48 protein-coding genes, 1 tRNA gene and 1 pseudogene are annotated in these 47081 nt (G+C 28.7%); 42 read left to right on the top strand and 8 right to left on the bottom strand.

From position 1 onward, the window contains the following. On the bottom strand, positions 1–456 hold a 456-nt coding region (locus Q0G30_RS07850), incomplete at its 3' end, for an LD-carboxypeptidase (protein WP_294388651.1). Between the two features lie 184 nt (positions 457–640). Here Q0G30_RS07850 and Q0G30_RS07855 point away from each other — a divergent pair. Then, positions 641–1273: an MgtC/SapB family protein gene (locus Q0G30_RS07855; protein ID WP_294388652.1), complete on the top strand. Its 633-nt coding sequence runs from the start codon at positions 641–643 to the stop codon at positions 1271–1273. A gap of 156 nt (positions 1274–1429) precedes the next feature. After that, positions 1430–2416 carry a Gfo/Idh/MocA family oxidoreductase gene (locus Q0G30_RS07860; protein ID WP_294388657.1) on the top strand — a complete coding sequence of 329 codons (987 nt, stop codon included), beginning with the start codon at positions 1430–1432 and terminating at the stop codon, positions 2414–2416. 53 nt (positions 2417–2469) lie between these two features. Here the strand turns inward: Q0G30_RS07860 and Q0G30_RS07865 are convergent, their stop codons facing one another. After that, positions 2470–2733, bottom strand: a complete 264-nt coding sequence (locus Q0G30_RS07865) for a hypothetical protein (protein WP_291658440.1) — start codon at positions 2731–2733, stop codon at positions 2470–2472. Positions 2734–2912: 179 nt separating this feature from the next. Between Q0G30_RS07865 and Q0G30_RS07870 the strand changes: the two are divergent. Then, a pseudogene (locus tag Q0G30_RS07870) lies at positions 2913–3188 on the top strand (MGMT family protein); the annotation flags it as partial. A gap of 160 nt (positions 3189–3348) precedes the next feature. Here the strand turns inward: Q0G30_RS07870 and Q0G30_RS07875 are convergent. Next, positions 3349–3431, bottom strand: a tRNA-Leu gene (locus tag Q0G30_RS07875). Between the two features lie 169 nt (positions 3432–3600). Between Q0G30_RS07875 and Q0G30_RS07880 the strand changes: the two genes are divergently transcribed. Beyond that, entirely contained in the window at positions 3601–4419 is an 819-nt protein-coding gene (locus Q0G30_RS07880) for a ZIP family metal transporter (RefSeq protein ID WP_294388660.1), read from the top strand. A 79-nt stretch (positions 4420–4498) separates the two neighbouring features. On the opposite strand, the gene eno is transcribed toward Q0G30_RS07880, so the two are convergent. Then, the gene (gene eno, locus Q0G30_RS07885; protein ID WP_294388663.1) at positions 4499–5791 is read right to left on the bottom strand and encodes a phosphopyruvate hydratase; all 1293 of its coding nucleotides are present in this window, start codon (positions 5789–5791) and stop codon (positions 4499–4501) included. 375 nt (positions 5792–6166) lie between these two features. On the opposite strand from eno, the gene Q0G30_RS07890 reads away from it, so the two are divergent. From Q0G30_RS07890 to Q0G30_RS07900, 3 genes are all read left to right on the top strand, one after another. After that, a complete protein-coding gene (locus tag Q0G30_RS07890) occupies positions 6167–6859 on the top strand; it encodes a hypothetical protein (RefSeq protein WP_221700721.1) in 693 nt (230 codons plus the stop codon). Between the two features lie 21 nt (positions 6860–6880). Next, on the top strand, positions 6881–7879 hold the full coding sequence (locus Q0G30_RS07895; RefSeq protein ID WP_294388665.1) for a GGGtGRT protein: 999 nt from the start codon (positions 6881–6883) through the stop codon (positions 7877–7879). A gap of 324 nt (positions 7880–8203) precedes the next feature. Continuing rightward, positions 8204–8542, top strand: coding sequence for an arsenate reductase family protein (locus Q0G30_RS07900; RefSeq protein WP_294388668.1), 339 nt, complete (start codon positions 8204–8206; stop codon positions 8540–8542). A gap of 128 nt (positions 8543–8670) precedes the next feature. On the opposite strand, the gene Q0G30_RS07905 is transcribed toward Q0G30_RS07900, so the two are convergent. Next, positions 8671–9978, bottom strand: a complete 1308-nt coding sequence (locus Q0G30_RS07905) for an aspartate kinase (protein WP_294388670.1) — start codon at positions 9976–9978, stop codon at positions 8671–8673. A gap of 263 nt (positions 9979–10241) precedes the next feature. Here Q0G30_RS07905 and Q0G30_RS07910 point away from each other — a divergent pair, with 263 nt between their 5' ends. The 18 genes from Q0G30_RS07910 (at position 10242) to Q0G30_RS07995 (ending at position 24327) form a co-directional block, all read left to right on the top strand. Continuing rightward, positions 10242–11195: a DUF4003 family protein gene (locus Q0G30_RS07910; protein ID WP_294388673.1), complete on the top strand. Its 954-nt coding sequence runs from the start codon at positions 10242–10244 to the stop codon at positions 11193–11195. Positions 11196–11203: 8 nt separating this feature from the next. Then, complete coding sequence (locus tag Q0G30_RS07915; RefSeq protein ID WP_294388676.1) at positions 11204–12250, top strand: DNA polymerase IV; 1047 nt, start codon at positions 11204–11206, stop codon at positions 12248–12250. 119 nt (positions 12251–12369) lie between these two features. Further along, positions 12370–13044: a deoxyribose-phosphate aldolase gene (gene deoC, locus Q0G30_RS07920; RefSeq protein WP_294388678.1), complete on the top strand. Its 675-nt coding sequence runs from the start codon at positions 12370–12372 to the stop codon at positions 13042–13044. Between the two features lie 178 nt (positions 13045–13222). Further along, on the top strand, positions 13223–15532 hold the full coding sequence (locus Q0G30_RS07925) for an AAA family ATPase (RefSeq protein ID WP_294388680.1): 2310 nt from the start codon (positions 13223–13225) through the stop codon (positions 15530–15532). Between the two features lie 237 nt (positions 15533–15769). After that, positions 15770–16105 carry an anti-sigma F factor antagonist gene (spoIIAA, locus tag Q0G30_RS07930; protein WP_294132150.1) on the top strand — a complete coding sequence of 112 codons (336 nt, stop codon included), beginning with the start codon at positions 15770–15772 and terminating at the stop codon, positions 16103–16105. Positions 16106–16121: 16 nt separating this feature from the next. Beyond that, entirely contained in the window at positions 16122–16544 is a 423-nt protein-coding gene (gene spoIIAB / locus Q0G30_RS07935) for an anti-sigma F factor (protein WP_294388683.1), read from the top strand. A gap of 17 nt (positions 16545–16561) precedes the next feature. Beyond that, a complete protein-coding gene (gene sigF, locus Q0G30_RS07940) occupies positions 16562–17320 on the top strand; it encodes an RNA polymerase sporulation sigma factor SigF (RefSeq protein ID WP_294388686.1) in 759 nt (252 codons plus the stop codon). A gap of 193 nt (positions 17321–17513) precedes the next feature. Beyond that, a complete protein-coding gene (spoVAC, locus tag Q0G30_RS07945; RefSeq protein ID WP_294388748.1) occupies positions 17514–17978 on the top strand; it encodes a stage V sporulation protein AC in 465 nt (154 codons plus the stop codon). A gap of 18 nt (positions 17979–17996) precedes the next feature. Then, a complete protein-coding gene (gene spoVAD / locus Q0G30_RS07950; protein WP_294388691.1) occupies positions 17997–19016 on the top strand; it encodes a stage V sporulation protein AD in 1020 nt (339 codons plus the stop codon). A gap of 20 nt (positions 19017–19036) precedes the next feature. After that, the gene (gene spoVAE, locus Q0G30_RS07955) at positions 19037–19393 is read left to right on the top strand and encodes a stage V sporulation protein AE (RefSeq protein ID WP_291656906.1); all 357 of its coding nucleotides are present in this window, start codon (positions 19037–19039) and stop codon (positions 19391–19393) included. Positions 19394–19529: 136 nt separating this feature from the next. Beyond that, positions 19530–19688 carry a DUF1540 domain-containing protein gene (locus tag Q0G30_RS07960; RefSeq protein WP_195467135.1) on the top strand — a complete coding sequence of 53 codons (159 nt, stop codon included), beginning with the start codon at positions 19530–19532 and terminating at the stop codon, positions 19686–19688. A 215-nt stretch (positions 19689–19903) separates the two neighbouring features. Continuing rightward, the gene (locus tag Q0G30_RS07965; RefSeq protein ID WP_195467134.1) at positions 19904–20113 is read left to right on the top strand and encodes a FeoA family protein; all 210 of its coding nucleotides are present in this window, start codon (positions 19904–19906) and stop codon (positions 20111–20113) included. 13 nt (positions 20114–20126) lie between these two features. After that, on the top strand, positions 20127–20348 hold the full coding sequence (locus tag Q0G30_RS07970) for a ferrous iron transport protein A (RefSeq protein ID WP_195467133.1): 222 nt from the start codon (positions 20127–20129) through the stop codon (positions 20346–20348). Positions 20349–20381: 33 nt separating this feature from the next. Next, complete coding sequence (feoB, locus tag Q0G30_RS07975; protein ID WP_294388697.1) at positions 20382–22529, top strand: ferrous iron transport protein B; 2148 nt, start codon at positions 20382–20384, stop codon at positions 22527–22529. Between the two features lie 31 nt (positions 22530–22560). Continuing rightward, positions 22561–22725 (top strand): FeoB-associated Cys-rich membrane protein, encoded by a 165-nt coding sequence (locus Q0G30_RS07980; protein WP_195467131.1) that lies wholly within the window; start codon positions 22561–22563, stop codon positions 22723–22725. 194 nt (positions 22726–22919) lie between these two features. Further along, on the top strand, positions 22920–23336 hold the full coding sequence (locus tag Q0G30_RS07985; protein ID WP_291656912.1) for a flavodoxin: 417 nt from the start codon (positions 22920–22922) through the stop codon (positions 23334–23336). Between the two features lie 7 nt (positions 23337–23343). Continuing rightward, positions 23344–23982, top strand: a complete 639-nt coding sequence (locus tag Q0G30_RS07990; protein ID WP_294388699.1) for a DUF3793 family protein — start codon at positions 23344–23346, stop codon at positions 23980–23982. Between the two features lie 60 nt (positions 23983–24042). After that, the gene (locus Q0G30_RS07995; RefSeq protein WP_133014435.1) at positions 24043–24327 is read left to right on the top strand and encodes a DUF2325 domain-containing protein; all 285 of its coding nucleotides are present in this window, start codon (positions 24043–24045) and stop codon (positions 24325–24327) included. 78 nt (positions 24328–24405) lie between these two features. On the opposite strand, the gene Q0G30_RS08000 is transcribed toward Q0G30_RS07995, so the two are convergent. Further along, the gene (locus Q0G30_RS08000; RefSeq protein WP_294388701.1) at positions 24406–25215 is read right to left on the bottom strand and encodes an EcsC family protein; all 810 of its coding nucleotides are present in this window, start codon (positions 25213–25215) and stop codon (positions 24406–24408) included. A gap of 172 nt (positions 25216–25387) precedes the next feature. Between Q0G30_RS08000 and Q0G30_RS08005 the strand changes: the two genes are divergently transcribed. From Q0G30_RS08005 to holA, 7 genes are all read left to right on the top strand, one after another. Continuing rightward, the gene (locus tag Q0G30_RS08005; protein ID WP_294388704.1) at positions 25388–27187 is read left to right on the top strand and encodes an ABC transporter ATP-binding protein/permease; all 1800 of its coding nucleotides are present in this window, start codon (positions 25388–25390) and stop codon (positions 27185–27187) included. A 1-nt stretch (position 27188) separates the two neighbouring features. Continuing rightward, on the top strand, positions 27189–28859 hold the full coding sequence (locus tag Q0G30_RS08010) for an ABC transporter ATP-binding protein (RefSeq protein WP_294388705.1): 1671 nt from the start codon (positions 27189–27191) through the stop codon (positions 28857–28859). 105 nt (positions 28860–28964) lie between these two features. Next, the gene (locus Q0G30_RS08015; RefSeq protein ID WP_294388707.1) at positions 28965–29264 is read left to right on the top strand and encodes a nitrous oxide-stimulated promoter family protein; all 300 of its coding nucleotides are present in this window, start codon (positions 28965–28967) and stop codon (positions 29262–29264) included. A 51-nt stretch (positions 29265–29315) separates the two neighbouring features. Beyond that, positions 29316–29732 carry a YbaN family protein gene (locus tag Q0G30_RS08020; RefSeq protein WP_294388709.1) on the top strand — a complete coding sequence of 139 codons (417 nt, stop codon included), beginning with the start codon at positions 29316–29318 and terminating at the stop codon, positions 29730–29732. 44 nt (positions 29733–29776) lie between these two features. After that, positions 29777–30097 (top strand): hypothetical protein, encoded by a 321-nt coding sequence (locus Q0G30_RS08025; protein ID WP_294388712.1) that lies wholly within the window; start codon positions 29777–29779, stop codon positions 30095–30097. A gap of 289 nt (positions 30098–30386) precedes the next feature. After that, complete coding sequence (locus tag Q0G30_RS08030; protein WP_294388714.1) at positions 30387–31913, top strand: ComEC/Rec2 family competence protein; 1527 nt, start codon at positions 30387–30389, stop codon at positions 31911–31913. Positions 31914–31932: 19 nt separating this feature from the next. Next, positions 31933–32964: a DNA polymerase III subunit delta gene (holA, locus tag Q0G30_RS08035; RefSeq protein ID WP_294388716.1), complete on the top strand. Its 1032-nt coding sequence runs from the start codon at positions 31933–31935 to the stop codon at positions 32962–32964. A gap of 110 nt (positions 32965–33074) precedes the next feature. Here holA and rpsT read toward each other — a convergent pair whose 3' ends face one another. Then, positions 33075–33338, bottom strand: a complete 264-nt coding sequence (gene rpsT / locus Q0G30_RS08040; protein WP_133014421.1) for a 30S ribosomal protein S20 — start codon at positions 33336–33338, stop codon at positions 33075–33077. Positions 33339–33513: 175 nt separating this feature from the next. Here rpsT and gpr point away from each other — a divergent pair, with 175 nt between their 5' ends. The 9 genes from gpr to dnaJ all read left to right on the top strand — a co-directional run bounded on the left by gpr (position 33514) and on the right by dnaJ (position 44381). After that, positions 33514–34488 carry a GPR endopeptidase gene (gpr, locus tag Q0G30_RS08045; RefSeq protein WP_294388718.1) on the top strand — a complete coding sequence of 325 codons (975 nt, stop codon included), beginning with the start codon at positions 33514–33516 and terminating at the stop codon, positions 34486–34488. A 64-nt stretch (positions 34489–34552) separates the two neighbouring features. Further along, the gene (locus Q0G30_RS08050) at positions 34553–35662 is read left to right on the top strand and encodes a stage II sporulation protein P (RefSeq protein WP_294388719.1); all 1110 of its coding nucleotides are present in this window, start codon (positions 34553–34555) and stop codon (positions 35660–35662) included. A 105-nt stretch (positions 35663–35767) separates the two neighbouring features. After that, entirely contained in the window at positions 35768–36229 is a 462-nt protein-coding gene (locus Q0G30_RS08055) for a hypothetical protein (protein WP_294388721.1), read from the top strand. Between the two features lie 134 nt (positions 36230–36363). Then, a complete protein-coding gene (lepA, locus tag Q0G30_RS08060; protein WP_294388724.1) occupies positions 36364–38169 on the top strand; it encodes a translation elongation factor 4 in 1806 nt (601 codons plus the stop codon). A gap of 65 nt (positions 38170–38234) precedes the next feature. After that, complete coding sequence (gene hemW, locus Q0G30_RS08065; protein WP_294388730.1) at positions 38235–39368, top strand: radical SAM family heme chaperone HemW; 1134 nt, start codon at positions 38235–38237, stop codon at positions 39366–39368. Positions 39369–39558: 190 nt separating this feature from the next. After that, positions 39559–40587 carry a heat-inducible transcriptional repressor HrcA gene (gene hrcA / locus Q0G30_RS08070; RefSeq protein WP_294388734.1) on the top strand — a complete coding sequence of 343 codons (1029 nt, stop codon included), beginning with the start codon at positions 39559–39561 and terminating at the stop codon, positions 40585–40587. A gap of 23 nt (positions 40588–40610) precedes the next feature. Then, the gene (grpE, locus tag Q0G30_RS08075; protein WP_294388737.1) at positions 40611–41210 is read left to right on the top strand and encodes a nucleotide exchange factor GrpE; all 600 of its coding nucleotides are present in this window, start codon (positions 40611–40613) and stop codon (positions 41208–41210) included. A gap of 51 nt (positions 41211–41261) precedes the next feature. Continuing rightward, the gene (gene dnaK / locus Q0G30_RS08080; protein ID WP_294388738.1) at positions 41262–43121 is read left to right on the top strand and encodes a molecular chaperone DnaK; all 1860 of its coding nucleotides are present in this window, start codon (positions 41262–41264) and stop codon (positions 43119–43121) included. Positions 43122–43244: 123 nt separating this feature from the next. Next, positions 43245–44381, top strand: coding sequence for a molecular chaperone DnaJ (gene dnaJ / locus Q0G30_RS08085; RefSeq protein ID WP_294388740.1), 1137 nt, complete (start codon positions 43245–43247; stop codon positions 44379–44381). Between the two features lie 29 nt (positions 44382–44410). Here dnaJ and Q0G30_RS08090 read toward each other — a convergent pair whose 3' ends face one another. Beyond that, positions 44411–45088 carry a hypothetical protein gene (locus Q0G30_RS08090; RefSeq protein ID WP_294388742.1) on the bottom strand — a complete coding sequence of 226 codons (678 nt, stop codon included), beginning with the start codon at positions 45086–45088 and terminating at the stop codon, positions 44411–44413. Positions 45089–45325: 237 nt separating this feature from the next. On the opposite strand from Q0G30_RS08090, the gene Q0G30_RS08095 reads away from it, so the two are divergent. Beyond that, positions 45326–46876 carry a nitrite/sulfite reductase gene (locus Q0G30_RS08095; RefSeq protein ID WP_294388744.1) on the top strand — a complete coding sequence of 517 codons (1551 nt, stop codon included), beginning with the start codon at positions 45326–45328 and terminating at the stop codon, positions 46874–46876. Positions 46877–47081: the final 205 nt, after the last annotated feature.

Genomic DNA, 47081 nt, shown 5'->3' on the forward strand with positions numbered 1-47081 from the left:
ATTAAATAAGCTATTAATAAAGTTAGCTTTTTGATTTTCACTATCAGAATAAATAAGATTTCTAACTTGATAAAGATAAACTGAATTATTAGTTTTAGCGTAAATAGCATTTAATACAGTAGTTAAATCACTATAACCAAAGAATGGTTTAGGATTTTTAAATATATAATCATAATCTAAATAATCTAAGACTTCATTGGCTAAATCACCACCTGAAATATCAAAAATAGCTTTTACTTCATGATTTTTATATAAATTCATAAAAGCTTTTCCCTTGTCTTCAGCAGAACCATTAAAAGGTGAATTAACTTCATAAATATATTCACTGCAAATAGGAGTTAAATTTAAATTTTTTAATTGTAATAATAAGCTTTCAATTTTAGTATTATTAGCTAATGGTTGACCATTAGAACAGGCTACAATACCAATATGATCACCCTTTTTTAAAATACACATGAAAAATACCTCCAAGATATAAGTTTTATATAATTTTACTATTTATATTAAAATTAATAAACCATATATGTAAATATCTCTTGATTAAAATAATATTATAAAGTGGGGGTGTTTTTATGGGATAAATGATATAGTAACATATTTAGAAGATTTAAATTTTATTTCAATATTTCTAAGAATCCTTATGGCAATAATTTTTGGTGGAATAATTGGATATGGAAGAGAAAGAGAAAGAAGACCAGCTGGACTTAGAACTCATATACTTGTATCTATTGGATCAACTCTTTCAATGATAACTAATATTTATATATATGAAGTATATAATTCATCAAGTGATCCAACAAGACTTGGAGCTCAAGTTATAAGTGGTATTGGTTTTTTGGGCGCTGGTACTATTATAGTCACAGGAAAAAATAAAGTAAGAGGATTAACAACAGCTGCTGGACTTTGGGCATGTGCATGTATGGGATTAGCCATTGGTGCAGGATTTTATTCTGGAGCAATTATTGGATGTTTATTTATAGCATCAGTTACTGCAGCACTTTCTAAACTTGATAAAAGAATTAATAGAAACTCTAGAAATATTACTATATATTTTTTAGTTAATTCAACTAAAGCAGTATCTAAATTATTAGAGGATATACAAAACATAAATGTGAGGATTAATGATATAGAAATAAGTAACAATAATGTATCATCTAATGATTTGATTGGAGTTTTACTTGGTCTGAGAATACCAGGGGATATTTGTCATAATGATTTTATAGAAACAATTAGAAATAAAAATGAAGTTATTTTTTTACAGGAAATAAATTAAAGAGAAGAAATAATATAAGAAAAGATTTGTGCTTATAGTAATGTTATTGCGATATAAATAATAACTTTTGGAGCTAATTCAATTTAAGTTTTCAACAGTTTCTTTATGTTATAATTAAATAATATAAAAAAATAAAAAAATAGGAGAATATATGAGATGAAGCTTGGGATTATCGGATCAGGTATGATAGTAAAAGAATTTTTAGAGATAATACCATATTTAAAAGGAGTAGAGTTAAGGGGGATTTATGGTAGAAAGAGTAGTGAAGAAAAATTAAAAAAAATAAAAAATGAGAATAATATTAAAGAAATTTTTTATGATTATGAAAAATTACTTAAAAGTGATATAGATACAGTATATATAGCATTGCCTAATAATCTTCACTTTGAATTTTCAAAAAAGGCTTTAGAAGCAAATAAAAATGTTATAGTTGAAAAGCCAATAACATCAAATTATACAGAAGCTAAAATATTAAGTAATTTAGCAAGAGAAAGAAGATTATTTATTTTTGAAGCAATTACTACTGAATATTTGCCTAATTATTTAAAAATAAAAGAACTACTTCCTAAATTAGGAGATATAAAGATAGTTCAATGTAATTATTCTCAATATTCAAGCAGATATAATAGCTTTAAGGAAGGTAAAGTATTGCCAGCATTTGATCCAGTATTTTCTGGTGGAGCATTAATGGATATAAATATTTATAATATTCATTATGTAGTTGGACTATTTGGAAAGCCTAAAAATATTGAATATTATCCTAATATAGAAAGAGAAATAGACACATCAGGAATTTTAATATTAGATTATGATAAATTTAAATGTGTTTGTGTTGGGGCAAAAGATTGTAAATCACCAAGTGCAAATAATATTCAAGGAAATAATGGATGTATATATGTAGATACGCCAGTTAATATTTGTGAAAACTTTAAAGTTATAATGAATGATGGAACTATTAGTTTATTTAATGAAAATAAATATGATAACCGTATGGTTAGTGAGTTTATAGAGTTTGTAAATACTATTAATAATAATGATTTAGAGAGATGTTATAAAATGTTAGATCATAGTTTAATAGTAAGTGAAGTTCAAACTATTGCTAGAAAAAAAGCTGGAATAGTATTTAAGTCAGATATTAATTAATGATAAAATACCCCTATTTTTATAAAAATAGGGGTAAACTTATTATAAAGATATTAAAGATATAAATAAAAATAAATAAATATAGCTAGGGTAATCGCTGCAAGAACTAAATCAATAATAGTTAGTTTATATTCTTTTTTTATAATTGATATTATTATACAAATAACACTAACAATAAGATTAAGCCCAGCTAAAATAATATTAGTAAATAATCCTGCTAAAAAAATAGATTCTAATAAGTACAGTGCGGTAGTAATAAATAAAATAATTTGTGTAATTTTAATTATTGGACTTTTTCCTTTTAAAATATTAAACATAGTATTTCTCCTTAAATTTTATCTGATAGTTTTTATATATTCTATCAGATTTTGTTTGAATAGCAAAGTAAAAATTAGGGAGAGAAATATAAAAATAAGGAGATTAAATATGTATTATTCAACAAGTTACTCATCAGCATTAGGAGTAATCACAATGGCAAGTGATGGAGATAAATTAATTATGTGAAATTCCATATGGAGAAACTATTACTTATGGGGAAATAGCAAAGAAGGTAGCCTTTAAGATGAATAAAAAAAGTATGTCAAGTCAAGCTGTGGGTGGAGCTGTAGGTCATAATCCTATATCTATTATTATTCCATGTCACAGAGTTGTAGGTGCAAATGGAAGTCTTACTGGATATGCAGGTGGAATTGATAAAAAAATAAAATTACTTGAGCATGAAGGTGTAGATATGTCTAAGTTTTTTGCACCCACAAAGGGAACAGCTCTATAAATTTAAATAAAGATGTTTGGAAGAACCAAGTCTATAATAGATATGAATTTATATGTGTAGGAAAGTATCATAAAGAGTATATGAAGTAAAATAAAAGTTAAAAGCCTTGATATTACGGAAACGGGTAATATCAAGGCTTTTAACTTGTTAGATATATAATTGGTGCCGGCAGTGGGAATCGAACCCACACGGTTGCCCGCATGATTTTGAGTCATGTGCGTCTGCCAGTTCCGCCATGCCGACATAATTAATATATTTATAATGTTAACATATACCAGTTCTTATGTCAATAAAAAATCACTATAAATAATAGTATTTTTTGGAAAAATGTATTATAGAACAATTTGTAGGAATTTATCATATATTGCTTATATAATTATAAAATTACGTAGAAGGAAAGGAACGTAAGGATATGGAATGGTTTATGGGATTAAACCCTGTAGTGCAGGGCTTAGTGGCTACAATATTTACATGGGCTATAACGGCCTTAGGAGCATGTTTGGTATTTTTCTTTAAGACTGTTGATAAAAAGATTTTAAATTGTATGCTAGGCTTTGGAGCTGGGGTTATGGTAGCAGCAAGCTTTTGGTCATTATTAAATCCGGCAATAGAGTTATGTTCGGAACTAGGATATAGTCAAATTATGCTACCAGCTATAGGATTTTTTGCTGGTGGAATATTTATAATATTAGCGGATAAAATGATGGATAAATATTCTTATGGTGTAATAACTGAAAATAACGAAATAGCAAAAGACTCAATAGTACAAAAGTATAAGAAGAGTATATTATTAGTAGTTGCAGTTACTCTTCATAACATACCAGAGGGATTAGCAGTGGGGGTTGCTTTTGGAGGAGTAGCAGCTGGAATACCATCTGCATCAATAGGAGCGGCTATGAGTTTAGCTTTAGGAATAGGACTTCAAAATTTCCCTGAAGGGGCAGCAGTTTCTTTACCATTAAGGAGAGAGGGGCTATCAAGAGGAAAAAGTTTTTTCTATGGTCAAGCATCAGGCATAGTAGAACCAATAGCTGGAGTTTTAGGGGCAATAGCAGCTATAAGCATTAGAAGTATGCTTCCATTTTTCTTAGCTTTTTCAGCAGGGGCTATGGTTTCAGTTGTAGGATCAGAGTTATTACCAGAAGCATCTATTGAAAATAAGGCTTTAACAACTATAGGATTAATACTTGGATTTATAACTATGATGATTTTAGATGTAGCATTAGGATAATAAAATAAGATCAAATAGAAAAAGGATGACACTAGTAAATGTGTATCATCCTAATTACATAGATTAAGTGGAAAAATAATTATTTTATATTAAAGAAAGCGTTTCTTCCTCTATATTCAGCAACTTCACCTAATTCTTCTGAAATTCTAATAAGTTGATTATACTTAGCAACTCTTTCAGATCTTGCAGGTGCACCAGTCTTAATTTGACCAGCATTAACAGCTACAACTAAATCTGCTATAGTAGTATCTTCAGTTTCTCCAGATCTATGAGAAATAACTGCAGTATATCCAGCTCTATTAGCCATTTCAATAGCATTTAAAGTTTCTGTTAAAGTACCGATTTGATTTAACTTAATTAATATTGAGTTAGCAACACCTCTTTGGATACCATCTTCTAATCTAGAAGTATTAGTAACAAATAAGTCATCTCCAACTAATTGAACCTTATCTCCAAGCCTTTCAGTTAATAGTTTCCAACCTTCCCAGTCTTCTTCAGCCATACCATCTTCAATAGAGATAATTGGATATTTATTAACCCATTCCTCTAAGAAGTCAACCATTTCAGATGCAGTTAAAGTTTTTCCTTCATGTTCTAAAACGTATTTACCATCTTTATAGTATTCAGAAGATGCAGCATCTATAGCTATAAACATTTCTTTACCTGGTTCATATCCAGCTTTAGTTATAGCTTCTAATATAACTTCAATAGCCTCTTCATTTGATTTTAAGTTTGGAGCAAATCCACCTTCATCACCAACACCAGTTGAGTAACCTTTGTTATTTAAGGTTTTCTTTAAAGAGTGGTAAACTTCGGCACAAGCTTGAATAGCTTTATCAAATGAATCAAAACCTACAGGCATAACCATAAATTCTTGTAAATCAACAGAGTTATCAGCATGAGAACCACCATTAATTATGTTCATCATTGGAACAGGTAAAACTTTAGCATTTACGCCACCAACATATTGATATAGTGGAAGTCCTAAGAAATTAGAAGCAGCTTGAGCTACAGCTAAAGAAACTCCTAATATAGCATTAGCACCTAGAGAACCTTTGTTATCAGTTCCATCTAGTTCTATTAATTTCTTATCTATTGCAGTTTGGTCAAATACATTAAATCCTATTAATTCTTTTGCAATTACTTCATTTACATTTTTAACAGCATTTTGTACACCCTTACCCATGAAGTAATCTTTATTTCCATCTCTTAATTCTACTGCTTCATATATACCAGTAGAAGCACCAGAAGGTACAGCAGCTCTTCCTATAGTTCCATCCTCAAGAATAACTTCAACTTCAACAGTTGGGAAGCATCTTGAATCTAATATTTGTCTTGCAACAACATTAATTATTTCAACAACGTTTTTCATTTAAAATCCTCCTAAAAATAGAAAATAAAAATAAAGATAAATGAAACAATGTATTAATTGAAAATCATTATCAATACTTTGCTTAATTATAACAAAATATATAAATAAATGGCAAGTTAATTGATAATAATTATCAATTTCATTTTTAAAATGTTTACTTTAGTCAATATTTTGAAAAAATTATAAGAAATTTTAGCAATATGTTAAAAAATTATTATTTTCTTATTGTTAGAGATTGATTCATCTGTTATTATATAGAGGTAGGATAGATTTATCCCCAGCGGGGTGAATCTTGACCCAGTTAAGTACAGCCTATTTATTACATAGTATTTAGGACAAGCTATAACTAATATTAATTAGGGAGGAATCAATATAATGATGTATTCAAAAGAAGTTGAAGAAATGTGCGTTGTTGCTAAAGGCGCTAATCATGCATGTGCTCCAATTCCAGTTGAAGGAAAATGGGTACAAGCTACACAAATATCAGATATTTCAGGGTTAACTCACGGAATAGGTTGGTGTGCACCTCAACAAGGAGCTTGTAAATTAACTTTAAACGTTAAAGGTGGAGTTATCCAAGAAGCATTAGTTGAAACAGTTGGATGTTCAGGAATGACTCACTCTGCTGCTATGGCTTCAGAAATATTACCAGGAAGAACTATATTAGAAGCTTTAAACACAGACTTAGTTTGTGATGCTATAAATACAGCAATGAGAGAATTATTCTTACAAATCGTATACGGAAGATCTCAAACTGCTTTCTCTGAAGGTGGATTACCAATCGGAGCTGGTTTAGAAGATTTAGGTAAGGGATTAAGATCTCAAGTTGGTACTACTTACGGAACTCTTGATAAAGGTCCTAGATACTTAGAAATGGCAGAAGGATACATTACTAAAATCGCTTTAGATGAAGATAATGAAATCATCGGTTATAAGTTCGTTCACTTAGGAAAAATGATGGAAATGATCGGTAAGGGAATGGATGCTAATGAAGCATTAGAAAAAGCTGCAGGTCAATACGGAAGAGTTGCTGACGCTGTTAAATTAATCGATCCAAGACACGAATAATTTGTAAGGAGGAATTTAATCATGGCATTATTTGAAAGTTATGAAAGAAGAATAGGACAAATCACTCCAGTATTAGAAAAGTACGGAATGAAGACATTAGAAGATGCTAAAGCTGTATGTGATGCATACGGAATAGATCCATATACAATCGTTAAAGAAACTCAACCAATCGCATTCGAAAATGCTGCTTGGGCTTACGTTTTAGGTGCTGCAATCGCTATAAAGAAAGGTTGCACTAAGGCTGCTGATGCTGCTGAAGCTATCGGAGAAGGGTTACAAGCTTTCTGTATCCCAGGTTCTGTTGCAGATGACAGAAAAGTTGGTTTAGGACATGGTAACTTAGGAGCTATGCTTTTAAGAGAAGAAACTAAATGTTTCGCATTCTTAGCAGGTCACGAATCTTTCGCTGCTGCTGAAGGTGCTATTAAAATAGCTGAAAAAGCTAACAAAGTAAGAAAAGAACCATTAAGAGTTATCTTAAACGGTCTTGGAAAAGATGCTGCTAAGATAATTTCAAGAATTAACGGATTTACTTATGTTGAAACTAAATTTGATTTCTTCACTGGTAAATTAGAAGTTGTTAATTCAAAAGCTTACTCTAACGGACCAAGAGCTAAGGTTAACTGCTATGGATCAAACGACGTTAGAGAAGGTGTTGCTATAATGCATCACGAAGGTGTTGACGTATCAATTACTGGTAACTCAACTAACCCAACAAGATTCCAACACCCAGTTGCTGGAACATACAAAAAAGAATGTGTTGAATTAGGTAAGAAATACTTCTCAGTTGCATCAGGTGGTGGTACTGGAAGAACTCTTCACCCAGATAACATGGCTGCAGGTCCAGCTTCTTACGGTATGACAGATACTATGGGAAGAATGCACTCAGATGCTCAATTCGCTGGTTCTTCATCAGTTCCTGCTCACGTAGAAATGATGGGATTAATCGGTGCTGGTAACAACCCAATGGTTGGTATGACAGTTGCAGTTGCAGTTGCTATAGAAGAGCACGCAAAATAATAAATTCTTAGTTATTTATAATTAAATAAATAAACTTTAGAAAATAGAACCTCATGTATTACTTTTAAAAGTTATACGTGAGGTTTTTTATATATCTTAAGATTAATAAAATATATAAATTTAAATTATTTAACTATTAAAAGTTATATGTGGTTTTATTTTATTTGCAAATATAATGTAATATATTATAAAACAATAATTTTTTTAAATTATATTATAATATACTGATATAAAATTATATAGTTAGTTTTAGATGGAGAAAAATAAAACAATGTGACATTTATGATATAATAATTATTATTTTAAGTATGAAAGGATATAAAAATGAATATACAAATATTTGGAACAAAAAAATGTAATGATACTAAGAAGGCAGAAAGATTTTTCAAGGAAAGAAGAATACAATACCAATTTATAGATTTAAAAGAAAAATCATTAAGCAAAGGGGAACTTCAAAGTGTTAAAAAAGCAGTAGGACTAGAAAATTTAATAAATAAAAATTCAAAAGATTATAAGAAACTAAATATGGATAAAATAAGAGGAGCAGAAACTAGAGAAGATATGCTATTAAAAAATCCATCATTGTATGTTACACCAATTGTTAGAAATGGTAAGGAAGCTACAGTTGGAAATAACCCTGAAATATGGAAAAGCTGGGAGTAATGAATTAAGTAGTTGCAAGTGACAAGTTTCAAGTTAAGGAATAAATTCGGCTTTAGCCGAATCTAAAAAATATAATTAAGAAACTCCCAAGGGAGTTTCAACCATAACTTATAACTTGTCACTTGTCACTAGTTAAATGCATTATAAATAGCATTAATTCCCTTTTCAAAATCATCATTTTCAATCCCAACTAATACATTTATTTCACTAGAACCTTGATCAATCATTCTTATGTTTATATTAGCTTCAGCAAGGGCTGTAAATATTTTAGCCGCAACACCTTTACTATAAGCCATACCAGTTCCTACAGTTGCAATTAAAGCCATATTAGGATAAACAACTACAGAATCAGGATTACAAGATCTTTTAATTTCTTCAACAATAACCTCAGTTTTATTTTTTAAATTAGAGTCAGAAATAACAACACTTACTGTATCAATACCAGATGGCATATTTTCAAAAGAAACACCATGTTGTTCTAAGATTGTAAGAACTTTTCTACAAAAACCAAGTTCTGAGTTCATCATAGACTTTTCTATAGATAAAACAGTAAAGTTTTGCTTTCCAGCAATACCAGTAATAGTATTTTCATGCTTAGTTTCATTTTTTACTATTAAAGTTCCTTCATCTTCAGGTTCATTAGTATTTCTAATGTTAATTGGAATTCCAGAAGTTCTCACAGGAAAAACAGCCTCTTCATGTAAAACTGAAGCTCCCATATATGATAATTCTCTAAGCTCGCCATAAGTTATAGTTTTAATTTTTTTAGGATTGTTAACAATTCTAGGATCTGCCATTAGGAACCCTGAAACATCAGTCCAATTTTCATAAAGATTTGCATTTATACTTGCAGCAACTAATGCACCTGTTACATCAGAACCACCTCTAGAAAAAGTTACGATTTCTCCATTTTCATCAGAGCCATAAAACCCAGGAATAACAGCACGTTCATATTGAGATAGCTTCTCCTTAAGTAAACTATAAGTTTTATTAATATTTAAAGTTCCATACTTATTAAATTTAATTACATCTTTTGCATCGATAAAATGGATATCTAGATATTTAGAAAGAATTATTCCATTAAGATACTCGCCTCTACTTGCAGTATAATCGGCAGATGCCCCATTTTCTATATCAGTTTTTATTATGTTTAAATAATGATCTAAATCTAAATTTAAATTTAATTCAGAAACTATAGAATGATATCTATCTGATATTAGTTTAAATACATCATCTAACGGAATGCTTGAATTAACATGTGCATTACATAAATAAAGTAAATCTGTTACTTTAAAGTCCTTAGAAAATCTTTTTCCAGGTGCAGATGGAATAACAAATTTTCTATTAGAATCATTTTCTATAATGTTTTTTACTTTTTTAAAATGTATGGAGTCTGCTAAAGAACTTCCACCAAATTTTGTTACAATAGTTTTCATTTTTTTTGCCCCCTTAATGTAAAAGTTAAAAATAACCTCAATAATTATATTAACAATAGTTAACAAAAAACTCAACTATATACAGAAATGTAAGAATGAATATTTGTTATAAAATAACAGACAAAATGTTATTAAAATGATATAAATTCATAGTATAATAAGTGTGGAGAATTATAATTTAGTATTAATAGATTAAATGAATATGTATTAAATTTTAACATATAACTCTAAATATATTTAAAATCATGGGGAGAGATAAATAAATGGACAAGTTTCTGGTTGACAGAATACAAATGACAGTTGATAACTACAGATTAGCAAAAGAAGAACTAAGAAATGATGGAGATATTATAAATCATTTTGCAGCATTAGTTTTTTCTCATTATGAAAAGAAAATCCCAGTTGGAAGAATTAAAGAAATTAGAAAAAATATTAAATCAGCAACAACAATGATGTCGCCTTTTAGGGGTGATACTCTAAATATACTTTCATTATTAATAGGAACAGTTGATAATGATAATGAACAAGAGATTATAGAAGATATGTATGAAACTATGGAGATGTTAGAAGAGGAAGGCTTTTTATCAGGTTCATATTTAGCTTTAACAGCATTTACAATTAGTAAATATTGCAAATATAAAGATAAGAAAGAGATAATAAAAAAAATAAAAGAATTATATATAATTCTTAAGGAAAAGTATAGTAATATAACAAATGATGATGATTATTTACTTTGTACATTGTGGGTTATTAATAATATTCAAGCAGATACCGTAGATGATTTTATAGAAAATATATTTAACCATATTGCAGATTCTAATATAAGATCTAAGAATGGTATACAAGGATTAGCTAATGCAATTATATTAAATGGATCCTCTGGAGAAATGTATAGAACTATGGAATTTATGATGCAACTTCAGAGGAGGAATATAAAAATAGCCAATCAATTTTTACCGTTGCTTGGGGTGATTACTAATTATAATCCAAGGAGAAATGTAGATATAGTTGAGGGTGTTATTGAATATTTATGTGATGAAGAGGGAGAATATGAATATTATATAGATAAAGGCTTTAGAACTATAATTGCAATAGTAATTATAGCTTTTTGTACGATGACTGATAAGAAAAGATATATTGATGAATTATTAGCTCAGGGAATACTATCTTTTATTAACAGTAAAAACAAAGGTATTTTTGAGGAAGTATTATATTAGGTGAAATAATGAAAAAAATAATTTTACATGTGGATATGGATGCATTTTTTGCATCAGTTGAACAGGCGGATAATCCTAAACTTAAAGGAAAGCCTGTAATTGTTGGAGGGGTTAGTGAAAGAGGTGTTGTATCAACTTGTTCTTATGAAGCTAGAAAGTTTGGAGTTAGATCAGCAATGCCTATTTTTATTGCGCAGAGACTTTGTCCACATGGTATATACTTAAAGGTAAGATATTATAGATATAAGGAAGTTTCTAACAGAGTATTTGAGATTTTTAGAGAGGTTACTCCAATAATTGAGCCACTTTCAATAGATGAAGCTTATTTAGATTTAAGTGAGGGAAAGTTTGATGATGGATTAGAAGCCGCAAACTATATAAAAAAAAGAGTTTTTGAAGAAGTTGGATTAACTTTATCTATCGGTATATCTTATAATAAGTTTTTAGCAAAATTAGCATCTGATTGGAATAAACCAAATGGAATAATGATAATTACAGAGAATATGATTCCAGACATATTAAAGCCATTACAAATATCTAAGATTTATGGACTAGGAGAAAAGTCTGTTAGAAAGTTAAATAATATGGGAATGTTTAAAATAGAGGACTTATATGAATTATCAAGAGAGTTTTTTGTAGAGTATTTTGGAAAGTATGGCATAGATATATATGAAAGAATAAGAGGAATTGACAATAGAGAAGTTACGGTTAATAGAGATAGGAAATCTTATGGTAGAGAAAATACATTAAAGTTTGATACTGAAGATATACAAGATATTCTTTATTATATAAAGAAATTTTGCTTAGAAATATGTGAAGATTTAAAAAGAAAAAATGTTTATATAAAAACTATAACTTTTAAATATAAAACCAGTAACTTTGAAACTCATACTAGAAGTAGAAGTTTAAATTATTATACTAATGACTTTGTAGTTATTTATAAAGTAGCTGAAGAGATTATTATGGATGAGAAGTTTATAGGATCTATAAGATTAATTGGAATTACTGTATCTAGTATAAGGGAAGAAAAGGTAGAACAGTTAAAGTTATTTTAGATAAGGGTTAAAGGTACAACATATAAAACAAACAGAAAAATCTTTCCAATGTATTATATATCAATTATAATATATAATGGCTACTTAAGAAAAATTTCAAAATAAATGGAGGTATTATAATGGATAAGGCACAAATAGCTAAAATGATTGATCACACAATATTAAAACCAGAAGCAACTGAGAAGGAAGTTTTAAAGCTTTGTAAAGAAGCTGTAGAATATAACTTTGCTTCAGTTTGCATAAATCCATCAATGGTTCCAGTTGCAGCTACTGCGTTAGAAGGAACTAATGTTGAAGTTTGTACTGTAATAGGATTTCCTTTAGGAGCAACTACTACGGAAGTTAAAGCCTTTGAAACAAAAGATGTTATTAAAAAGGGTGCTACAGAAGTTGATATGGTTATTAATGTAGGTAAATTAAAGGAAAGAGACTTAGAATACGTTAAAAATGATATAAAAGCAGTTGTTGATGCAGCTAAAAATAAAGCTTTAACAAAAGTAATAATAGAGACTTGTCTTTTAACTGATGAAGAAAAAGTTATAGCTTGTCAATTATCAAAGGAAGCTGGAGCTGATTTTGTTAAGACATCAACTGGATTTTCAACAGGCGGAGCAACAGCAGCTGATATTAAATTAATGAGAGAAACTGTTGGCCCAGATATGGGAGTAAAAGCATCAGGTGGAGTTAGAAGTAGAGAAGATGCTTTAGCTATGATTGAAAATGGAGCAAATAGAATAGGAGCATCAGCTTCAATTGCTATTTGTGAAGGAACTAAGTCAAACTCAAATTATTAAAATAAATATATAAAAAGGAAGCATATATATGCTTCCTTTTTATTATATTTAATAATATATCATATTTTAAAAAAATATTGCCTAAATTCATAATATAAGAATATTAATATAATATATATGATTGTAAAAAAGGGGAGACGAATTACATTAGTAGTTTCTAGCCTTAGATAGGAGGGTTATGAAAAGAGAGTTAACTCCATCAGAAATAATGTTTAAACTAGAGGTAACAGATACTGATGTTGAAAGAGGTACAAAGGGTATTAAAGAATTTAATGATGCCTATAAAAGGATTGAGAGGGCAATAAATATAGATAAAGAGGGCTATAATCTTTATTTAATAGATACCTTCTCAAAGGATAAATTAAAGGAATTAACTACTTTCATAGAAAAAAAATATAAGGATTTAGAAGCACCAAAGGATATATGTTATGTAACATTAGAAGATGTTAACAGACCAGAAGCAATTTTTGTTGCTAATGGAAAGGGAAAAAAATTAAAGGAAACTGTAGAGGATATAAAAAGTTGTTATTTAGAAGCAGTAGATGATTTTTATGGAGATTCTAGTAATGATGAAAAGGATTATCTAGTAGAAGATATTCAAAATAAAAGAAATAGTTATATAAATGAATTAACTAAAATGGCAAAAGAAGAGGGATTTGAAGTTAAGGCCACTAATAAAGGATTTGCATTTATACCTTTAAGTGGTGACGAGGCAATGACAGAAAAAGAGTATGATGATTTAGAAGATGAAAACAAGAATGTTATAGTAGCAAAAGCAGGAACTTTGAAAAAGAAGGCTGAAACTATTTTAGAAGAATTAAAGGACATTGAAGTTAAATCAATAAAGAAATTAAAAAAAATATATTCAAAGTTTTTAGCAACCCAAATGGAGGAAGAAAAAGATAGTGCTCTTTTAGAATTTATAACAGATGATGATTCATACGAATATTTAGAACGTCTATTTACTTGTATAGAAGAGGATTTAATAGAATGTTATACAATGAATATAGAAGATGATGAAAATGAAATATATGAAGTATTAAATAAATATGATGTTAGGGTAATTGTAGATAATACAAATAATTCTTCACCACCTGTGATTTTTGAGGAAGATCCTAATTTAAATAATTTGATAGGGTTAATAGAATATGAAAATCATAATGGAATGTATACAACTAATATTTCGTTAATAAATGCAGGATCAATTTTAAAAGCAAACGAAGGATGTCTTATTTTAAGATTAAGTTCATTAGCTGTAAATACATTAAGTTATTATTATTTAAAGAAAATTTTACTTTCTAATATGGTATCTTTTGATACTAACAAAAGCTATTTAGAATTTATAAATATAAATGGATTAAAACCAAAGCCTATTCCAGTAAAGTTTAAGGTAATATTAATAGGTGATTATGAAACTTATGATCTTTTATATAACTCCGATGAAGATTTTAAAAAGTTATTTCCTTTAAGAGCAGAGTTTTCTTCTGTAGTAAAGGTTAATAATGATTCGGTATTAGAATTGAAAAATAAGATTGAAAATAGAATTAGAAAGAATGAATTATTTAATATTAATAATGAAGCTATGAGCGAAATGTTAAAATATTTATGTAGAAAAAGTAGTAATAGAAATAGAATACTTGCAGATGAAGATACTATAGATAAATTATTAGTATTAGCTAATAATTCAGCTAAAGAAAGAAAGAGTATGATAATAAGTGAAGAAGATATTTTAGAAGTTGCCTATGAAGAGGAATTAATAGAAACTGAAATAATGAGTATGTATGAAGAAAATAAGATATTAATTAGTGTTAAAGATAGAAAAGTAGGAGCAATAAATGCATTGGCTGTACTTGATAGTGGTTATTGTACTTTTGGAAAGCCTATGAGAATTAGCTGTGTTGCATGTAAAGGTTCAGGTAGAATTGTTGATATACAAAAAGAAAGTAATTTAAGTGGAAAAATTCATGAAAAATCAATAAGCATACTTAGAGGATTATTAACAAACCTGTTAAATCCATATGAGAGTATACCTGTAGATTTTCATTTAAGTTTTGAGCAGACTTATGGAATAGTAGAAGGTGATAGTGCTTCAGTTGCAGAGATTATATGTATTCTTTCAGCTCTAAGCAAAAAAGGAATAAGTCAAAATATTGCAGTAACTGGATCTATTAATCAATTTGGAGATGTTCAACCTATTGGTGGAGTAAATGAAAAGATAGAGGGATTCTTTAAAGTATGCAATATGTTAGATAATATAGATGGAAAGGGAGTATTAATACCTGAAGGAAACAAAGATGAAATAATATTGAAATCAGAGGTAGAAAAGGCAATTGAAGAGGGTAAGTTCCATATTTATACGATGAGTACTTTAAATGATGCAATTGAAATGCTTTTATTAGAAGGAGAAGATGATATAGATAGTTTTTATGGGAAGTTACAAAATGAACTGGAGAAATATAAAAAAAAACCGAAAGAAATTAAATCTTAGTATAATAAAATATAAGATGATAAGTAAAATTAAAGTTTGATGAAGATGTTGTATTATGATCTAAAGATACAACATCTTTATTTTTATATGAATTTATATATAGAAAGTAATTAGATTTAAGCAATATCCATAAAAAGGTAAAAATAGATTGACGACAAAATAAATATTATGTTAAAATTATGGAAAAAGAAGGAAGATGGGAGGGTGCTCTAATTATTTGTTTTAGAGTTGATTATTATGTTTTTGAAGTTTAATAAAATTGATGATAAACTAGTTGTTACTCTTGTTGGAGAATTAGATCATCATAGTGCAGAAGAAGTTAGAGTTAAAATAGATGATAGAATAGAACGAGATAATATAAAAAAGGTTATAATGGATTTCAAGGAAGTAACATTTATGGATAGTTCAGGAATAGGTGTTGTTATAGGGAGATTAAAGAAGGTTAAAAATAGAGATGGAAAAGTTTGCATTACTAATATTAATAAAAGAGTAGATAAGGTATTTACATTATCGGGACTTTATAAAATAATTACTGTTTATAATAATGTTAATGAAGCACTTGCAAACATTTAATGGAGGGATTAATAACATGGAAGAAAATAGAGTATGTATAGAATTTGAAAGTAGATCTCAAAATGAAGGATTTGCGAGAGTTGCAGTTTCAGCTTTTGTTTCTCAATTAGATCCAACTATTGAAGAGATTGCAGATGTTAAAACTGCTGTTTCTGAAGCCGTAACAAATTCTATAATTCATGGTTATGAAAATTATGAAAAGGGTATAATTAAAATAGAATCTACAATTTATGGAAGAGAAGTATCGATTATTATTACAGACTATGGTAAAGGTATAGACGATGTTAATAAAGCTAGAGAACCTCTTTATACCTCAAGACCAGATCTTGAAAGATCAGGAATGGGATTTACGGTTATGGAAAGTTTTATGGATAGTTTAGAAGTAGAAAGTCAAAAAGGTAAAGGTACTAGAATTGTTATGACAAAGAAATTTAATTAACATGTTAGGGGAGATTTATGGAAAAGGACAAAGTAAAAAAAGAAAAGTTAAGCTATGAGGATAACTCACAATTATTACCCCTAGCTAAAGCTGGTGATGCAGAGGCTATGAACATGCTCATAGAAGCAAATTTACCTTTAGTAACTTCTATAAGTAAAAAGTTTATAAATAGAGGGTATGATTATGAAGATATTTATCAAATAGGATGTATGGGGCTTGTTAAGGCAATTAATAATTTTGATGATAAGTATAATGTTAAGTTCTCAACTTATGCTGTTCCAATGATAATTGGAGAAATAAAAAGATTCCTTAGAGATGATGGAATTATAAAGGTAAGTAGAAATGTTAAGAGCTTAGCTAAAAAGCTTCATTTTGATAAAGAGGCATTAACTAAAAAATTAAATAGAGATCCAAGTATAGATGAATTAGCTGAATTTTCAGGAATAGATAAAGAAGAGATATTATTTGCTTTAGAATCTTCTGCAAGTATGCAATATCTTTATGAAGTAATTCATCAAGATGATGGTGCTCCAGTATTGCTTATTGATAAATTAAGTGAGAATGCTGCAGAAGATAAGAATTTAACAGAAAAAATAGCCTTAAAAGAAGCATTAAATAGTTTAGATATGAAATCTAGACAAATTATTGTTTTAAGATATTTTAAAGATAAAACACAGATACAGGTTGCTAAAATGTTAGGTATAAGCCAAGTGCAAGTATCTAGAATAGAAAAAAAGGTACTTTCAGAAATGAGAAAACAATTAGATGAAGGATGAACATAAGAAAATGTATAGATTAAAAAATAATAAGTTTTTTGAATAAATCTACATTAAATAATAAAAATTATTTAATGTAGATTTTTTTTCTAAAAGTAAAATAGCTATTAAAATTGTAATAATATGATTTAATTTTTAAATTATGAGGAATAATAAATTTATGGAAGAAAGGAGACGCAAATACATGGGAAAAATGGCTAAGGAAGAAAAAAAAATACTTAAAGACTTTGAAAATATTTCAAAGGAAATGGCACCTAAACCAAAATATTTTAAAAATATTTTAATGGCCTTTCTAGTTGGTGGAGCTATATGTACTATAGGGCAGTTTATATTAAATATGCTAATAAAGTTTGGTATAGATAAAGAAACTGCTAAGTTATGGTTGCCAATAATAATGATATTTATTGGAGCATTATTAACAGGAATAGGAGTATATGATAAAATAGCAAGTTTTGCTGGTGCTGGTACTATAGTTCCTATTACAGGATTTTCTAATGCAGTGGTATCTCCAGCAATAGAGTTTAAAAAAGAAGGCTTTGTTTTTGGTGTGGCGGCTAAAATGTTTACTATTGCAGGCCCAGTATTAGTTTATGGAATAGGAACATCAGTAATAATAGGATTAGTATATTATGTTTTAGGACTTATGGGAATTCTTTAAATGGGAGAGTGAGTATAGATGAGTGTAAAAAATAAAAAGGTAGGAAAGCAAACTATTAAACTTGAAAATCCTCCTAAAATAATTTCAACTTATTCTATAGTTGGACCTAAGGAAGGTGATGGGCCTTTAAAGGATTATTTTCATCAAATATTAAATGATGATACTTTAGGTAAGGACAGTTTTGAAAAAGCTGAGTCTGAAATGATGTATACGGCAATAAAAAGTGCTATAAGCAATGCAAATTTAAGAGAAGAAAATATAGATTACTTATTTGCAGGGGATTTATTAAATCAAATAACATCATCTAGTTTTGCTGCAAGAGAGTTAAATATACCATTTATAGGATTGTATGGAGCTTGTTCTACAATGTCAGAATCATTAAGTATGGCATCATTATTTCTAGATGGAGGATTTGGTAATTATGTTGTAGCATCTACTTCCTCTCATTTTAGTTCAGCAGAAAGACAATTTAGATTTCCATTAGAATATGGATGTCAAAGATGTCCAACATGTCAATGGACAGTTACAGGATCAGGAGCAATGGTTTTAGGTAAAAGTGGAGATTTTCCTAAAGTAACATACGTTACTACAGGATTAGTTAAGGATTATGGAATTAAAGATCCTAATAATATGGGAGCAGCAATGGCTCCGGCAGCAGTAGATACAATATATAATCATTTTAAGGATACAGGAAGAACACCTAAGGATTATGATGTAATTGCAACTGGAGATTTGGGGAAGGTAGGAAAAGAAATAACAACTAAATTATTATTAGATTATGGATATGATGTAAAGGATAATTATGTTGATTGCGGTGATTTAATATTTGATGATGAAAGGCAAAAGACTGATTCAGGTGGTAGTGGTTGTGGATGTTCTGCAGTTGTTACCTGTGGATACTTTTATAAAAAGTTAATGAAAAAAGAAATAAAGAGTTTATTATTAGTTTCTACTGGGGCATTAATGAGCACAACCTCATCTCTTCAAGGAGAAACTATACCGGGAATAGCTCATGCAGTAGCTATTGAATATAAATAGAAAGTTGGTGAGAGTTTATTATGGATTACATAAGTGCATTTATTGTTGGTGGATTAATATGTGTTATTGCACAAATATTAATGGATACAACAAAATTAACTCCAGCTAGAATATTAGTTATGTTTGTTACTCTTGGAGCAATTCTTGGAGGTTTTGGGCTTTATGATAAACTAGTTGAAATCGGAGGTGCAGGAGCAACAATCCCTCTACCTAGTTTTGGTAACGGTCTGGCTAAAGCAGCTATAAAAGGAGTAAAAGAAAATGGATTAATAGGAGCATTTATAGGGGGAATCGAAGGTGGTGCAGGAGGAATTACAGCATCAATATTTTTCGGATATTTAATGGCTCTTATTTTTAATCCAAAAACAAAACAATAATATAATGAATAATTAAGAAAAATATAAAAATCTTAATATACAAAGAAAATAGGTAAAGTTTTCGTATTGATATTTAGAATAATAACACCTCTTATGGGCAAAATAATAGAGTACTAAAGATGTGGAGGTGAAAGTTATGCAAAAGAATTCAAGTATTAAATGTAGTGTACAACAATGTAAACACCATGCCTGTTCTGAAAATTATTGTACTTTAGATGCAATACAAGTTGGTACTCATGAAGCTAATCCAACAGTTGTTGAATGTACAGATTGCCAATCATTTGTATTAAAATAGGCTAAATTTAAAGTAAAAATTAGTAAGTAACTTAGTAAAGAAAAATATTTTCTATACTAAGTTACTTATTTTTTATTATAAAAAACATTTTAAAATAAATTTTTAATTTATACAAAATAAAGAATTAATAGAAAAAAATATTTACTTTTACAAATAAAGGAGTATAATGAAAATATAAATAATGATAATCATTATCAGTATGAGAGGTGAAAGAAATGTCATTAATATTATCACAAGTAGGAGAAGAGGTTAAAATTAAAAAAATAACAGGAAATACTGAAACAAAGAAATTTTTAAATAGTTTAGGATTTGTTATTGGTGAAGGAATTACAATAGTTTCAGATTTAGGTGGAAATTTAATAGTAAATATTAAAGGCACTAGAATAGCCTTAGATAAAAGTATGGCAAGTAGAATAATGGTGTAAGGAGAGTAAATAAATGGCAACCTTAAAAGAAATAAAATGTGGACAAACTGTGAAGGTTAAAAAAGTAGAAGGTACTGGTGCTATTCGTAGAAGAATAATGGACATGGGAATTACTAAAGGTAGTGAAATTTACGTTCGTAAGGTAGCTCCACTAGGTGATCCTATAGAAATAAATATAAGGGGCTATGAATTAACATTACGTAAATATGATGCTGAAATGATAGTAGTTGAGTGAAGATAAGTTAAAAATAGATAGGGGGAGAGAAAGATGGCAATAAAAATAGGGTTAGCAGGAAACCCAAATAGTGGTAAGACAACTATGTTTAACAACCTTACAGGTGCAAAGCAATATGTTGGAAATTGGCCAGGAGTAACTGTAGAGAAAAAAAGTGGGAAAATTAAAGGATATAAAGATGTTGAATTAGTTGATTTGCCAGGAGTATATTCCTTATCACCATATACATTGGAAGAGGTCGTAACTAGAAATTTTATGATAGATGATAAACCAGATGCAATCATTAATATAATTGATGCATCCAATATTGAAAGAAATCTTTATTTAACAACTCAAATATTAGAACTAGGTATTCCAACGGTAATAGCATTAAATATGATTGATATTGTAGAAAAAAGGGGCGATGTCATTGATATTGACAAGTTATCTAAGATTCTTGGATGCCCAGTAGTTAAGACAAGTGCCTTAAAAGGAAATGGAACTAAAGATGTTGCTATGAAGGCAATCGAAATAGCTAAAAGTAAAAAGGATACTAATTTCAATATGAACTTCTCATCTGAAGTAAAGGATGCGTTGGAAGATATCAAAAATTTAATTAAGAGTGATAATATTACTAATATAGGTTTAAGTGAACAATGGATGGCTATTAAGATTTTTGAACGTGATAGTAAATTCATGGAAAAAGTATCTTTGGATAATAATGTTAAGGAAAAAGTAGAGGCTATTATTACAAAATGTGAAAAAGAATTTGATGATGATGCAGAAGGAATAATTACTGGAGAAAGATATGAATTTATTGGCAGTATAGTTTCAAAAGTTATTAAGAAAAAAAATACTTCAAAACATACATTATCAGATAAGATTGATAAAATAGTTACTAACCGTATATTAGCATTACCTATATTTGCTTTAATTATGTGGGGGGTATACTATATAGCTGTTAGTTCATTAGGTTCAATATTAACAGATTGGACAAATGACACTTTATTTGGAGAAATAATTGGAGAAAATGTTGCCGCATTTTTAGAAAGTGTGGGTACAGCTCCATGGTTACAAGGATTGATAAATGATGGAATAATTGGTGGTGTTGGAGCTGTTTTAGGATTTGTCCCACAAATAATGTTATTATTCTTTTTATTAGCATTATTAGAGGACTGTGGATACATGGCTAGAATAGCATTTATTATGGATAGAATTCTACGCAAATTTGGATTATCAGGAAAATCATTTATACCTGTACTTATAAGTTCAGGGTGTGGGGTTCCTGGCATAATGGCAACACGTACTATGGAAAATGATAAAGATAGAAAACTTACAATAATGATTACTACATTTATTCCTTGTGGAGCTAAATTACCTATAATAGCATTGTTTGCAGGAGCTATTTTTGGTGGAGCATCTTGGGTAGCACCAGTGATTTATTTCTTAGGAATTTTTATGATTATAATTTGTGGAATTATTTTAAATAAAACTAAGGCATTTAAAGGGGAAGCAGCACCATTTGTTATGGAACTTCCACAATACCATATTCCAAGTATGAAAGGTGTTTTGATTCATATGTGGGATAGAGGAAAAGCATTTATTATAAAAGCTGGAACTATTATATTTGTTGCTTGTGCTGTAATTTGGTTTACTAGCTCATTTAATTGGACATTACAAATGGTTGATGCTCAAGATAGTATATTAGCAAGTATAGGTAAAGTAATAGCACCGATATTTGCACCACTTGGATTTGGTAATTGGCAATCAGCAGTAGCAACAGTAAGTGGATTAGTAGCTAAAGAAAATGTTGTAGGAACATTTGGAGTATTATTTGGTATAGCGGAAGCAGCAGAAGATACACCAGCATTATTAACTCAAATTGGAACAATGTTTACATCAGCAAGTGGATTAGCATTCATAGCCTTTAATATGCTTAACGCACCTTGTTTTGCAGCTATAGGTGCAATTAGAAGAGAAATGGGATCTTGGAAATGGATGTGGATAACAATTGGCTTCCAAACATTAACTGCTTATATAGTAGCATTAATAATAAATCAAGTAGGTAGTTTATTATTAGGTGAAGGTAGTGTAATTGGAGCTGTAGGCTCAATATTAATTGCAATACTAGCAATTTTAATAGCTATCGGATCAGGAAGAAATATAAAGACTAATAAAGAAGGTAGAGAAATAAGTGCATAAAATTATTGTAATGAGCGAGGAAGTGATATAAATGGCAACATTTATTATTGGAGCTATAGTATTTGGCTTGCTATTTTTAGCTGTATTTAGTATGTTTAAGAAGAGTAAAAATAATAAGGGTGGTTGTGGATGTGGCTGTTCTGGTTGCTCCAGCAAAAAATCATGCAATAGTGAAATTAAATTTAAGCACAAGTAAATACTTTTATATTTTAGGAGATACTAGGAGAAATTTTAGTATCTTCTATTTTTTTTAATGAGAATATGAATAAGCATAAAATAATTTCAAAAAAATTCAAAAAATTTCAAGTTATATATTGACAGGGTTAAGGGAATATTATATTATAATAAGTAATTGAGAATGAATATCAATATTGTTTAGGAGGAGAGAATATGAAAATAGTTTATTATTCAGCTTCAGGTAATACTGAAAAAATGGCGAATTTAATTGCAGAGGGAATAGCTAATGGAGGAAAAACTGCAGAGGTAATTAATGTATCAAATGCAAATGCTGATATTTTTGATAATGAAGAAATAGTTATACTTGGGTGTCCAGCTATGGGGGATGAGGTATTAGAGGAAAATGAATTTGAACCTTTTGTAGAAGAAATATCATCTAAAATTTCAGGAAAAAAAGTTGCTTTATTTGGATCATATGGATGGGGAGATGGTCAATGGATGAGAGATTGGCAAGAAAGAATGGAGTCTTTAGGTTGTACTTTAATTGCTGATGGATTAATAATTCAAAATGAGCCTGAGGATAACTCACCAGAGTGTATTGAATTAGGAATGACTATAGCAAAGGCATAGAAGTAAATTGAAGCAAGTTGAATTTTATAAAAGTCTTGCTAATATGGAGGAAAGAGAGTGCATTGAAAAGTTTTTAATTTACAATGCCTCTCTGGTAATTTCAGGCGTTAAACCATCAGCAACCATTACAATAAAAAAAGATAAAGAAAATTTATATGACAAATGGATAAAGTACGGAATCGATTTTTTAGAAACTATTGATATTCAATATATAGATTTAAGAGAATGTAGTAATGCATTAATTATATTGATATATAATGAGAAGCAATTATTAAACTACATATTTAGAAAAGAAAACAAGAAATTCTTAATGCAATTAGGATATTCAGATAAGAATGATATAAATAATTATTTATATATGCTAAAGAATAGATATAAGGAATTTAATTGTCCACATGAATTAGGTATATTTTTAGGTTTTCCATTAAATGATGTTATGGATTTTATGAATTGTAAAAATAAGAAATGTTTAAGTTGTGGATATTGGCTTGTATATAATAATTTAAAAGAAGCAAAAGAAACTTTCAGTAGATACGATAAAGTTAAGGAGCATACTGTAAATTATATTTTAAAAGGAGATTCATCTCATAATGTGGCATGCTCTATAAGAAATTTATTTGAAGAATATAAAGGGGCTAGTGCATAAAAGAATAATTCTAATTAATAAGAATTAAGGACAACAAGTGATTAAAAGGAGAGAAAATAAATGAGTGTAGTAATAGTTGGTGGCCATGATAAAATGACTAAAGATTATATTAGAGTATGTAAAAAATATAATTGTAAGGCAAAAGTTTTTACCCAAATGGAAACAGGATTAAAGGATAAGATTGGAATGCCAGATGCGGTTATATTATTAACAGATGTAGTATCTCATAAGCTTGTATTGACAGCTAAGAGAGAAGCAGATAAGAAAAATATAAGAGTTATAAGAAATCATAAAAGTACATTAAATGCAGTTGAATCACTTATTAAGGAAATAGTATTAAACTAAAAGTGTGAGTATATGAAAAAGTTAAAGTTAAAAAAGCGGCTAGTTATAATTTAGGATTATATCTAGACGCTTTTGTTATTATAGTAAAAGTTTATTTAAATATCTTTGTTTATATTTGAGCTTAGCTATAGTACTTATATCTTGTAATGTTTTAAAGTTAGTGATTCCACCAATAACTCCCACTAGGGGAAGACCTTGTATAAATTTTGAAGTTAACATATAAGTGGAGATTTTATTAGAAGTTTCCTTTAATGTTTCATCAATATTATAATTATGATATTTACTATTATCTATTTCATTAGCTATAGTATCTAATTTATTAAAATACATTTTTCTTTCAGTACCAGAAGTGACTGAAGCACAAATTATATTTAAAATATAAATTCTTTCTTCAGGAAAACTATAATCAAATCCATAGCTTAAGCTAATTTCATAAATAGACTTTAAAATTACTCCAATATAGATAGGTATATCTGGAATCCCTATTCCTAATAATCCTAGAGCACCACCTTCAATAGCGCTAACAGACTTATTTATAAATGTTTTTTTATTTGCAGATTTATCAATTTTTTTTAGATTTCTTTTTGTGGGATATTTATTTATAGCATAAGAGTTTATATCAAATTCCATGTTTATATCTTCTTTATTGTAGGTTCTTTCAATTATACCTAGACCTTTATCAAATACTGTTTTAAATCCCTTTTCAAAAGCTATATTTAAAGTAGATTGAAGTTTTTCAGGAATTTTCTCCTCAATTTTTATTTTTAAAGGGTCTAATTTATTTTTTATAATACCAGGCTCTTTTTCTAGTATTAATTTTTCTTCCTTTTTATTAAGTTGTATTAATTGTTTTTCAATTAACTTATTTTTACTTGAAAATTTACTCATATATTACTCCTAAAATATGTACTATAAGTTAATTATAATACAAAAATAGAAAATTTATTAATGAAAGTATTGAAAATAATTATCAATTAGGTTATATTATATTAAGCAATAATAAATATCAATTGAAAGTGTATTTCAAATGATTAAAAGATTCAAAGGAGGAATATATATTATGATGATAAATAAAAGGTTAATAAACCTATGTAAAGATTCTAAAAAGTACATAGCATTAACTATATTGGTTAATTGGATTGCAGTTTTATGTAATATAGTTACTATAATACTAATTGGTCAATTTATTAATAAGATTTATATAGGTAAAACATTAGACCTTGATGGACAAAGTGTTTTTGGAGCTATGATGAATTTTAAAATATGGGGAAATATTTCGTTATTATCAGGAATTATAATTATAGCAATTTTATTAGCTACGAGATATTTATGCAATATTTTATATGCTAAATTTTCAAATGCAGCTTCTGCAAATGCAAGGGTGACATTAAGAGAACTTATTTACAAAAAACTATTAAAATTAGGTACTGGATATACTAATGTTGAAAGTACATCAGCGGTGGTTCAAGTATCTGTTGAGGGGATAGAGCAGTTAGAAATTTATTTTGGTAAATATTTATCACAATTTTTCTATGCACTTTTAGTCCCAGTGACATTATTTGCTTTTATGAGTTTTATTTCATTTAAAGCAGCACTTGTATTTATACTTTGTGTACCTCTTATACCTATATCAATAATTGCAATTATGAAAATTGCTAAAAGAATATTAAAGGATTATTGGAAGTCTTATTCAGATTTAGGTGGAACTTTCTTAGAAAACCTTCAAGGATTAACTACATTAAAAGTATTTAACATCGATGAAAAAAGACATGAGAAAATGAATGAAGAAGCCGAAAAGTTCAGAAAAATAACTATGAAGGTTTTAAGTATGCAGCTAAATTCAATAACAATAATGGATTTAGTAGCTTTTGGTGGTGCTGCAGCAGGTACAATTGTTGCATTAATTCAATTTAAAAACGGAGAGATTCCTGTAGGAAGTCTACTTATTATAATATTACTTTCATCAGAATTCTTTATACCACTTAGACTTTTAGGTTCTTACTTCCATATAGCTATGAATGGTATGGCAGCAAGTGATAGAATGTTTGGTATTTTAGATGCTGAAGAAAGAGAGAAAGATGTAATAACTAAAGAAGAAATTAAATTTAGTGATATAAATGTAACATTAGAAAATGTTGATTTTAGTTATGATGGTGAAAGAAAAGTATTAAATAACATAAGTATGGAAATTACACCAGGTGGATTAGTTGCCATAGTAGGGGAAAGTGGTTCAGGTAAGAGTACAATTGCATCACTTATATTAAATAATAATAAAGTTACTAAAGGTGAAATAAAAGTAAATAATACTAATATAGAAAATATATCTTTAGATAATATTTATGGAAATATAGCTTTAGTTTCTACTAATAGTTATATATTTAATGGAACTATTCTAGATAATTTACTAATGGCCAAGAGAGATGCATCAGAGGAAGAAATTAATGAGGCATTAAAAACTGCAAGATTATATGATTTTGTTAAGGAATTAAAAGATGGACTATTAACTGATGTTGGTCAAGCAGGTAGTGCATTGTCAGGGGGGCAAAAGCAAAGATTAGCTTTAGCTAGAGTTATATTGGCAGATAGATCAATGATAATTTTTGATGAAGCAACTTCAAATATAGATGTTGAAAGTGAAGAAAGTATCTGGGAGGCTATTTATGAACTTTCTAAGAATAAAACTATACTAGTAATTTCTCATAGATTAGCTAATGTAAAGGATGCTAAGAAGATTTATGTTATGAATAAGGGGAATTTAGTAGAAAGTGGAGCTCATGATGAGTTAATGAGTAAAGAAAAGTATTATTATGATATGGTTAATAAGCAAAATGAATTAGAAATGATAAGGGAGGTTTGCTAGTATGAAAAGAAGATCAGGCTTCCAAATAATGAAGAGATTAATAGTAGAGCTAAAGCCATTAGCTCCAATTATGGCAATTACTATAAGTATGGGTGTTATAGGATTTTTAGCTGCAATAGCTATAGCTAGTTTTGGAGCAATAGCTATAGGCGCATTTATAGGTGATATTACATTTATTAGCTTTACTGGTGCAATGATAGTTATGGCTATAAGTGCACTTTTAAGAGGATTTTTAAGATATGGCGAACAATTATCAGGGCACTATATTGCTTTTAAAATACTATATATATTAAGAGATAAGATATTTTCTAAACTTAGAAAGTTAGCACCAGCAAAATTAGAGGGGCAAGAAAAGGGAAATCTTATTTCATTAATAACTTCTGATATTGAGCTTTTAGAGGTATTTTATGCTCATACAATAGCTCCAATATCAATTGCAATAATAACTAACAGTATTATTTCTATAATATTATTTATAATAAACCCTTGGTTTGGAGTTTTATCGGTAATATTCTTCTTAATAGTTGGATTTGTAATTCCTTATGCTTCTTCTAGTTTAGGTAAGGAAGCAGGAGTTTCTTATAGAAATATGTTTGGTGAATGCAACAACTATATACTTGATTCTTTAAGAGGACTTAAGGAAGTATTATTATTTAAATCAGGTGATGAGAGATTAAATGAAATTAACTCAAAGTCACATAGAATAAATAAAAGTCTTGATAAAATTAAAGAACATGAAGGTATAATAAGAGCTATTACAGATTTAACTATAATGATTGCAATATTAACTTTTGTTGGTGTTGGATTTGTACAGTATTCAATGGGTAATATTTCATTTACTTGGATGCTTGTAGCTATAGTAATAATTGCTTCATCTTTTGGACCAGTAGTTGCTTTAAGTAATCTTTCAAATACATTGCTTCAAACTTTTGCTTGCGCAGAAAGATTATTTGATTTAATTGATGAAGAACCACATGTAGAGGAAGTTGTAGATGGACATGCAATAAATGGTGAATCAATATCATATGACAATGTAACATTCTCTTATCCAAATAGAAAAGATAATATTTTTGATAACACATCAGTTCACATAAAAAGAGGAGATAAGATAGCTCTTATAGGTGAAAGTGGAATTGGTAAGAGTACATTTGTTAAGCTTATGATGAGATTTTGGGATGTAAATGAAGGGAAAATCAACTTAGATAATAAAAATATTAAAGAAGTTAATACATCATCACTTAGAAATAGTCAAACTTTAGTTAGTCAAGAAACATATTTATTCAATGAAACTATAATTGATAATATAAAGATTGGTAATGCAAATGCAACTAAAGAAGAGGTAATAAAGGCTGCAAAGATGGCATCTATACATGAGTTTATTGAAACACTACCTAAAGGATATGATACAAAAGTTGGAGAGCTTGGAGGAAATCTTTCTTCTGGAGAAAAGCAAAGAATAGGATTAGCAAGAGCCTTCTTAAGTAATGGAGATGTTTTAATTTTAGATGAACCTACAAGTAATTTAGATACATTAAATGAAGGTGAAATACTAAAATCAATAAAAGAGAATTGTGAAGACAAGACAATAGTACTTATTTCACATAGAAAGTCAACAACTGCTGTTTGTAATAAGACATATAAGCTTGAAAATAGCAAGTTAGTATTAAACTAGTTAATTAAAGGCTGTATCATAATTTAACTATAATTTTGATACAGTCTTTTATAAGGAAAAATATACGATAATGATTATCATTAACATTCTTAAAGGGAGATTAGCATGGGAAGAATAGATAGAGAAAAAAAGACTATAAAGCTAATGATAGATATATACTGTCATAAGAATCATGGCAATGATAAAGGTGAACTATGTGAAGAATGTATGGAACTATTAGAATACGCACATAAAAGACTTACTTTTTGTAAGTTTGGTGAAAATAAATCTACTTGTTCAAGATGTCCAATTCATTGTTACAAAAAGGATATGAAGGAAAAGGTAAAGGAAGTAATGAAGTTTTCTGGGCCAAGACTTATTATTTATAATCCAGTTGAACTTGTTAGACATGCGTTAAATAAATAAGGGATAGATATTAGGAAATATAAAAAGTATTAATTAAAAGGGGAGTAAAACATGAATAAAGTAAAAAAATATTTTTATATAACTTTAGGGTTTATAGCACTTGGATTAGGCCTTATAGGAGTAATATTGCCTATATTACCAACAACACCATTTTTATTAGTGACATCATTTTGTTTTGCAAAGGGATCTGAGAGATTTCATAGCTGGTTTACAAACACAAATATTTATAAAAAGCACTTAGAGAGCTTTGTTAAAGAAAGGGCTATGACACTAAAACAAAAAGTTGTATTACTAAGTTTCGTTAATTTTATGTTAGCTTTTCCTTTAATATTAGTTGATGTATTACCTATGAGAATAACTATTATAGTATTAATAATAATTAAATTATATTATTTTATATTTAGAGTTAAGACAATTACTCCAGAAGAAAAGAGAGCCATGGAAACTGCCAGAAGAGAAATGGCTTAATGAAAATTATTAATTTACAAAAGAGAAAGTAGGAGAAAATTATAATGGAAAGAATATCATCTATGTTTTTTTGTTTATCATTAATAGTTTATTATGTATTAAAATTATTAAAGGTAAAAAGGAAATTGTATCTAAAAACACATATAATTTTAGGATCTATCTCAGTAGTAGCAATGATAGGAGAATTAATTAATAGAATTGGACAAGAAGGACTTATAAAGTATATAGGTTTTTCAGTTATTATGATAGCTATTGCAATAACTGGAATGATAATGAAGAAAAATTATAAGCTTTATAGGAAGCTTCATATTATATTCACTATAGGATTTTTTGTATATTTACCTATAGCTATTAAATTTTTATAATTAATTATATAAAATATAATAAGTTATTGTAGGCTTTACTAACTAAGTAAAGTCTTTTTTTTATGTTTGTGATTTATATATTAGAAATTTGGTAATGCTTATTTAATGAGGTGTTGCCAAGGTGGATAGTATGAATAATAAGGGCTTTAATAACCCATTACCATATATATTTATTGTGTTTATATTATCATATTTCAGTTATGAAATATATAGCAAAAATATTATTCTGGCAAGTTTTTATGTTGTCAGTTTTTTTATTTTTATAATGTATTTTAAAGGTAAGTATATAATGTTCATATTAGTTTTATTTTTTGTTGCAGCATTAAATAATACTATATGTTTTTATAATTATACTCCCAAAGAAGTTGAAGAGGTAAGAATAACTGAAGTTAAAAATTATTATGGGAAAGGAGAAGTTAATGGAAGAATAGTTAGCTTATCCAATATTAATGAAAATATAGAAGTAGGAAATAAAATATTAGTTAAAGGTAAATTTACTGAAAATAAGAATATAAGCAATGGAGTAATTGGAGATTATAAAATAGAAGATTATAAAGTTTTAAAATCTGATTTTATTGATAAGCTTTATAAAAGAAGAAAATATGTATTTGAAAGTATTGAAAGTAAGTTAGGAGAAAGAAAAGCTGCTTTAATAACATCAGTATCATTTGGATATAAAGGTGAATTAAATGAGGATCATAAGGAGTTAATGAAGAATTTAGGAATATCACATGTTATTTCAATTTCAGGTTTACATTTAGTTTTAGTATATAGTGTACTACGTAGGCTCTTAGGCGTAAAATTAAGTTTGATATTAGCATTAGTATATGTATTGTTTTCAGGGGCATCAGCACCGGCTGTAAGAGCATATATAATGATAGTTATATTAAACTTGGGGAAAATTGTTAAACGTAATTATAACCCCTTAGCTTCATTATCTTTAGCAGGAATAATATTACTATTAATGAAGCCCTATTATATTTATAATCTTGGATATGTACTTTCATTTTTAGCCACTTTAGGAATAATATTATTTAATAAAGATTTGAATAAAAAATTATATAAATTACCGAATTCTATTAGAAATACTATTGCAATTTCATTAAGTGCACAAATATTAACATTACCTATTATAATATTATATTTTAATGAAGTATCATTAAATTTTATAGTTGGAAATATTATTGTAATTCCTTTTATAAATATTCTAGTTGTTTTAGGAAATATATTAATATTCATAGTAGATATTTCAACTGTATTCAATTATATCATGTATATATGCCATTATATAGTTAAATATATTGATATAATTATGTATAAAATAGACAGTATATCATTTGATTTGATATATTTTCATTATACGTTAGCGTATTTTTATATATCTTTATTAATAACATATTATTTTTATAAAAAGGGATTTAAGGAATTTATATATTATCCTTTAGTTGTATTTTTCTATATATTTTTATTAATATATTCGCCTATTCCTAAGATAAGATATTATAATGATGGTGGTTTATTAGTAAGCTATAAGGGAAATAGAGTGCTTATTCAAACAAAAGATGAAATTGATGAGGAAAAGCTTATGGCAGTTTCTTTAGCAAGCAATATATCTGAAGATTTTAATGAAATTACTATTGGAGAAGAAATCAAGGTAAAAAGATATGGTGAAAATTACATTTTACAGACAATAAATAATAAATATTTGTTATTTGTAAATTATGAAAATTTAAATAACGAATATGATATAATAGATTTCAGAAAAGGTGATATAAAAGAAATTGTAGTTTTTAATGGTGAGATAATAAACAATTAGTTAGGAGTGGCAGTAGACATTGATTAATATAGATATACTAGAGGGAGAAATAAAGAAAAATGATATATCAAATGGTTATATATTTTGTGGCTTAGATGAAGAACTTATAAAAATAAGTGTTAACTCTATAATAAATAAGGTTGTTGAAAGGGACTTTTTAGATTTAAATCTTATCAAATTAGATGGACTAACAACCACATTTGATGAGATAGAAAATGCTTGTGAAACATTACCTTTTTTTGGAGATAAAAAAGTTGTAGTAGTATATAGAGCTAATTTCTTAAAAGAAAAACCAGATAAAGAAGGAACTAAAACTTATACTGAAATCTTAAAATATATCAAGGATTTACCATCTTATACAATTCTTATTATGTATTATTTGTTTAATGATAAGAGAGATACTCCTAAGAAAAATAAAAAGTTAACAACTCTAGATAAGTATGTTAAAGTAGTTCATTGTGATAAATTAAAGAAGGATAGATATTATAAGAAGGTTGATGATTTATTTAAAGAGAAGGGTAGAACTATAGGAAAGATACAATTAAGATATTTTGCAGATAAGGTACAAAATAATTTTGATATTATAAAAAGAGAAGTTGATAAGTTAGATTGTTATGCTTATGGAAGAGAAATAACTAAAGAAGATATCGATAAATTGATTCAAAATAAAAGTGAGGATGATATATTTGATCTTGTAGAATATATTTCTATTAGAAAGGTGGAAAAAGCATTAGACTTATTAGATGAATTGTTGTTTAAGGCAGAACAACATATGCTAATAATATCTTCTATAGGGAATCATTTTAGAAGATTATATGAAATTAAAGTGTATTTATCAGAAGGGAAAAAACTTGATTTCTTTATGAGTAAGTATAGATTGCCTCAATTTGTTTGTGAAAAATTAATGAATCAAGCATCTAAATTTACTGTAAAACAATTAAGTAAACTTATTCGAATTTGTGTAGATACTGAGTTGAAATTAAAGTCTTCTGCTTCAGAAAAGCAATTGGAGATGGAACTTATGTTATTTAAAACATTTATGGTTAAATAAATTTATTTTTAATAAATTTTAATTTGATAAAAATATTTTAAAAAAGTAATATTTCATAATTTAAAAAATGTAAAATAATAGCCGGTGAAAAATCACCGGCTTCTTATTTATTACGCCATAGCGTTTAATTTTGCAGCTAATCTTGATTTCTTTCTAGCAGCCATGTTTTGGTGAACTACACCTTTTTGAGCAGCCATGTCTAAAGACTTAGTAGCTTTAACGAATAAAGCTTTAGCTTCTTCAGCATTGTTAGCAGCTACAGCAGCTTCAAACTTCTTTATAGCAGTTTTTAAAGCTGATTTAACCATTTTGTTTTGTAAAGTTTTCTTTTCAGTAACTTTAATTCTTTTTTGTGCTGATTTAATATTTGCCATTCAATTCACCCCCTTGATATTTTATAGGGCCTCTGCAGTTTTTTGGGGAAATCTGCGTACGAGTTCATTTTCAACAAATCATATTATAACACCTAAAGTTTTTAAGTTCAAGTATGAAATTAAAACTTATTTGGGAAAATAAATTTGATGAGTAATAAATTTTAGGAGGAATATTATGATAAGTGTTAGAACAGACCTTGCAATTGAAGCAAAGCAGGCATATACAGAGGAAAATAAAAGAGAACTTGATGGGGTTAAAGTTGATGAAGAAATGGAAGGCGAGGTTAAAATTACTACTGTAACTATTGAAAGTGATGAAGCAGGAAAAGAACTTGGCAAACCAAAAGGTCATTATATAACTATAGATTTTCCAGAATTTACCCCTTATGATGGCGAATCAATGGATGAATTATCATTAGTTGTAGGAAGAGTTATGAAAAAGCTTGTAGATATTTCTGAAGATAAGCTTGTGTTAGTGGTGGGTCTTGGAAATTGGAATGTTACACCAGATGCTCTTGGACCAAAAGTAACAGAAAAAATTATGATAACAAGGCACTTAAAACAAGTAATGCCAGATGCAATAGATGATTCTGTAAGACCAGTATGTGCAATATCACCAGGAGTCTTAGGAATTACAGGTATAGAAACTGGAGAAGTAATAAAGTCATTAGTTGATAGAATTAAACCAGATTTAGTAATATGTGTTGATGCTTTAGGATCTAGAAGATTAGAAAGGGTAAATAGAACTATTCAAATTGGAGATACAGGAATATCACCAGGAGCTGGAGTTGGAAATCATAGAATGCAAATAAATGAAAAAAGTTTGGGGGTTAAAGTATTAGCTGTAGGGGTACCAACTGTTGTTGATGCTGCAACTATAGCAAATGATACTATGGATTTGTTATTAGATGATTTATGTAGTAAGGCACAACAAGGAAAGGATTTTTATAATATGCTAAAAAGTGTAGATAGAAATGAAAAGAATATGCTTATTAGAGAGATATTAAATCCTTCATTTGGAGATTTGATGGTTACTCCAAAGGATGTTGATGCAGTTATTGAATCCTTATCAAAAATAATAGCTAATGGAATTAATATTGCAGTTCAACCCAATATGAACATGGAAGAGATAAATAAATTTATGAATTAAAATTATTTATTAATAATTATGTAAAACCTCCCATATATTTATAATGAATGAGGAGGTATATAAAATGCAGTGGGTTAGTAGAAGTGATAATGTTAAGAGAAAAAGAAATGGTATTAGCATGGGATATATAGTTTTACTAGCTTTTATGATTATTTTTTTTATAAGAGCTGGAAGTGTACTTAATAGTTATAGAGAACGTGGTGGCTTAGCATATGTACAATTGATTAATTACTCAATGCCAGTAGTTGAAACACAAATATATGATAGTACAGCATACAGAGAAAATAAAGTTACTATTAAAAGAGTAATTATTGAAGCTTTAGGATTAAATAAGATAACTACTTATGGAATAGTAAGTAATGAAGTATCCTTTTTTAGTAATATAAATAAGGATAGTAGTGGTAGTTTAGATAATGGCTCTAAATCAGCTTTTAGTTTATTTGAGCCTTATGTTGTCAAAGAAGAAAGTATTGCTAGAGTTACAGAAGAAGAGTTAGCAGAGCTTAATAAGACTAGTGCTGCTTATAATCCTTCACTTAAAAAAACTTTAGATGCTTCAAATGTAGAAATATTAATTTATCATACACATACTCATGAAGGGTATGCAGAAGCAGGTTCAGATACAGAACAAGAGGATTTTAGTGTGGTTGGTGTAGGAGATGTATTAGCACAAGAGTTAGAAGAGGGGTATGGAATATCGGTAGTTCATGATAAAACCATTCATGATACGAGCCCTTATGATCAATCATATTATAGATCAGGACCTACAGTACAAAGTTATTTAAATCAATTTCCTAATTTAAAATTAGTAATAGATTTGCATAGAAATAGTGGTCCTAGTAAGGATAGAACTACGGCAGAAATTAATGGGCAAAGTTTAGCAAGAATTATGTTTGTTACTTCAAAGGCTTCACCATATTATACAGAAATGATGGAGGCAGTAAGTGACATGATTTCTACTTCAGAAGAGCTTTTCCCAGGACTTCTTGCAGATGGAAATAATGGAGTTGGTCTTTATGAATACAATCGTGGATCAAACAACTTTAATCAAAGTTTAAGTCCAGCATGTATATTGACAGAGTTTGGAACAGATCTTAATACAGCGCAAGAAGCAAAGTTAAGTGCAAAATATTTAGCTAGGTTAATTGCAGAACATTTAAATGGTAAAGAATAATTGAATAAAAGTTTAAAAAGTGAGCATCCTTATAGCTAATAGCAAAGGAGCTCATTTTTTGTTGCTATTATACGTTATAAAGTGAGTAAAGGAGGAGTTCTTAGAGTGAAGATAATAAAGAGATTTTTAATACCTATATTTTCAGTAATTTTAATTATTATAGGATTTGTAAAGGTAAATATAATAAATACAGAGTCTTTATCACCATTAGGAAATACTGATGATAATTTTAAGGTTGTAAGTGAGGAATTTGGAGAAGATTTTCAGGAGTTTATTAAAGATAATAGTACGGTAAAAATTTATGTTGGAGAAAAGAATGATGGTTTAGCAACTGTAAAGATATACAATAAGGAAATTAAATTAACTAGCGATAATTTATTTGTGAATACTATAAAAAAATTTGGAAAATATGTAGGAAATGCTTTTATAAATATAAAGGATAAAATAAATAAAAGTACAGAAACTAATAATGAATATAATAAAAATAGCAAAAATAGTGGAGTAAAAGATAACAAGAGTGAGTTTGATAAAAGTATAGATGATTTTATAGAAAATCTTAATAATTAATAAATTGCTAGCAATCTTAATTTGATTTCCATGTTAATATCCTTGACACTTACTCTATACTCTATGTTATAATTTAGCTTGATTTAACAATATGGGGGTGAAGAAGCTGCTTAATGAAATAGCAGTTAAGATATATGCAAAGTAATAGACAATCAAAGATTAGAAACTTTTCAATCGTAGCACATATAGACCACGGTAAGTCAACCCTAGCGGATAGATTATTAGAAATTACAGGGACTCTTACACAAAGAGAAATGGAAGAGCAAGTTCTTGATAATATGGAGATCGAAAAAGAAAGGGGTATAACAATTAAGTCTCAGGCGGCTAGATTAATATATAGACGTCAAGATGGAGAAGAATACATATTAAACTTAATTGATACACCAGGACACGTAGACTTTACATATGAAGTGTCAAGAAGTTTAGCAGCTTGTGAGGGCGCAGTATTAGTAGTTGATGCTACACAAGGTATTCAAGCACAAACTTTAGCAAATTGTTATTTAGCTTTAGATAACGATTTAGAAATTGCTCCAGTAATAAATAAAGTAGATTTACCTTCTGCAAGACCAGATGAAGTAAAACAAGAAATCGAAGATGTTATAGGAATAGAGGCTGAAGATGCACCTATGATATCAGCAAAGACTGGGTTAAACGTTGAGCAAGTGTTAGAAACAATAGTTGAAAAAGTACCAGCTCCAAATGGAGATGAAGAAGCTCCATTAAAAGCTTTAATATTCGATTCTTACTATGATAGTTATAAAGGTGTTGTTTGTTATGTAAGAATTAAAGATGGTGTAGTTAAGCCTGGAACTAAAATTAAACTTATGGCAACGAATAAGGTGTATGATGTAACGGAAGTTGGAGTTTTCACACCAAAATTAATGCCAATAAGTGAATTAAGAGCTGGTGATGTTGGATATATAACTGCATCTATAAAAAATGTTGCTGATGCTAGAGTTGGTGATACTATAACAGAGGCAGATAGACCAACAGCAGAGGCACTTCCAGGATATAAAAAAGCAGTTCCAATGGTTTATTCAGGTATTTATCCAGTTGATGGAGCTAAATATGATGAATTAAAAGAAGCATTAGAAAAATTACAAATAAATGATGCAGCTTTAGATTTTGAACCAGAAACATCTATAGCATTAGGATTTGGTTTTAGATGTGGATTCTTAGGATTACTTCACATGGAAATAATTCAAGAAAGAATTGAAAGAGAATTTAATTTAGATATTATAACGACAGCTCCTTCCGTTGTATATAAAGTAACAAAAACTAATGGAGAAGTTTTAGATTTAACAAATCCGACAAACTTACCAGAAGCAACTGAAATAGACTATATGGAAGAGCCAATTGTTAAAGCTTCTATTATTTCGCCAACAGACTATGTTGGAGCTATAATGGACTTATGTCAAGAAAGAAGGGGAACATTCATAGATATGGAATATCTAGAAACTACAAGAGTTTGTATTAATTATGATATGCCATTAAATGAAATTGTATATGACTTCTTTGATACTTTAAAATCAAGAACAAGAGGATATGCATCTTTTGATTATGAATTTAAAGGATATACGAAGACTGAACTTGTTAAGCTTGATATATTATTAAATGGAGATGTAGTTGATGCTTTATCAATGATAGTTCCTAAAGAAAGAGCTTATCATAAAGGAAGAGGAATTGCTGAAAAGCTTAAAGAGATTATTCCAAGACAAATGTTTGAAGTTCCAATTCAAGCGGCAGTAGGATCTAAGGTTATAGCTAGAGAAACAGTTAAAGCTATGAGAAAAGACGTACTTGCTAAGTGTTATGGTGGAGATATTTCAAGAAAGAAGAAACTTCTTGAAAAGCAAAAAGAAGGTAAGAAGAGAATGAGACAAGTGGGATCTGTAGAAGTGCCACAAGAAGCATTCATGGCTGTTCTTAAGGTAGATTAATAAAAAGACATTGCTTTTGCAATGTCTTTTTTCAGTTATGAGTTAATAGATTTGGAGGAGAAATAATGAAGGAAATTAGTTTATACATACATATACCATTCTGCAAGCAAAGATGTTTTTATTGTGATTTTCCAACTTTCGCAGGAAAAGAAAGATTTAGAGAAGAGTACATTGAAGCTTTAGTCAAAGAAATAGAAGAGAAATGTTCTAATTATTTAATAAAAACTATATTTATTGGAGGTGGAACACCTTCGTATCTTGAAGAAAGGGAGCTAAAAAAACTTCTTATTACAGTTTCTAAATTAAATTTATCAGAGAATCTAGAGTATTCTATAGAATGTAATCCAGGAACAATAAATGAAGAAAAATTGAAAATAATGAAGAATTATGGTGTAAATAGAATAAGTTTTGGGTTGCAATCCTGTGATGATGAATTATTAAAAAAAATAGGTCGTATACATACTTTTGAAGAGTTTTTAGATAATTATCATTTAGCAAGAAAAATAGGATTTAATAATATAAATATAGATTTAATGTATGGTCTTCCTAATTTGAGCATAGAAAACTGGAAAAATACATTAGAAAAAATATGTGATTTAAAACCGGAACATATTTCAGCATATAGTCTAATAATTGAAGAAGGAACTGCTTTTTATAGTTTGTATGAAAAGGATAAACTTAAGCTTCCAAATGAAGAAGAGGAAAGAATAATGGATAAGTTAACCAAAGAAATATTAAATTTTAATGGTTACCATCAATATGAGATATCTAATTTTGCTTTAGAAGGGAAGGAATGTGAACATAATAAGGTATATTGGTCTTTAGATGAATATATTGGAGTTGGTAGTTCAAGTAGTTCTTATATTAACGGATATAGAATTGTAAATATAACTAGTATAAATGACTATATAAAAAAAATAAATAATAATGAAAGTGTAATAGCTGAAAAATATAAGAACTCTATTGAAGATGAAATGGAGGAATTTATATTTATGGGGTTGAGAATGGTTTCTGGAATAAGTTTATTAAAGTTTAAGAGAAGATTTGGTGTAGATATATATAGTATATATAACAAAGTCATTGAGAAGAATATAAAGGATGGATTGCTTGTTGTTGAGGAGAATAAAATGTTTTTAACTGCTAAAGGAATGGAATTATCTAATAGTGTAATGTCAGATTTTATATTAGATAAATTATAAAAATGAAAAGTTAAGGAAGAAGGAGAAATTTAAAGATGGAAAGAGATAATAGTGAAAAAATTAAATTATATAAAAAAATAGTTGAAAATTTAAAGAAATATGAAATTGACAAAAAAACCAAATAAGAATATATTGATAATGTAGTCATTAGCACTCAACATTAATGAGTGCTAACAATAGGGGTGATAAAGTGGCTATTGATGAAAGAAAAATAAAAATACTTCAAGCCATTATTAATGACTATATAGTAACAGGGGAGCCTGTTGGTTCACGAACAATAGCTAAGAAGTATGATTTAGGTGTAGGATCTGCAACTATAAGAAATGAAATGGCAGATTTAGAGGAGATGGGGTATTTAGAACAGCCTCATACATCAGCAGGTAGAGTCCCATCTAGTAAGGGATACAGATTATATGTTGATAAGTTAATGGAAACACCAAAGCTAAGTAAGGGTGAGGAACTAAGAATTAAGGAATATTTAATTAATTCTGCTATGCATGAAGTTGATACTATCTTAAAGGAAGCTTGTGTTTTATTATCTGAATTAACAAATTTAACTTGTATAGTTCAAACACCTTCTATGAAGAGAAGTTATATAAGATCACTACAATTAATAAAAATAGATGAATCAAATTTAATTTCTGTAATAGTCACAGATAGTGGTGTTATAAAAAACCATAGAATTAAGGTTAATGCTGTACCAAGTAATGAAGAACTTATTAGAATTAATGAGGTATTAAATTCTAAACTTAAAAATTTAACAATTGAAGCTATTAATTTAGAAGTTATTAATGAGCTTAAAAATGACTTGGTTGGGTTTGATGATTTATTTAATGCAATGCTTCCAGCTTTATATGAAAGTTTAAATAATAGTTCAAAATCAGAGTTTGTTGTTGAGGGTACAACCAATCTTTTCAATTATCCTGAATACAATGATATTGAAAAAGCTAAAGAGGTACTTCAATTAATAAGTAACAAAGATTGTGTAATAGAACTACTTGAAAATAGTGGTGATATATCAATTAAAATTGGTGATGAAAATTACATTCCGGAAGCTAAGGATTGTTCAGTAATAACTGCAGAGTATTCTTTAGGAGGAAGACCTATTGGAAGTATTGGACTTATTGGTCCACAAAGAATTAATTATTCAAAAGTTGTCTCTATAATGGCACAGGTTATGAAAGAATTAAATAAAAGTCTTAAGGACCAAGAGTATTGAATAAAGAGAGATGAGGTGTAAAGATGGAAGAAAATAAAGAGCTAAAAGATGAAGAAATAGTAAAAGAAACAGTAGAAGAAACTAACACAGTAGAAGATAATACAGAGACTACAGGAAATGAAGAAGTAGAAGAAATAATGGAAGATTATATTGAAACTGATGATTTATCAACGATAAGAAAGTTAAAAGATGAAAATAAAAAACTTTCTAATGAATTAGATGCTTTGAAAGATAGACTAGTTAGATTAACTGCTGAGTATGATAATTATAGAAAAAGAACAGCAAAAGAAAAAGAAGGTATTTATACAGAGGCATGTACTGATGTATTAAAAGAAGTACTTCCTGTAGCAGATAACTTAGAAAGAGCTTTAGCTGTAGATGGAAATGTAGAAGATCTTAAGAAGGGTGTTGAGATGACAATAAAAGGATTCTTAAACTCTTTACAAAAATTAGGTGTTGAAGAAATTGATACAACTAATGGCTTTGATCCAAATTTACATCAAGCAATATCTGTTGTTGAAGATGAAAATTTAAATAGCAATGATGTTGCTCAAGTATATCAAAAAGGATATAAAAAGGGCGAAAAGGTAATCAGATATTCAATGGTTACAGTAGCAAAATAGTAAAAAAGGAAAATATTTAAATAGATATTTAATTTCGAGGAGGAAAAAATTATGGGAAAAATTATAGGTATTGATTTAGGTACAACAAATTCATGTGTAGCTGTTATGGAAGGTGGAGAACCAGTAGTTATCACTAACTCAGAAGGTGCAAGAACTACACCATCAGTAGTTTCATTCCAAGCTAATGGAGAAAGATTAGTGGGTCAAATAGCTAAAAGACAAGCAATTACAAACCCAGAACACACTATAATTTCAATAAAAAGAGAAATGGGAACAGATCATAAGACTAAGATAGATGATAAAACTTATTCACCACAAGAAATATCAGCAATGATTCTTCAAAAGATTAAAGCTGATGCAGAAGCTTACTTAGGTGAACCTGTAACTCAAGCTGTTATCACAGTTCCAGCTTACTTTAATGATGCTGAAAGACAAGCAACAAAAGATGCTGGTAGAATAGCTGGATTAGAAGTATTAAGAATAATAAACGAACCAACAGCTGCTTCATTAGCTTATGGATTAGATAAGACTGATCACAGCGAAAAAATATTTGTTTATGACTTAGGTGGAGGTACATTCGACGTATCTATCCTTGAATTAGGTGATGGAGTATTTGAAGTATTATCAACAAACGGAGATACTCACTTAGGTGGAGATGACTTTGACCAAAAGATTATTGATTATATAGCAGACGATTTTAAGTCTCAATATGGAATTGATTTAAGAAATGATAAGAGTGCAGTTCAAAGATTAAAAGAAGCTGCTGAAAAAGCTAAGATTGAATTATCTTCATCTATGCAAACTAACATCAATTTACCATTCATCACAGCTGATGCAACTGGTCCAAAGCACATTGATATGAACTTAACTAGAGCAAAATTTAATGAATTAACTCATGATTTAGTACAAAGATCAATTGAGCCAATGAAGAAAGCATTATCTGATGCAGGACTTTCAATTAGCCAAATCGATAAGGTTATATTAGTTGGTGGATCAACAAGAATTCCAGCAGTTCAAGAAGCTGTTAAGAACTTTACAGGAAAAGAACCTTCAAAGGGAGTTAATCCAGATGAATGCGTAGCTATGGGTGCTGCAATTCAAGCAGGTGTTTTAACTGGAGAAGTTAAGGACGTATTATTACTAGACGTTACACCATTAACATTAGGAATTGAAACTTTAGGAGGAGTTGCTACTCCATTAATCGAAAGAAATACAACTATACCAGCTAAGAAGAGCCAAGTATTCTCAACTGCAGCAGATGGTCAAACATCAGTTGAAATACATGTAGTACAAGGTGAAAGACAAATGGCTGCTGATAACAAGACTTTAGGTAGATTTACTCTATCAGGTATTGCTCCAGCTCCAAGAGGAATTCCACAAATCGAAGTTACATTTGATATAGATGCTAATGGTATTGTTAAGGTATCTGCTATGGATAAAGGAACTGGTAAAGAAGCAAATATTACAATTACTGCTTCAACTAACTTAAGTGATGAAGAAGTAGATAGAGCTGTAAAAGAAGCTGAAAGATTTGCTGAAGAAGATAAGAAGAGAAAAGAATCAATAGAAACTAAGAATAATGCAGATCAATTAACTTACCAAACTGAGAAGCAATTAGAAGAGCTTGGTGATAAGATTTCTGCTGATGATAAAGCTAAGATAACTGCTAAATTAGATGCTTTAAAAGCTGTTAAAGACGGAGAAGATTTAGAAGCTATTAAGAAGGCTACAGAAGAATTAACACAAGAATTCTATGCTATATCTTCAAAGATGTATGCTGATGCTCAAGGTGCAGCAGGAGCTCAAGGTGCAGGATTTGATCCAAACAATATGGGTGGAAATGCTAATCAAGGACCAGCTCATGATGATAATGTAGTAGATGCTGATTTTGAAGTAAAAGAAGATAAATAATATTATAATATAAATAGGGGAGACAAAAGTCGTCTTCCCTTTTTAAAAGTTTAGGTATTTACGAATATTTTTGTAAGTGTTAATATAGACTAAGTTAAATATAAATAGGTGGTGAGTATATAGATGGCAAATAAAGACTATTATGCTGTTCTTGGACTTGAGAAAGGTGCAAGTGATGATGAAATAAAAAGAGCCTTTAGAAAGCTAGCTATTAAATACCATCCTGATAAAAATCAAGGTAATAAGGAAGCAGAAGAAAAATTTAAAGATATAAATGAGGCATATCAAGTACTTTCTGACCCAGAGAAGAAAGCTAGATATGATCAATTTGGTACTGCTGACTTTGATGGAAGTGGATTTGGAGCAGGTGGATTTGGTGGCTTTGACTTCTCAGATATGGGTGGTTTTGGTGATATATTTGAAAGCTTTTTTGGAGGCGGTGGTGGTTCTTCAAGAAGAAGAAATGGCCCTGTAAAAGGCGCAGATATAGAATATACTTTAAATTTAACTTTTGAAGAGGCTGTATTTGGCGTAGAAAAAGAAATAACTATAAACAGACATGAAAATTGTGAGAAGTGTAGAGGAACAGGTGCTGAACCAGGAACTTCACCAAAAACATGTCCAACATGTAATGGAAGTGGGCAAGTTAGAGTTCAAAGACAAACACCTCTTGGAAGTTTTGTAAGTACTTCTACTTGTGATAGATGTGGAGGAAAAGGAACAATAGTTGAAACTCCATGTTCAAGCTGTAGTGGTAAAGGAAAAGTGAGAAAGACTAGAAAGATTAAAGTAAATGTACCTGCTGGTGTTGACACAGGTAATGTAATGCCACTTAGAGGACAAGGAGAGCATGGTTCTAATGATGGACCTCCAGGTGATTTATATATTAGAATAAATGTAGCTAAGTCTAAACAATTTGATAGAAGAGGAAACGATATTTATATAGAAACTCATATATCAATGGGTAGAGCTGCTTTAGGTGTTGAGATAACAGTTCCTACTGTAGATGGAGATGTTAAGTATACTATTCCAGCAGGAACTCAATCAGGGACTATGTTTAGATTAAAGGGCAAGGGTGTACCTAAAGTTCACTCAAGTGCTAGAGGAGATCAATACGTAAAAGTAATAGTTGATACTCCTAAAAATTTAACTTCTAAACAAAAAGAAGCTTTAGAAGCCTTTATGGAAGCGTGTGGAGAGAACGTTGATGGAGAAGTTACACATAAAAAAGGCTTGAAGGACTTATTTAATAAGAAATAAAAAAAGATGTTGCAATTGCAACATCTTTTTTATTTAATAAGTTCATTTAATACGTTAATTATTTGTTCATGTCTATTTGAACTAATTGCTATACATAAAAATGTATTTTCATTATTAAAACCACAATCTTTTAATAGATTAAGATTGTCCACTTTAATTCCATATAAATTATTGTTTCCTGATTGATCAGTTGATGTTATTAAAGAATCTTCAGATATATTTAAGTCATAAAACCCATCTAATAAGGTTAAATCTAATAGCATATTATTAGCAGCAAAGTATTCAAAATTATTTTTTTCAACCAACAAGATATCGATTTCATTAGCGGCCAATTTAACAGCAAATGCTTGTGTTGTTGTTGGATCATCACCATAGTTTGAATTAGAATCAACTAAAAGGGAGTTTGTAAATATAGCATATTTTTTATTATTAGATAAAATGCTTTTATTTAATATATCTTTAAGTTTATTAAAATTATCTGTATTAATGTTAGAACCGTAATATGTTATGTTGCAATAGGTATTTTGTTTTGTAGCAATTGAATAGGATATATAGCTTATAATTATGATAGAAAGTATTCCAGCAATTATGGGAAATTTGTAATAATCATATATAAATTGAATTTTATTTTTTCTTGATAAAGATTTTAATGTTTCTTTAACAGATGTTTCTGAATCTAAAGGTGGCTTATTTTTTACTTCGACCATATTAATCACTCCTCATAAATATGTATATTTATGTTTATTTTATAGAAAAAAATAGAAAAAATCAATTGATATAAAATTTTAAAATTAGTAAACATTTAAAATGTTAATGGTTATAATTAGATATTTAAATAGTTAAATAATAGAAAAGCTAGTGGATTGTAGATATAATAGAGGGAGGAATATTTGTCATGATAAGTAGGAATATTAAAAAGAGTAGCAATAATATGAGGTGATAATATGGAAAGTTTAAAGGAAATACTTTTACCGGAAATTGAAGAGTTTAGAAAAGTTGGACATAAATTTATAAATGGAGAAATGTCTGTTATGGATTTTAAACATGCATCAGGTGGTATGGGGTCTTATGCTCATCGTGGAGGAAAAGAATTCATGTTAAGACTTAGAATACCTTCAGGTATAATAACTATGTCACAACTAAAGATGATATATAGTTGGGCAGAAAAATATAAATTAGAAGGATTACATTTTACTACTCGTCAAGCAATTCAATATCATGGCCTATCAATAGATGAAGTATGTGATTTAATGAAAGAAGCTTTAGATAAGGATATATATACAAGAGGAGCAGGTGGTAATTTCCCAAGAAATGTTGCTTTATCACCATTATCAGGTGTTGATAAAGAAGAAGCATTTGATCCAACACCATATGCATTAGCTACTGGTGAGTATTTTATGGAGAGAATAACTACGTACAAATTGCCAAGAAAATTAAAGGTATCTTTCTCTAATGCTTCAAGTGATACAGCACATTGTACAGTTCAAGATTTAGGGTTCTTAGCAGTAAATAAAGATGGTAAAGAATACTTTAAAGTATATATTGGTGGAGGATTAGGAAGAAATCCTAAGCTTGCATTAATATATCCAGAACTTATAGAGGCTAGCGAAGTATTAAACTATGTTGAAGCTATGGTTAGACTATTTAAGGCAGAAGGAAATTATGAAAATAAAGCTAAGGCTCGTGTAAGATATATGGTTGATAAATTAGGTGAAGAAGGTTTTATAAATGAATATAAAAAATATGTTGAAATAGTTAAAAATGAAGAAAATTATAAATTGTCAGTTGAGCCTAAAAAGTATACTAAAGCTGGTATAGAAACAAATATAATTAATTCAAGATTAGTAGCACAAAAGCAACTAGGATTATATAGTGTTTATGTACATCCAGTAGGTGGCCAAATGAAGCTAAGTGATTTAAAAGTTATTATATCAACATTAGAAAAATTTGATGATCCTGAAATTAGATTATCAATGACAGAAGGTGTATACTTTAGAAACTTAAATGGAAAAGAAGCAGAAGAGTTATTAGAAGTTACAAAAGCAATGGGCGGAACAACTTCATTTGATTATAGTGTAGCATGTATAGGGGTTCCAACATGTCAAATAGGTATATGTGAAAGCCAAGAAGCTTTAAGAGAAACATTAAATTATGTTAAAGAAAATGTTTCAAATATTGATTTATTACCTAGATTATATTTCTCAGGCTGTGGTAACTCTTGTGGTGTACATGAAATAGCTGAAATAGGATTTACAGGAAAGAAAAAGAGAATTAATGATGTTATAGAAGAAGCTTATGAAATTCATGTTGATGGAAGCTTTGTAGAGGGCGAGGCTAGATTAGGAAAGTGCTATGGGGATATTGCTAGAAAAGATATTCCAATGTTTATTTGTGAATTAGCTAATAAGTTAAATTCTGCTAATAAAAACTTTATTGATTATATAAAGAACAATGAAAGTGAATTTAAGGCTTTAGTTGAAAAATATAATTGTTAATAATAACTAATAATCCTTTATATTATCCACAATATACTATCTTTTGAAGTAGAGATTGTATATTGTGGATTTATTATTATAAGACTTAAAGTTAATAGAAAGCTCTATAGAGAGTTGAAATAAAAGAAATAATCAGTATAATTAATCTATAAACTTAAAGAAATGATTTGGAGTGAACAAAAGTTATGAGAATGAGAAGAAAGCC

The organism is uncultured Clostridium sp. (assembly GCF_934754925.1).
Classification (GTDB): Bacteria; Bacillota; Clostridia; order Clostridiales; family Clostridiaceae; genus Clostridium.

Excerpts from the sequence above, each read along its gene's own strand:
- hemW (WP_294388730.1), top strand. The coding sequence starts at position 38,235 with ATGAAGGAAATTAGTTTATACATACATATACCATTCTGCAAGCAAAGA.
- Q0G30_RS08010 (WP_294388705.1), top strand. The coding sequence starts at position 27,189 with ATGAAAAGAAGATCAGGCTTCCAAATAATGAAGAGATTAATAGTAGAG.
- feoB (WP_294388697.1), top strand. The coding sequence starts at position 20,382 with ATGGCAATAAAAATAGGGTTAGCAGGAAACCCAAATAGTGGTAAGACA.
- Q0G30_RS08000 (WP_294388701.1), bottom strand. The coding sequence starts at position 25,215 with ATGAGTAAATTTTCAAGTAAAAATAAGTTAATTGAAAAACAATTAATA.
- spoIIAA (WP_294132150.1), top strand. The coding sequence starts at position 15,770 with ATGTTTTTGAAGTTTAATAAAATTGATGATAAACTAGTTGTTACTCTT.
- rpsT (WP_133014421.1), bottom strand. The coding sequence starts at position 33,338 with ATGGCAAATATTAAATCAGCACAAAAAAGAATTAAAGTTACTGAAAAG.
- gpr (WP_294388718.1), top strand. The coding sequence starts at position 33,514 with ATGATAAGTGTTAGAACAGACCTTGCAATTGAAGCAAAGCAGGCATAT.
- Q0G30_RS07965 (WP_195467134.1), top strand. The coding sequence starts at position 19,904 with ATGTCATTAATATTATCACAAGTAGGAGAAGAGGTTAAAATTAAAAAA.
- Q0G30_RS08090 (WP_294388742.1), bottom strand. The coding sequence starts at position 45,088 with ATGGTCGAAGTAAAAAATAAGCCACCTTTAGATTCAGAAACATCTGTT.
- Q0G30_RS07895 (WP_294388665.1), top strand. The coding sequence starts at position 6,881 with ATGGCATTATTTGAAAGTTATGAAAGAAGAATAGGACAAATCACTCCA.
- Q0G30_RS07860 (WP_294388657.1), top strand. The coding sequence starts at position 1,430 with ATGAAGCTTGGGATTATCGGATCAGGTATGATAGTAAAAGAATTTTTA.
- dnaK (WP_294388738.1), top strand. The coding sequence starts at position 41,262 with ATGGGAAAAATTATAGGTATTGATTTAGGTACAACAAATTCATGTGTA.
- Q0G30_RS07915 (WP_294388676.1), top strand. The coding sequence starts at position 11,204 with ATGAAAAAAATAATTTTACATGTGGATATGGATGCATTTTTTGCATCA.
- Q0G30_RS07855 (WP_294388652.1), top strand. The coding sequence starts at position 641 with ATGGCAATAATTTTTGGTGGAATAATTGGATATGGAAGAGAAAGAGAA.
- Q0G30_RS08025 (WP_294388712.1), top strand. The coding sequence starts at position 29,777 with ATGGAAAGAATATCATCTATGTTTTTTTGTTTATCATTAATAGTTTAT.
- Q0G30_RS07905 (WP_294388670.1), bottom strand. The coding sequence starts at position 9,978 with ATGAAAACTATTGTAACAAAATTTGGTGGAAGTTCTTTAGCAGACTCC.
- Q0G30_RS07890 (WP_221700721.1), top strand. The coding sequence starts at position 6,167 with ATGATGTATTCAAAAGAAGTTGAAGAAATGTGCGTTGTTGCTAAAGGC.
- spoVAD (WP_294388691.1), top strand. The coding sequence starts at position 17,997 with ATGAGTGTAAAAAATAAAAAGGTAGGAAAGCAAACTATTAAACTTGAA.
- Q0G30_RS07865 (WP_291658440.1), bottom strand. The coding sequence starts at position 2,733 with ATGTTTAATATTTTAAAAGGAAAAAGTCCAATAATTAAAATTACACAA.
- Q0G30_RS07995 (WP_133014435.1), top strand. The coding sequence starts at position 24,043 with ATGAGTGTAGTAATAGTTGGTGGCCATGATAAAATGACTAAAGATTAT.
- Q0G30_RS07985 (WP_291656912.1), top strand. The coding sequence starts at position 22,920 with ATGAAAATAGTTTATTATTCAGCTTCAGGTAATACTGAAAAAATGGCG.
- Q0G30_RS07970 (WP_195467133.1), top strand. The coding sequence starts at position 20,127 with ATGGCAACCTTAAAAGAAATAAAATGTGGACAAACTGTGAAGGTTAAA.
- Q0G30_RS08015 (WP_294388707.1), top strand. The coding sequence starts at position 28,965 with ATGGGAAGAATAGATAGAGAAAAAAAGACTATAAAGCTAATGATAGAT.
- eno (WP_294388663.1), bottom strand. The coding sequence starts at position 5,791 with ATGAAAAACGTTGTTGAAATAATTAATGTTGTTGCAAGACAAATATTA.
- deoC (WP_294388678.1), top strand. The coding sequence starts at position 12,370 with ATGGATAAGGCACAAATAGCTAAAATGATTGATCACACAATATTAAAA.
- Q0G30_RS08030 (WP_294388714.1), top strand. The coding sequence starts at position 30,387 with ATGTTCATATTAGTTTTATTTTTTGTTGCAGCATTAAATAATACTATA.
- lepA (WP_294388724.1), top strand. The coding sequence starts at position 36,364 with ATGCAAAGTAATAGACAATCAAAGATTAGAAACTTTTCAATCGTAGCA.
- Q0G30_RS08095 (WP_294388744.1), top strand. The coding sequence starts at position 45,326 with ATGGAAAGTTTAAAGGAAATACTTTTACCGGAAATTGAAGAGTTTAGA.
- Q0G30_RS07910 (WP_294388673.1), top strand. The coding sequence starts at position 10,242 with ATGGACAAGTTTCTGGTTGACAGAATACAAATGACAGTTGATAACTAC.
- spoVAE (WP_291656906.1), top strand. The coding sequence starts at position 19,037 with ATGGATTACATAAGTGCATTTATTGTTGGTGGATTAATATGTGTTATT.
- sigF (WP_294388686.1), top strand. The coding sequence starts at position 16,562 with ATGGAAAAGGACAAAGTAAAAAAAGAAAAGTTAAGCTATGAGGATAAC.
- spoIIAB (WP_294388683.1), top strand. The coding sequence starts at position 16,122 with ATGGAAGAAAATAGAGTATGTATAGAATTTGAAAGTAGATCTCAAAAT.
- spoVAC (WP_294388748.1), top strand. The coding sequence starts at position 17,514 with ATGGCTAAGGAAGAAAAAAAAATACTTAAAGACTTTGAAAATATTTCA.
- grpE (WP_294388737.1), top strand. The coding sequence starts at position 40,611 with ATGGAAGAAAATAAAGAGCTAAAAGATGAAGAAATAGTAAAAGAAACA.
- Q0G30_RS07960 (WP_195467135.1), top strand. The coding sequence starts at position 19,530 with ATGCAAAAGAATTCAAGTATTAAATGTAGTGTACAACAATGTAAACAC.
- Q0G30_RS07900 (WP_294388668.1), top strand. The coding sequence starts at position 8,204 with ATGAATATACAAATATTTGGAACAAAAAAATGTAATGATACTAAGAAG.
- Q0G30_RS08005 (WP_294388704.1), top strand. The coding sequence starts at position 25,388 with ATGATGATAAATAAAAGGTTAATAAACCTATGTAAAGATTCTAAAAAG.
- Q0G30_RS07925 (WP_294388680.1), top strand. The coding sequence starts at position 13,223 with ATGAAAAGAGAGTTAACTCCATCAGAAATAATGTTTAAACTAGAGGTA.
- Q0G30_RS08020 (WP_294388709.1), top strand. The coding sequence starts at position 29,316 with ATGAATAAAGTAAAAAAATATTTTTATATAACTTTAGGGTTTATAGCA.
- Q0G30_RS08050 (WP_294388719.1), top strand. The coding sequence starts at position 34,553 with ATGCAGTGGGTTAGTAGAAGTGATAATGTTAAGAGAAAAAGAAATGGT.
- dnaJ (WP_294388740.1), top strand. The coding sequence starts at position 43,245 with ATGGCAAATAAAGACTATTATGCTGTTCTTGGACTTGAGAAAGGTGCA.
- Q0G30_RS07980 (WP_195467131.1), top strand. The coding sequence starts at position 22,561 with ATGGCAACATTTATTATTGGAGCTATAGTATTTGGCTTGCTATTTTTA.
- Q0G30_RS07880 (WP_294388660.1), top strand. The coding sequence starts at position 3,601 with ATGGAATGGTTTATGGGATTAAACCCTGTAGTGCAGGGCTTAGTGGCT.